The sequence below is a fragment of the Vagococcus lutrae genome, from assembly GCF_003987555.1.
Taxonomy (GTDB): domain Bacteria; phylum Bacillota; class Bacilli; order Lactobacillales; family Vagococcaceae; genus Vagococcus_A; species Vagococcus_A lutrae.
The window spans coordinates 1-57671 of the sequence record NZ_NGJW01000009.1 but is presented as its reverse complement, the minus strand read 5'-3'; the positions used below and the strand labels follow the sequence as shown (position 1 = coordinate 57671).

The window sequence follows — 57671 nt, the reverse complement described above, 5'->3', positions numbered from 1 at the left end:
AACAAAGGAGGAGAACGATGGAAATTATTGAGAAAGCACCTGCCAAAATCAATCTCGGTTTGGACGTTCTCCGAAAACGAGAAGATGACGGGTATCATGACTTAGAAATGATTATGGCGAGTGTTGATTTAGCCGATAAGTTGTTTATTCAAGAATTAGAAACAGACGATATTGTAGTGAAGACCAGTGCAAGCTTTTTGCCAGTAGATGCTAAAAATAATGTCTATCAAGCTGTCGCATTATTAAAAGAAGCGTGTGGGATTTCTAAAGGCGTCTTTGTCGATATCAAAAAGAATATCCCAGTTGCTGCTGGACTGGGAGGAGGTAGTAGTGACGCTGCTGCTGTGTTACGTGGCTTAAATCAGTTATGGGGGCTTGGTCTTAAAACAAATGAGTTGAGCCAGATTGGTTTTCAAGTCGGTACAGATGTTCCGTATTGTATGTACGGCTCTACAGCGTTTGTCAGTGGACGTGGAGAAAAGGTCGAGCGTTTACCTGCGATGCCACAGTGTTGGGTTGTGCTAGTCAAACCCCCATTCAGTGTATCTACGCGTAAAATATTTGCTGAGTTGGATATGGAAAAAATTAGTCATCCTAATATCGAGGCATTGAAAGAAGCGATATTGAATGAAAGTTATGAAGACATGATTCAATACATGGGAAATGCAATGGAAGCGACGACAATCGAACGTCGTCCGGTTGTGCAAGAAATTAAAGACCGCATGATGCGTTATGGAGCAGACGTTGCGATTATGAGTGGCAGTGGCCCGACCGTTTTTGGTTTGTGTCAAAATTATTCACGTGCAAAACGTGTCTATAATGGCTTAAAAGGATTTTGCCAAGAAGTTCATATTGTTCGGACGTTGAATTGTTAAACGAAAAAAGTTTGAACAGTCGCTAACATATAGCGTATAATAAAAGGCGTATAAGATGAGAGTGTGGAGGGAATAGAATGTTTAAACGATTTAAAAAAAATAAACAAGCAACATGTCATGCTGTAGCGAAAGGTCAGTTAATAGACTTACCAACTGTTGGGGATGGTGTTTTTTCAAGTAAGATGTTAGGAGATGGCTTTGCTATTCGTCCAGAAAACTCAGCGGTGTTTTCACCAGTCTCAGGAAAAGTACTGAGCGTCTTTCCGACAAAGCATGCGATTACGATTGCTAGTGACGACGGTTTAGAAATATTAGTTCATATGGGGATTGATACGGTCGAATTAAAAGGAGTACCTTTTACCATTCACGTCAAAGAAGGCGATAAAGTATCCCCTACAACTCAGCTAGCAGATATGGATTTATCTGAACTAGCTAAAACAGAAACAGACTCTACAGTTGTCGTAGTTGTCACAAACATGGACGCTGTCAAAGAAATGCCAGCTGTGACAGAACGCACAGTGGAAGCTTCTGAAGAAGTATTAACCTTAACCTTAAGTTAACCAAAAAACATCCGACTGCTTTTAAAGCAGTCGGATGTTTTTTTATAAAAATTAATTATTCTTGTGTTAAACCGTCATGAATAGTATCGATATTCCACTTCATCATGTCGTAGTATGTATCTCCTGTTTCACCTTCTTTTGCTAAGGAGTCAGTAAAAATTGTGTCGTAGATATCGACTTTTGTTTGAGCAGCGACAGCTTTCATTGTTTTAGGAGAAACACTTGTTTCCACAAATAAAGCTTTAACGTTTCCGCTATTGACGATATCAGTAATACGAGTCATTTGTTCTGGCGTACCCTGGTTATCAGTATTGATTTCCCAGATGTATTCAGCACGTAGGTCGTAGGCTTTAGAGAAATACTTAAATGCGCCTTCACTTGTTACTAAAATACGTTGTTCTTCAGGAATCGCCGCCATTTTTTCTTTGGCTTCTTCATGTAATGCCGCTAGTTTTTCTTGGTAACGATCATGATTTTTTTCATAATAGTCTTTATTGTCAGGGTCGATTTCGATAAGACGTTTAGTAATATTGTCAACGTAAATCATCCCGTTTGCAAGTGATAACCAAGCATGTGGGTCTTCTTCGTTTTCTTGACCTTCTTCTGTTAAATGTTCGGGTTCAATTCCTTCAGTGACTAAAAATGCTACGTCTTCTTTACGAGCATTTTCTAAAAGTTTGTTGAACCATCCTTTCCCTGTTTCTAAGTTCATCCCGTTGTAGAACAGGATGTCTGCCTTTTCCACGTTTAAGGTATCTTCAGGTGTTGGTTCATACATGTGAGGGTCTGTCCCACGTGTGACGATGCTCGTCACATTGACTTTATCGCCACCGATGTTTTCAACCATATCAGCGATAATCGAATAACTTGCGACAACCTCTAATTTATCTCCTTCTTTTTTTGTTGATGCTTTATCTGATGTGTCAGTCGCGCTACATGCTACTAACGTTGTAGCAGCTACAACACTGACTAATCCAAGTAACCACTTTTTCATTCTGTAACTTCCTTTCCTTTGGCTTTAAAGAAGCCGTTTTTTGGTGAAAATATAAATGAAACAATAAAGAAACTAGCACTGACTAATACAATAGCTGCACTTGTCGGTAAGTTGTACTCAAAACTTAATATTACGCCAATAATTCCGCTAATAACCCCCAAACAAGATGAGCCGATGATCATATGAGACAATTTATTTGACCATAGATAAGCCGTTCCGGCTGGGGTTACTAATAGCGCAATGACCATGACAATTCCAACTTGTGAAAGAGCAGAGACAGTAAAGATAGTTAATAAAAACATCAATAAGTAATGATAAAAGGCAGTGTTCATTCCATAAGTTTGTGAAACAACGGGGTCAAAGGACGTAATTAGAAATTCTTTATATAAAAGACTAATAATGCCTAAAACAATGACCATAATGATAAAAGATTGTAAAATTTCGCCAGGTGTAACGGCTAGCACATTCCCAAATAAAATATGGTTTAAGTCAGCACCACTTTCTGCTTTGGTAATCAAGATAATCCCTAAAGCGAAAAAGGAACTTAAGATAATGCCAATAGAGGTATCGGTTTTAATTTTACTTTTCTTAATAATAAACTCGATTAGCACTGCGGCAAGTAAACCAAAAGCCGTTGCACCAATCATCATATTAATTCCTAGCATGTAAGAAACCGCGACACCGGGTAAAACGGCATGGGATAAGGCATCCCCCATTAAAGAGAGTCGTCTTAAAACAATAAAGCTACCTAAGACACCGGATGTGATACCAAGTATGACAGATGCGAGTAGAGCATTAAACATACTAACTGGCATATTCAGTGCGTCTGCGATACTAAAGAGTATTTCCATGAACAGGTTCCTCCTCTCTAAATAGCAAATTACCAAGTGTTTGGCCGTAAGCAGATTGGATATTTTGTTGATTAAAGACATCTTCTGTTTCTCCAGCACCAATAATTGTATGGTCGAGTAATACAAGATGATCAAAGTAGTCTTGTACTTTATTTAAGTCATGGTGGACGGTAATAATCGTTTTACCGTCAGCGACTAGCTCATTGAGAATATCAATGATGATTTTTTCACTCGCCATATCAATTCCGACAAACGGCTCATCTAAAAAGAAAAAATCAGCTTGTTGAGCTAAAGCACGTGCAATAAAAACACGTTGCAGCTGTCCGCCGGATAAGTTACCTATTTGACGATGAGCAAGGTCGGCTAATCCAACTTTTTCCAAAGCTTCTTTAGCAATGGCTTTTTCTTTTTTTCCAGGATGTTTAAAAAGAGGTAAACGTGGATAGGTACCTGTTATGACAGTATCCATGACGTTAATTGGAAAAGTTAAATCAATTTCACTGCGTTGGGCGACATAGGCAATTTGTTGGCGATAACTGTCTATTTTTTGACCATTAATTGTGACTTGTCCAGAATCTTTTTTTATAATTCCCAGGATGGCTTTTAATAATGTGGATTTACCAGCTCCGTTTGGTCCGATAATACCAATAGAGTGTTCTAAAGGTAAATCGAGTGACACATTATTTAATGCTTTCGTTCCATAATAGGAAACATTCAATTTTTTTACTGAAAGCATATGAGTTCCTCCTTCTATTTTCTTGTAATTACAGTGTAAACCAAAAAAGATTTTTAGGCAAGCCTAAAACGTTATTAAATTTTTATTGTTGCATCCCGATTGACGATTTTCTCGTAACGTGTTATTATTGTAAAGTTAATCAAAACGTAACTGTTACGTTTTGTCAAAAGGAAGGGGAGATGACATGGTTTACTATATAGAAGTAAACGATATTACCTTTTATTACGAAGATGAACCCGTTTTAGAAAATATCTCTTATACCGTTAGTCCGGGAGAGTTTGTGATTTTAACAGGAGAAAATGGCGCTGCGAAATCGACATTACTGCGAAATACGCTCGGTTTATTGCATCCTTCTAGTGGGTCGATTAGGATTGCGGATAAAAATATTAAAGGCGAACCTTTAAGTATCGGCTATATACCACAGCAGATTGCCTCTTTTAATGCAGGATTTCCAAGTACTGTATTAGAGTTAGTTGAATCAGGTCGGTATCAACATGGCAAATGGTTTAAGCGTCTTAACGCACGCGACCATGAGCATGTAGAGAAAGCATTAAAGTCAGTCAACATGTGGGAGATGCGTCATAAGCGGATTGGGGAATTGTCAGGCGGGCAAAAGCAACGGATTGCTTTAGCACGTGTTTTTGCGACTGACCCAGATTTATTTGTTTTGGATGAACCAACGACAGGTATGGATGAGGGGTCACGTGGGGACTTATATCGTCTATTGCAACACAATGCACATGAACATCAAAAAGGTATTTTAATGATTACCCATGATCATGAAGATGTAGAAAAATACGCGGATCGACATATCCGATTAGTTAGAAAGGAGAATTCTCCATGGCGATGTTTTCATATGAATTCATGATTCGAGCCTTGATTGCTGCGAGTATGATGGCTGTTATTGCCCCGTTATTAGGTGTCTTTCTAGTCATTCGTCGACAATCATTACTGGCCGATACACTTTCACATGTCTCACTAGCAGGGATTGCACTCGGCTTTTTTGTAAATTGGAACCCAACGATTACAACGTTATTAGTCGTGATTGCTGCCGCTTTTATTTTAGAAGCGTTAAGACAAGTTTATCGCTCCTATGCCGAGATTGGGACAGCTATTTTAATGTCGGGTGGTATGGCGACCGCCTTAGTTTTAATGAGTTTAAATAAAGGAAATAACGCCATGCGTATTCAAGAATATTTATTCGGTTCGATAGTGACGATTAGTTGGGACCAGATTAAAATTTTAGGCTTTTTATTCGTTTTATTAATTATCGGCTTCTTTTTATTCAAGCGTCCTATGTATGTTTTAACTTTTGATGAAGCAACGGCTCATGTCGATGGTCTGCCTGTTAAAACGATGTCGATTGTTTTCAACGTTTTGACGGGGGTCGCCATAACAGTCCTTATTCCTATTGCTGGAGCCTTATTAATTTCTGCGGTGATGGTTCTACCAGCAGCTATTGGAATGCGTATTGGTAAAAGTTTTAATCACGTTATTCTCGCAAGTATCTTTGTCGGCTTGATAGGTATGCTGGGTGGACTGGTGGGCTCATATCAATGGGATACGCCTGCTGGAGCAACGATTACGTTAATTTTTATTTTTATCTTTTTACTGTTAACCCTTTATAAAAAGTTGCGTGTAGCTTTTAAAAAGCAACAAACTTCGTAATGAAAAGACATAGAATGTAGTGATTCTATGTCTTTTTTTAGTTGCTTCTCATGAAAAGCTGTTTTTCTGTTATAATAGGAAGTGAATCGCTGAAAAAACTATGAAAAGAATGTGTTTCATCATATAATAATATGAAACAGAAGAAAGAACGAGGGATGGCAATGAAAGTGAGACGAAGTGAGCGACTCATTGATATGACGCAGCATTTATTAACACATCCACGAACATTGATTTCACTAACCTACTTTGTTGAAAAGTATCAGTCAGCAAAATCGTCGATTAGTGAGGATTTGGGGATTATTAAGCGGACATTTCAAGAGCGTGGCTATGGCCTATTGGAAACATACCCAGGAGCAGCTGGGGGAGTGGTGTATACACCTAAGATGACCATGACAGAAGCAGAAGAAGTAGCGAAAGAATTGAGTGCTCGCTTATCTGAAAGTGACCGTTTACTACCGGGTGGTTACGTGTATTTATCAGATTTACTAGGCGAACCGGAATTGCTACGTAAAGTAGGACATATGATTGCTTCTAAATATGTGGAGCAACCGATTGATGCCGTCATGACTGTGGCAACAAAAGGAGTACCAATCGCGCAAGCTGTTTCATACTATTTGAACGTTCCATTTGTGATTGTACGCCGTGACTCTAAGATTACAGAAGGGTCGACAGTAAGTGTCAACTATGTTTCAGGTTCATCTGAGCGTATAGAAAAGATGGAGTTATCAAAACGCAGCTTGAAACCAGGCTCTAAAGTACTAATTGTGGACGACTTTATGAAAGGCGGCGGCACAATTAACGGTATGAAGAGTTTGATTGAAGAGTTTGGTGCGGAGCTTGTCGGTACGACTGTTTTTGCAGAGTCAAACTTTAGTGGACGCAAACAAGTAGATGATTATTACTCATTACTGTGCGTAGAAAGTGTTGACACTCAGACGAAAACGATTCAAGTCGTTCCGGGAACGTATTTTCAAGAAGAATCAGATTAAAGGGGGATTTTTTTGATGGGAAATCGTTATGCCATCATTTTAGCTGCGGGGCAAGGCTCTCGTATGAAGTCAAAAAAATATAAAGTATTACATGAGTTAGCAGGAAAAAGCATGGTCGATCATGTTTTAACACAGGTAGAAACATTAGCACCGACACAAGTGGTAACCATTGTAGGGTATGGTGCGGAAAGCGTGAAGGAAGCGTTAGGCGACCGTACGGCTTACGCCTTACAAGCGGAACAATTAGGAACGGGGCATGCGGTGTTACAAGCAGATGCTTTATTAGCTGATAAAGAAGGCACAACACTTGTGATTTGTGGGGATACGCCTCTATTACAAGCGTCGACTTTAGCTGCACTTTTTGAAACACATGAGTCAACAGGGGCGAAGGCGACCGTATTGACTGCAGAAGCACCTAATCCTTTTTCTTATGGACGGATTATTCGCGATGAAGCGGGTAATGTAAAGAAAATTGTAGAAGAACGTGATGCCACAGATGAAGAGCGTCAAGTCACCGAGATTAATACGGGGACGTTTTGTTTTGACAATCAAGCTCTTTTTGACACGTTGAAAAAAGTAGGAAATGATAATGATCAAGGTGAGTATTACTTACCTGATGTTATTGGATTGTTACAACAACAAGGTAAGAAAGTTGCGGCGTATCAAATGGCTGACTTTGCTGAATCAATTGGTGTTAATGACCGCGTAGCGTTAGCGAAAGCAACGGAAACAATGCGTCAACGCATTAATCATCAACATATGGTTAATGGTGTTACCTTTGTTAATCCTGCAGCAACGTATATTGATGCGGAAGTTGAAATTGGTAATGATACATTGATTGAAGCAGGCGTTACTTTGCGTGGACGCACTAAAATTGGTTCTAATTGTGTTATTGGAGCAAATAGCGAGATTGTTGAGAGTGTGATAGCTGATAATGTCGTCGTCACCTCTTCGATGATTGAACATGCGACCATTGCTGCGGGGGTAGATGTCGGCCCTTATGCACATATTCGTCCAAACAGTGATTTAAAAGAAAACGTTCATATTGGAAACTTCGTAGAAATTAAAAACACTACGATTGGGGCAAATACCAAAGTCGGTCATCTAACGTACGTAGGAGATGCGGACTTAGGCGAGCATATTAATGTCGGTTGTGGCACAGTTTTTGTGAACTATGACGGAAAAAATAAACACCGTGCGACAGTAGGGGACCATGTGTTTATTGGATGTAATGCTAACTTAGTTGCGCCGGTAACGATTGGGGACCGGGCATTTATTGCAGCAGGTTCGACGATTACTAAAGATATTCCGAACGATGCATTAGGTATCGCGCGCAGCCGTCAAGAAAATAAGGATGGTTATGCGAAGAAACTACCACATAATGAATAAATAATATAAAATCTCTTGATTTTATATGGAAAAATGACTACTATTTATAAGGAAGTAATATTAATTAGATAGCAAAAAGAAAGCGGAGGTTCTCATGACAAATCATTACTTTGATCCAAGGTTAAAAATATTTGCCCTGAATTCAAACAGACCGTTGGCTCAAAAAATCGCAAAAGCAGTAGGGGTCGAATTAGGAAAATCATCAGTGAAGCAATTTAGTGATGGCGAGATTCAGATTAATATTGAAGAAAGTATTCGTGGTGACCATGTTTATTTAATTCAATCAACAAGTTTCCCAGTCAATGATAATTTGATGGAGTTACTAATTATGATTGATGCCTTGAAACGTGCAAGTGCGAAAACCATTAACGTGGTGATTCCTTATTACGGTTACGCCCGTCAAGACCGTAAAGCACGCTCTCGTGAACCTATTACAGCGAAGCTAGTAGCAGATATGTTAACAGCAGCTGGCACGACACGTGTGTTGACACTTGATTTACACGCGGCACAAATCCAAGGGTTCTTTAATATCCCTGTTGACCACTTGATGGCAGCACCTTTATTAGCTGACCACTTGACACACCAAGGATATGTGGGAGACGATGTGGTTGTCGTATCACCTGATCATGGTGGTGTGACACGTGCGCGCAAGTTAGCCGAGTTTTTAAAAGCACCAATTGCGATTATTGATAAACGTCGTCCAAAAGCAAATGTGGCGGAAGTGATGAATATTATCGGTCAAGTCAATGGGAAAAAATGTATCTTAATTGATGATATGATTGATACAGCTGGCACGATTACATTAGCCGCACAAGCGTTGAAAGATGAAGGCGCGACAGAAGTGTTGGCGTGTTGTACGCACCCTGTTTTATCAGGACCGGCTTTTGAACGTCTTGAAGCTTCTCCGATTGAAAAAGTCATTATTACGGACTCTATCTATTTACCAGAAGAAAACCGTATTGAAAAATTAGAAGAAGTAAGTGTGGGTTCATTGATTGGGGATGCGATTAAACGTATCCATGAGAATAAACCTGTTAGTCCGCTTTTTGAACAAAAGAAACTATAAAAAAACGAGCCAATTACGGCTCGTTTTTTTTATAGACAATATTAAGGTTGGTTATCTTGTTTGATTTTGTTTATAGCTTCTGGATCGTTTGCTAATAAATCTCTAATTTCACGTAAGTATACTTCAGCAGCAGCTAATTCTTCTGCTACCTCTTCCTCTTCTTCTTGTTTTTTGCCAAGTGAACGTGCTTTGTTCATAGCTTTAACAATTAAGAATACGACAAACATAGTAATAAAGAATGTAATAATAGCTGAAACAATCATGTTAAAGTCGAGGACAATTCCTTTTCTTAATGTAACGCTAAGACCAGAGATTTCGCCTGTTTTACTACCAGTAATTAAAGCAATGGCAAATTCAACAAGTGGTGTGATAAACCCTTCTACAAGTGCTGAAACGATAGAACTAAACGCTCCCCCAATAACAACCCCAATAGCTAAGTCTAACGCATTTCCTTGAACAATAAATTCTTTAAATTCTTTAATCATTTACTTCCTCCTTGATTTGATACTTATATTATAACGAAAAAGGATAAAAAAGTAGAATTATTCGCTTTTAAATGTTATTTTTTAATGTAATTTTTATTTGAAAGTCGAGTGTTATTCAAAATTATGCTATGATAGTAAAGATTAAAGACCGTAATGTGAGAAAGATTGGACACATTACACAGTGGAGAAAGGACGGTTGGGAACATGACGATTTCATTAGCAGAAAATGTCACTTTACACGTTATTCCAACAAAGAAATATAAAACGACACGTGTGCTGATTCGTTTTGCCACAGATGTGACAAAAGAAAATGCGAGTTATCGCACATTATTGAGTAGTTTATTGGAGACAAGTAGTGCAAACTATCCCACGAATAAACAAATGAATGAACATCTTTCTGAGCTTTATGGCGCTAGTTTTGGTTCGGGGACGGGAAAAAAGGGAAATCAACACTTTTTAGAGGTTTCTTTATCAGTTGTCAATGAAAAATTTTTACCGCGTAAAGAAGCAGTATTAGCGGCAGGGATTGATTTCTTGGAACAAGTGTTATTTTATCCGAATGTTCAAGATGGTCAGTTTGATAAAGCACAATTTGAGCGAGAAAAGCGTAATTTAATGGCGTATATTCAATCCATTTATGATGATAAACAGAGTCGAGCGGGTCTTAGTTTACAAGCGTTATATTTTGAAGACTATCCAGAACAGGCGATTCCAAGTTTTGGAGACTTTTACATTATTAAAAATATTGAAAATGAAGCACTTGTATCCTACTATCACCAGATGTTACGTGAAGACCAAATTGATATTATGGTGTTAGGGGATGTAGAAGAGGAATCAGTTCGACCATTATTTGAAAGTTTACCCTTCCAGGGACGCTCGATTTCGGCTCCTTCTTTTTTTGTGGACACAGTTGCGACTTCGCTTAAAGAACAAACGGAGTGTTTAGAAGTGAAGCAAGGAAAGCTAAACATGGGGTATCAAACGGGTGTTTACTATTATGATGAGGATTATTTTGCTGCGCAAGTGTTTAATGGTTTGTTTGGTGGTTTCCCTCATTCTAAACTTTTTATGAATGTGCGTGAAAAAGAAAGTATGGCGTATTATGCGTCTAGTCATTTAGATACATTTCGAGGTATGTTGACGGTGCAAACAGGAATTGACGACCGTTTGAAAGATAAAGTGATGACATTAATTGATGCACAATTAGCGTCACTTCAATTAGGAGAAATCAGTCAAGAAGACTTGTTTCAGACGAAAGAGATGCTAAAGAATCAGTATCGTCTGTCGCAAGATAATCCAAGCGTTATGATGGAAGTTTCTTACTTGAGCCACTATATCCCTAACATGGTGATGAGCGATGATGATTGGTTTAACAAGATTGACGCAGTAGAAGTGGCGGATGTTCAAAGAGTCGCCCAACGTGTCAAAAAACAAGCGATTTACTTTATGAAAGGAGTGGGCGAACGTGTTTCATAAAAAGGAATATCCATTATTAGAAGAAACCCTTTATTCAGCCACCTTACCGAATGGTTTGACCGTTCATCTGTTACCTAAAACAGGTTTTCATAAAACTTACGGCATTATGACGACGGAATATGGGTCGATTGATAACGAATTTATACCGTTAGGTGAAACAGAGTTTCGTCATGTTCCAGACGGTATCGCTCATTTCTTAGAACATAAATTGTTTGAAAAAGAAGATGGCGATGTTTTCCAAACATTTGGTAAACAAGGTGCTTCCGCGAACGCTTTTACTAGTTTTACTCGTACGAGTTATTTATTCTCTACCACAAGCCGAGCGATTGAGAATGTGGAGACGTTACTGGATTTTGTACAGGAGCCTTATTTTACCGAACAGTCGGTCAATAAAGAAAAAGGTATTATTGCCCAAGAAATTCAAATGTACGAAGACGATCCGAATTGGCGTTTGTTTTTTGGCGCTTTGAATAATATGTATCCTAAACATCCTTTACACATTGATATTGCAGGGACGGTTGAAAGTATCCAAGATATTACGGCAGAAGATTTATATCAATGTCATGAGACGTTCTATCATCCTAGTAATATGAACTTATTTGTGGTAGGAAATTTTGATTTAGAACAAATGCAGGAAGTGATTACAAGCAATCAATCCAGTAAAAGTTTTGCCCCTCCAACTGTAATAGAGCGTCGTTTCCCTAGTGAAAAGTTGGCGGATATTGTACGAGAGAGTGCCATTGAATTGGATGTTCAACGTCCTAAAATTGCTTTGGGAATTAAAGGCATTGAAGATTTACCTGAAACAGGTTATGAAAAAGTGCGTTATCGTACGGCTGCTAGTCTTTTATTACAGCTACTTTTTGGCAGTACCTCACAAAACTATGCTGATTTATATGATGAAGGGTTACTTGACGACACCTTTAGTTATGAATTTGAAATGAATCGTGGTTTTTATTTTGCTTTATTGAGTGGGGAGGCCGAACAGCCTGAGGAGTTAGCTGAACGTTTGACAGACATTTTGTTGACAGCAGAAGTGTCAACGGAAATTACAGCAGAGAATTTAGAGTTGCTTAAAAAGCGAATGATGGGGAAATATTTACAATCATTAAACTCGTTAGAATACATTGCCAATCAATTTGGTCAAAATCATTTCGGAGATGTGTCATTATTTGATATGATACATGTTATAGAAAGTATTCAATTAGAAGATATTCACACAGTGAGAAAACAATTGCTCCATCCACAGGCAATGACACGTTTCTATATCTATCCTAAAGGAGCGATGTAAGCGTGAAGTATGCGTTGATATTGGGAGCAAGTGGGGATATTGGAATGGCGACGGCTCGCGAACTAGCCTCAGCTGGTTGGTCGCTTTATTGTCATTATCATCGACATGAAGAAGTGGTTAAGACACTAGTACAGGAATTGTGCGAAAATTATCCTGAGCAGTTGTTTTCTGCGGTTTCATTGGATATGACACAGTCAACCGTTCCACTTGCTTTTTATGAAGAGATTGGGCCTGTCGATGCGGTCATCTTTGCAAATGGTAAAACCGTCTATAAGCTGTTAACTGAGATGGAAGCAGAAGAAATGGATGAGTTGTGGCGCTTATTTGTTAAAACACCGGCATTAATTTGCCAGCATTTACAAGAGAATTTAGCCAAACGAAAGCAAGGGCGTATCGTCTTTATCAGCTCGGTTTATGGTTTTTCTGGTAGTGCGATGGAAGTGATGTATAGTACCTTAAAAGGGGCGCAGCACGCGTTTGTTAAAGCGTACGCTCAAGAAGTCGCTTCTTTAGGGATGACGGTTAATGCTGTGGCACCAGGCGCAGTGGACACACATATGAATACGGATTGGACGGCGGAAGAGCAGGCTCAGTTACTGTCTGATATTCCATTGCAACGAATGGCTTCGCCTTATGAAGTCGCAACATTAGTGACATTTTTATTAGGGGAATCTGCTAGTTATATTACGGGAGCGAGTATTCCGATAACTGGAGGTTGGAAGTATTAGTACGAAAAAGAAAAAGGTGAGAATGTGGAAACAATCGGTGAACGACTAAAAAAAGCCCGTTTAGAAAAAGGCTATACCATGGATGAATTGCAACAATTAACTAAAATTCAACGACAATATTTAGAAGCCTTAGAAGAAAATGAATTTGAAAAATTACCAGGAAGTTACTATGCTCGTAACTTTATCAGACAGTATGCGAAAACGGTCGATTTAAATCCAGATGAAATGGTCACCATTTATGACGGAAAGACCCCTAAAGCGCCAGTGGTCGTGGATGAAGTCAATCATTCGCGAAAAGCATTGCATCAAAAAAAAGCGACGAAACAAACGTGGTTTTCTCGCGAGCGCTTACCGATGATGATTTTAATAGCCGTTGCCACACTAATTGTGGGCAGTATTCTTTGGCTGTCGTTAAGAGACGATGGAAAACGTCCTGTGATTGAACGTCCCGAGGAAGTCGTGATTGAAGGGGAAACAAGCTCGGCAGAATCAGAAACGACTCAAGCAGAAACAGAAGAATCGGTGTCTGAAACTGTGGAAGAAAAACAAATGGCTGTGAAATTTGAGCGTGAAAGTGGTAGTAACAGTTACTTTACGATTAAGGACGTAGCGGAACCCCGTACATTAAGTTTTACTTCGCAAAATGGCCGTTGTTGGATTGGCGTAATGGTGGATGGGAACTATATTTTCGATCAAACATTAGAAATAGGAGACCAGACGGAAACGACGCTTCCTAAAGGTGCCGACAATGTTACGATTGTACTAGGGGCATCTGATTATGTTTCGATTGCTATTAACGATGAGGACTTCCAGTTTGACCCTAATCACACGGGTAATATTAAACGAGATATCCATGTGACTTTTAAAAAGTAGTGGAAAGAAAGTGAGCGAAAAAAATGAATTTACCGAATAAATTAACTGTTATTAGAATTTGTATGATTCCCTTTTTTATCATCATGTTAACTGTTCCTTTAAATTGGGGAGTCGTCAATTTAGCCGGGACGAGCGTGGCGTGGACGCAAGTCATTGCCATGGTAATATTTGCCGTAGCGAGCATAACAGACTGGTTGGATGGTAAAATTGCGCGCGACCGAGGTCTAGTTACAAACTTTGGTAAGTTTGCAGACCCTTTAGCCGATAAGATGTTAGTGATGACTGCGTTTATTATGCTAGTGGAACAAGGAAAAGCACCGGGGTGGATTGTAGCTATTATCGTGTGTCGTGAGTTAGCTGTTACTGGTTTACGCTTATTATTAGTAGAAGATGGCGAAGTGATGGCGGCAGCATGGCCGGGTAAAGTTAAAACGATGACGCAAATGTTAGCGATTATCTTTTTATTAATTGATAACGCACCGTTTAATGCGATTCATTTACCAGTGGCTACTATATTATTATATGTCTGTTTATTTTTTACCGTTTATTCAGGTGCCGACTACTTTATTAAAAATAGTCATGTTTTTAAAGGATCTATGTAAGTTAAAATTAATGAGACTCGTATCAAATTCGATACAGAGTCTCTTTTTTTGTAGTAGAATAGTAAAAAAGAGAGAAGATAATAAAAATAAGAAATAAAGTCTTTTTTTTACGTATATTATCTTTGAAAGGAGAAAAAGGATGCGAGCAGAAATTATCGCAGTGGGTACGGAGCTATTAATTGGTCAAGTGGTTAATACCAATGCGACTTTTTTATCAGAAGAATTAGTGGGGATTGGTTATGATATTTATTATCACAGTGTGGTAGGGGATAACCCAGAGCGTTTAAAAGAGTTAATTGGACAAGCCTCTCAGCGAAGTGAATTGATTGTATTGTGTGGGGGATTAGGACCAACAGAAGATGATTTAACGCGAGATGTGTTAGCTGATTATTTAAAAGAGCCGATGGTGTTAGATCCAGAGGGGTACGATAAAATTGCTACCTATATGACTCGCTCTGGTCGCGAGATGACGGAAAATAATCGTAGGCAAGCGTTAACGATTCAAGGAGGTCAAGCGATACCGAATGATACAGGCTTGGCAGTCGGGACTTTTTATCAAGCTGAGACGACGAGTTATTTAGTCTTACCAGGACCGCCGCGTGAGTTAAAACCAATGTTTTATCATCATGTTATCCCATTGTTAAAGCAGCAGTTACCTCAAACCGACCAACTGTATTCTCGCGTATTACGCTTTTTTGGTATCGGGGAGTCACAGTTAGTTTTAGAATTAGAAACATTAATTCACGAGCAAACCAATCCGACCATTGCGCCATACGCAGGAGATACAGAAGTTCGTTTACGACTGACAGTCAAAGCTACAGATGAGACGACAGCAAATGAGATGCTAGATGAGATGGAAGAAAAAATTATGTCTCAAGTAGGGGATTATTTCTATGGTTATGGGGAAGAAAATAGTTTGATTAAAGAAACCGTCAAGGCGTTAAAAGCCGCGGAGCGAACGGTCGCCTCGGCCGAAAGTTTGACTGCCGGGATGTTTATGAGTGCATTGGGAGACGTTCCAGGTGTTTCTAGTGTCTTTAATGGTGGCTTTGTCACATATACGAATGAGATGAAAAGTTGCTTATTAAAGATTGATTCCGCTTTGCTTGCTCAACACGGGGCTGTTAGTGAGGCGTGTGCGTGTGCGATGGCAGAACAGGCTCGTGTGTTAACAAAGAGTGATTATGGCGTAGCGTTAACAGGCGTAGCAGGTCCAGATAAAAGTGAGGGTCAGCCTGTAGGAAGTGTGTGGATTGGGCTCTCTTCTGCGATAAGTGGGACACAGGCTTATCATTTTCAACTTCAGCGAGACCGTCAATATATTCGGCAAAGTGCCATGATGCGCGCAATGGACTTACTACGTCGTCAAGTGATAGCAGAAAATCACGACTAAATCGAATGTTTGTTCGCTTTTTTCTTGCTTTTTATAGATGAAAACATTATGATGAAGAAGTAAAGAATTCAAGGAGGGTAAAGAATTGGCAGATGATCGTAAAGTAGCACTAGATGCTGCATTAAAAAAAATAGAAAAAAACTTTGGTAAAGGCTCAATTATGAAATTAGGAGAAAAAGTAGACACACAAATATCGACCATTCCAAGTGGTTCCATTGCTTTAGATGTGGCATTAGGTGTGGGTGGCTATCCTCGAGGGAGAATTGTAGAAGTTTATGGTCCAGAAAGTTCTGGTAAAACAACAGTGGCTCTTCATGCTATAGCAGAGGTTCAAAAAAATGGTGGAACTGCTGCTTTTATCGATGCGGAACACGCTTTAGATCCTGCGTATGCAAAAAACTTAGGGGTTGATATTGATGAACTATTATTATCTCAACCAGATACTGGGGAGCAAGGATTAGAAATAGCGGATGCATTAGTATCAAGTGGCGCGATTGACATGGTGGTCGTTGACTCGGTGGCTGCTTTAGTACCTAGAGCTGAGATTGATGGTGAGATGGGTGACACACATGTCGGATTACAAGCTCGTTTAATGTCACAAGCCCTAAGAAAATTATCTGGTTCGATTAACAAAACAAAAACCATTGCGATTTTTATTAACCAAATTCGTGAAAAAGTTGGGGTTATGTTTGGGAGCCCAGAAACCACTCCGGGTGGACGCGCCTTAAAATTCTATGCGACGATTCGTATTGATGTACGCCGCGCTGAACAGATTAAAGCGGGTACGGAAGTGATGGGAAATCGTACGCGAATAAAAGTCGTAAAAAATAAGGTGGCCCCTCCTTTTAGAATGGCTGAAGTCGATATTATGTATGGTAAAGGGATATCTAAGGAAGGCGAACTATTAGATATGGCCGTCGAACAAGATATCGTGGATAAGAGTGGCGCTTGGTATAGTTACAATGAAGAGCGTATGGGACAAGGTCGTGAAAACTCTAAACAGTTTCTAATGGATAATCCTGAGATTATGGCAGAAATTGATGCTAAAGTGCGAGCTGCTTATGGTATTGGCGAGCCTGTTGATGAAGAGTTAGATGTGACATTGGATTTAGAAGAAGAATAAATCGATAACGACTTTTAAGCGTTTAAGCGCGCTTAAAAGTCGTTTGTTTGTTCTAAATAGCCGAGCCTATTTAAAATAAAATAAAGTTGACACTTTGATACACAACTATTAGAATTAATGTGTGTATCAATATACATCTATGCAAGTAGGCATAGTGATAATAATATATGTTTATCAAAAAAACTACACTGATATAAAATGATTATACGGAGGTGTACTATGAACACAATTGCTATACTCCTCGGTATCATCAGTTTGATTGTCGGTCTCGGCGCAGGGTTTGTCATTGCGAAAGTACGTCAGGAAAAACGAATTGACGCAGCCAAACATTCAGCAGAAGGCATTTTAGAAGAAGCAAAGCGTGAAGCTGAAACATTAAAAAAAGAAACGTTGTTAGAGTCCAAAGAAGAGAATCAGAAGTATCGTCTAGAAGTTGAAAGTGAGTTGAAAGAGCGAAGAAACGAAGTTAAAGAACAAGAAAATCGTTTACTCCAACGTGAAGCCACGCTTGATCGTAAAGATGAAGCGTTAGTTAAACGTGAAAACTCACTAGAAGATAAAGAAGAAAAACTTGATTCTAGAAAACAATTGATTGGTGAACGAGAAGAAGAAATCACGAAGTTAATAGAGGAACAACGCGTTGAGTTAGAACGGGTGGCCTCCCTTTCTCGTGAAGAAGCAAAAAATATTATCATGACAGAAACAAAAGAAGAGTTAACCCATGAAATGGCTGTTATGGTAAAAGAAAGTGAACAACGTGCGAAAGACGAGGCAGATCGTGTTGCGAAAAACTTACTAGCATTAGCAATGCAGCGTAGCGCGGCAGATCAAGTATCGGAAACGACAGTTTCGGTAGTCTCTTTACCAAATGATGAGATGAAAGGTCGTATTATTGGACGTGAAGGACGTAATATCCGTACGTTAGAAACGCTAACGGGGATTGACCTTATCATTGATGATACACCGGAAGCAGTCGTATTGTCTGGTTTTGATCCTATTCGTCGCGAGATTGCACGAATGGCTTTAGAAAAATTAATTCAAGACGGCCGGATTCATCCAGCTCGTATTGAAGAGATGGTAGACAAAGCACGTAAAGAGATGGATGAGCGTATTCGCGAATACGGTGAAAACGCCGCATTTGAAGTGGGTATCCATACGTTACATCCAGACTTGATTAAGATTATGGGACGTATGCGTTTTAGAACGAGTTACGGCCAAAATGTTTTAAATCATTCCATTGAAGTGGCGAAGTTAACAGGTGTGTTAGCTGCCGAACTAGGGGAAGATGAAGAAATGGCACGCCGTGCAGGTTTCTTACATGACATTGGAAAAGCACTTGACCGTGAAGTTGATGGTTCTCATGTGGAAATTGGAACGGAATTAGCTAAAAAATATAAAGAGCCTGAAATTGTTATTAATGCGATTGCGTCACATCATGGTGATACCGAAGCGACTTCTGTTATTTCAGTTTTAGTCGCAGCTGCTGATGCCTTATCAGCTGCTCGACCTGGAGCACGAAGTGAGTCGTTAGAAAATTATATACGTCGTTTAGAACGTTTAGAACAAATTGCAAACGACTTCTCAGGTGTCGATTATAGTTTTGCAGTTCAAGCGGGACGTGAAGTGCGTATTATGGTTAAACCGGAAGAAATTTCTGATGATCAAGCGACTATCTTAGTCCGCGATATCCGTAAACGAATTGAAGAAGAATTAGAATATCCAGGACATATCAAAGTCACGGTAGTAAGAGAAACACGTGCTGTTGATTATGCCAAATAATAAAAAGTTTTCCGTCATAAAATGTGGCGGAAAACTTTTTTGCTTATAAAAGAGACTTTGAGAGCGGATAGTAGACTGGAGTAGTTATCGTTATTGTTTTTCATTGAAAAATAGTATAATAAAAGAACAAGGAGTAGGGAGGAGAAAGTATATGAAAGATGTGGTGAAAAGAAGTATAGGGACAGCGATTGGTATGACAGCTGGCTTGCTCATCTATGACCAAATAAAAAAATCGCGTTCGTATCAACGTTTAGTAATTGGACAATCGCGTGAAAAAAAGATTCCAACGCTTCTCTTACATGGCGTGCATGGCGATCACCGAACAATGCAAGGTATGATTCGTCGTTGGGGACGTGAAGGACTTGCTTACAAAGCATTACAAATCGAAGTGTCTGCTGATGGCGATATGATAGTAAATGGAACGTGGAATCAAAATCCCGACAACTTAAATCCCTTGATTCAAGTCTTTTTTGAAAATAACGATGCCAGTGCCGATCAACAGGCAAAATGGCTGACGCGTATTATGGTATTTTTAAAAGATAAGCTTGAGATAGATCGTTTGTACCTTCTAGGCCATTCAATGGGAGGAGTCGCGTCCATGTATTATTTAACTTCGGAAGCAGCGACAACAGATGATACGCCGATTGTGAAGAAGTTTGTTTCATTAGGGTCGCCTTATAAGGGAGAAATTGCGGATACACTGATTAGTCGCTTGTATCAATTGGAAAAAGAGGGCAAGCGTGATTTCGATGAAATGTATCAACATTTTATGTCAGTTAATCAACGCCTATCGCCAAATCTCTCCGTTTTAAATATTTATGGTGACTTGGAGGACGGCACTGAGAGTGACGGGATTATTATGACAGAGGATGCGCGTGCCTTACGTGACATAGTAGCGCATAAAGTGGCATCTTATGATGAGGTAGAAATCACGGGGTTAGGCGGTCAACATACGTTATTACATGAGAACGGTGAGGTCGATGAAACAGTGAGCTTATTTTTATGGGGACAATAAATTTTAAGAAAGGAAGAGACATATGAATGAACGAAAAATTGATTGGATGAGTATCTTAGTAGGGATTCTATTTATCCTAGCGGCTATGGCGAGTTTTCGTCAACCTGCGTTAGTTTTAACGACTTTAGTCATGTGGTTAGCATTGATTGCGGTGATAAAAGGCATCCAACACTTTGTGACGTATAATCGCATTAAGAGTAATTTTGGTGGTGCGAGTACGTTGTTAGTCGTGAATGGTGTTCTCGATGTACTTTTTGGGGCAATTGTGTTATTTAATGTTAAAGCAAAATTTATCAGCATGCTATTGTTAGGATGGTTATTTGCCTTATGGTTTATTTCGAGTTCTCTTGTTCGAATTTTTAGTGCAAGATTATTACGTCCATTTAGTAAATTGGCGTATTGGACGACAATGATTTTAAATATTTTATGTGTTATTGCAGGAATAACGATGTTTTTTAACCCGTTGGGAGCATCTCTAACCGTTCCATTTTTAATTGGTTTTTACTTTTTAATGTTTGGTATTGAGCGTATTATATCAGGCTTTACCGCCACAGGTATTTAGAAAAAAGGAAAGTATTTCGGTTTTTAAATGAAAATGCTTTGAAGTATTTTTTATCGTGTGTTATACTAATGTTAGTGATTTTTTGTAACGGGAATACAGGTAAGTTGTTTTAAACTTTTTCCTATTAATTCCATTCAAGAACTACACGAATAATTTGGAAAAGGAGGAGTTTAGAATGACTGAAGGAACAGTAAAATGGTTTAACGCTGAAAAAGGTTTTGGATTCATCACTGTTGAAGGTGGAGACGATGTATTTGTACATTTCTCAGCTATCCAAGGTGAAGGTTTCAAAACTTTAGAAGAAGGTCAAGCTGTAACATTTGATGTTGAAGACGGCGACCGTGGACCTCAAGCTACAAACGTAGTAAAAGCTTAATTAGCCTTTTGAGATCATATCCTACCACTTTGTTGGTAGGATTTTTTATTGAAATCAAATTTCGATAAAAGTGTTGACGAATGGTTTAAGTAGGTATAGTATAATTAACATAGTCATCCGGGATGTTAGCTCAGTTGGTAGAGCAACAGACTCTTAATCTGTGGGTCGCGGGTTCGATCCCCTCACATCCCATTGGGTGCCAAACCCACGAGAATGGCGTTAGATTGGCGTTTTAGGACGTTTCGAAAATCTGACGCGCATTCTCATTTTTTTTTTGGAATAAAATAGGTAAAAAAGACCTTTAAAGAAAAATAATTTCGTAAAAAAGATAAAATTAAATAAAAACTTGAAAAAATATTTCCTAAGCGTTATAATGAAAGCGTATTAAAAGAGAGGAGGATTTCATTGTTAGGTTTTTCAGTTTTTTTAAGTGAAGAAATCACCGAAGAAACAGCGGCTTATGTAGAAATGATGTCTAGAAGTGGTTTTACACATGTTTTTACCTCGCTTCATATTCCAGAAGATGACAGCAGTCAATATGTTCCACGTTTAAAAGCTTTAGGCGGAATATTGAAAGCGCATCATATGAATTTAATGGTAGACATTTCAACAACAGGTCTAAAACAAATCGGGTTTGATATTTCTTCAGAAGATGATTTGAAAGCGATTAAGCAGCTAGGTATTACTGGTTTACGAATGGATTATGGTTTAGATTTAGAAACAATGGCGTTTTTATCTCACCATATTACGGTTGGATTAAATGCGAGTACATTATCTCAAGCTGATGCTGAAGAGTTAGGACGTTTAGGGGCCAATTTTAACAACATGGAATTATTGCATAATTATTATCCACGTCCTGAAACGGGTCTAAGTGAAGCAAGTTTTCGTGAGAAAAATCGTCAATTTCATCATCTGGGTATTAAAAACAGTGCGTTTGTACCGGGAGATGCACGATTGCGAGGGCCATTGCATTTAGGATTGCCAACATTAGAAAAGCATCGTGATGTTCATCCATTAGCAGCAGCTATTGAGTTATTTCAAGATGATACAATTGATGGTGTTTATATTGGGGATGAAACGATTCAACCTTTAACCGCTCAACAATTTTATCAATATTTTAAAGAAGGATGTGTCTTACTACCAGTATCAGTTAAGAGTGAGGCGCATAGGTCGCTCTTTATTGATACGCATACGAATCGTATGGATGATGCCCGTGATGTTGTTCGAAGTCAAGAGGCACGTTTTAAAAAAATTCCCACTATTGAACCAGATAATACAGTGTCAAGAACAGTGGGTTCTGTGACATTGGATAATCGGTTGTACGGACGATATATGGGGGAACTCCAAGTTGTTAAACGACCATTGCCGGCTGATGAAAAAGTGAATGTTGTGGCGACCATCGACACTCCCCACTGCGGCTTAGTGCAATGGATTCAACCTGGACAAAAATTTGAATTAGTACCAAAGGAGAAAGCATAATGGATTTAGGAGCATTAACTACTGAAAAAAGAAATCAACGAACGACTGGGTTGGACGAAATGTCTACCTATGACATTTTAAAAGTGATGAATGAAGAGGATGCGAAAGTACCTCAAGCAATAAGTCAAATCTTGCCTGAGATTGAAGCGGTGGTAGCTAAAATTATTGAAAGCTTTAATAAAGGTGGACGTTTGATTTATATGGGAGCCGGAACAAGCGGACGTTTAGGCATTTTAGATGCAGCAGAGTGTGTTCCAACTTTTGGTACAGAGCCAGAGATGGTACAAGGGTTAATCGCAGGTGGCATGTCTGCCATGACAGTGGCTGTTGAAGGAGCAGAAGACTCTCAAGAATTAGGTAAGGAAGATTTAGAGGCGTTATCTTTAACAGATAAAGATATTGTGATTGGTATCGCCGCAAGTGGTCGTACCCCGTACGTGATTGGTGGTTTAACTTATGCCGCAGAAGTGGGAGCTACAACAGGGTCTGTAACATGTAACAAGGGCTCTAAGATTAGTGAATACGCTTCTTATCCGATTGAAATTGAAGTAGGGCCTGAGATTCTAACAGGTTCCACACGTTTGAAATCAGGAACTGCTCAAAAACTTGTCCTTAATATGCTATCAACTGCTTCTATGATAGGTATTGGAAAAGTATATAAGAATTTAATGGTAGACGTGAAGCCTACGAATGAAAAGTTAGTAGAGCGCTCAAAACGAATTATTATGGAAGCGACAGAATGTGACTATGAGCTAGCGAGTGAGAAGTTTGAAGAAGCAAATCAAAATGTTAAGTTAGCAATTGTGATGATTCTGACAGATAGCGACAAAGAAACGGCATCAGAAAAGTTAATTAAAGGAAATGGGTTCGTGAGAAAAACTTTAGGATAAAAGGAGAGAAAGTAAATGACAGATAAAAATAAACGCATTGCGTCTGAGATTTATCAGTATGTTGGGGGACAAACAAATGTGAACAAGGTTGTCCATTGTATGACACGTGTTCGTATGGAAATTAAAGATTATAATAAAGTCGATTTAGAAGGCTTAAAGAATATTGAAGGTGTTATGGGTGTGGTAGAAGACGATACCCTTCAAGTCGTAGTCGGACCTGGAACGGTTAATAAAGTAGCCAAAGAAATGGTCGATATGGTAGGAGTAGAGTTGGGTGAAGATTTTCCTACCGCAACAACGGTTAGCGGTAAAGAGGCGGTTAACCAAAAAGCTGCTGAGATGAAAGCAGAAGTGAAGAAGAAAAATCAAAAACCATGGTCAAAAGCATTGAAATCTATCGCTAATATTTTCGTACCGTTAATTCCAGCTTTTGTTGGATCAGGGATTATTGGTGGATTTGCTTCTATCATTAAAAACATGTTAACGGCAGGTTCTATTTCAGGCGACGCTTGGGTAAATATTGCAAGTGTGGCGAGTATTATTCAAAGTGGTATCTTTGCTTACTTAGTGATTTATGTTGGGATTAATAGTGCCCGTGAATTTGGAGCTTCTCCAAGTTTAGGTGGGGTTATCGGGGGGATTACGACCTTGACAGGTATGAATCCTGATTTACCACTTCCTAACATTTTTACAGGAGATAACTTAAGTCCAGGTCAAGGTGGGATTATTGGGGTTATCTTTGCAGTATTTCTACTATCATTTATTGAGAAGAAACTACATGACATCGTACCTGAGTCTATCGATATTATTGTGACACCAACCATTAGTTTAATGGTAATGGGGCTTATAACAATTTTCTTAATCATGCCTATTGCAGGAGTGATTTCTAATTCATTAGTTGGAGCATTAAACTGGGTCTTAAATATTGGCGGAGCTTTCGCTGGTTTTGTATTAGGAGCAAGCTTCCTTCCAATGGTAATGTTTGGATTACATCAAATTTTAACACCTGTTCATTTAGAAATGATTGAACAAACAGGCAGTACGTTACTTCTACCTATCTTAGCGATGGCCGGTGCTGGTCAAGTCGGAGCTGCTTTAGCATTATGGGTAAAATGTCGTAAAAACACTCAATTAACAGAATTAATTAAAGGGGCATTACCAGTTGGTATTTTAGGAATTGGTGAGCCACTAATTTATGGTGTGACGTTACCATTAGGTCGTCCGTTTATTACGGCTTGTATCGGTGGTGGAGTCGGTGGTGCCGTGATTGGTTTAATCGGTAACATTGGTGCGACATCTATTGGACCAAGTGGTGTTGCGTTAATTCCATTAATCGCTAACGGTCACTGGTTTGGCTATGTGTTAGGATTATTAGCTGCCTATGCGGGTGGTTTTGTAGCGACTTATTTCTTTGGAACGACTAAAGAAATGCAAATGGGAGCTTAGTCAATGAAAAAAGCAGTTATTTTTGATATGGATGGTGTGCTGATTGCCTCAGAGCCTGTTTATCAAAAAAGACGGCAACGATTCTTTGAAAAATATGGGGTACATTTAACGGAAAAGCAGCAGTTATCTTTTGTAGGCTCTAACCCTCCCAAGATGATGGCGACACTGTTTCCTAATGACGCTCGTAAACAAACAGAATTTTTAACCGCCTATCGGGCGTATACAGCAAAGCATATCATTGATTATGCATCAATTTTAGACCCTACGGCAGAAACGTTATTAAAGAAACTACAACAAAAGGGACTCACGTTAGCTGTCGCATCTTCAGGAAGTCAGCGAGCTATCGAGCAAGTCTTGACAGAAACAGGTCTGGCATCTTATTTTGAAACGTACGTTAGCGGGGAATCATTTGAGGAGTCGAAACCACATCCGGCAATTTATCAAGCAACAGCCGAAAAATTAGGCTATCAACCAAGCGAGTGTATAGCTGTCGAAGACTCTTATTATGGTGTATTAGCGGCTAGCCGAGCGGGTATTGACGTATTGTTATTACGAAATCCGTTTTACTACATCGAGGCCCCTCAAGCTCATGCAGAGATTGACAAGCTGATACAGGTGCTAGACTTTGTTTAAAAGCAGACTCGAACGTCTCGTTCGAGTCTGCTTTTTTTAGAAAGTTCTCGACCAAAGTATCGAAGGAAGGTAAGATAGAGAAGAGGTGATGGGTGTGAATGTATTAATTAAAATAAAAGAAAACTTAGAGCTATTATCTAAGTCAGAACGTAAGCTAGCGGAGTGGATTTTACAATATCCTAAAGACGTGATTCATATGACAGTTACAGGGTTAGCTAAAGAAGCGGATTCGAGTCCAGCAACTATCGTCCGTTTGTGTCACTCGTTAGGATTAGCGGGCTTTCCGGATTTAAAATTACAGCTATCGGCGATACCAGAACAAGTGGCAGAAGATTTATTAACAGATATTGTGCCAGATGAATCGCTTGATCAGTTAAAAAAGAAATTACGAGTGAAATTAGATTATGCTTTTGATGAAACAGTAGAACGATTAAAAAATAAAGAGTTGGAACAAGCTTTAGCTTGGATGCGAGAAACGACTGTTTTTTATACGTATGGTTTAGGTGCTTCTGGTTTGGTGGCCAACGATATTTATCAAAAACTAAGCCGGATAGGACGTAGCGTGATGAATGAGCAAGATCATCATTTACTAGCGACAGCTATGGTAACGCAACAAGCTCCCGCACTACTATTTGCGATTTCTAATTCAGGTGAAAAGCCTGAAGTGTTGAAGCTAATGGAAGTTGCGAAAAATAAAGGGATTAAAGTCGTTGGTTTGACGAGTCGTCGCGATTCGACACTTGCTAAACAAGCAGATGTTACTTTGTTGACCGCAACAGGTGGTGAAGCCCCACTTAGAAGTTCTGCAACGAATTCACTGTTAGTCCAGCTATTTGCTGTGGATATACTTTTTTCTGCTTTCGCTTCACAAGAATATGAATATTCCCTTCAAAAGTTGAATGATTCAAAAGAAGTGATTTCGCAATATTTTGAAAAGTCATCTCGTTGCGATTCGTAAGCGTTACTCGTTGACAAAGGCCGAGTAACACCGTAAAATTATTGGTCATGAACGAAATGTACTGGGGGAATCAATGTGTCAGATGAACGCGAATGGAAACTAGAAGAAGCCTATTTAGATAAAGTTTATAATAAATTAACCGAGACCTATCAAGATGTTGTACAAGCAGCAGAACATGCCGACCAAGATTCACGACAATTTATTCAAGGCTTATCAGGTGATTTGAGGATGAGTCAAGACTCTGTTTCAGATAGTTTTGAGTCATTAATCGAGGTTGAACAAAAAAACCAGGAATTAGCACAGTTAAATTATAAACGGGAATGGCTGGCGAAACAGCATCATAATGTGACGCAATTAATGGATTCCGCTTATTTTGCTAAATTAGATGTGCAGTATCCAGATGAAGAAGACGTAGAGTCTTTTTATATAGGAGTGGCAGGCTTTAGTGATGATAATCATGAACAATATGTTTATGATTGGCGATCACCGATTGCTAACTTATACTATGAAAATAATATAGGCAAAACGTCTTATGAAGCCCCTGTGGGAACCGTCCCTGTTGATTTGAAAAATCGTCGTCAGATTCGCGTAGAACGTGACCGGTTGCTTGATTTCTTTGATACGACGACTGCAATTGAAGACCCGATGTTGTTAGAAGTTTTAAATGAGTCTTCTTCTGCAAAATTACAAGATATTACAAGCACCATTCAGCGCGAGCAAAATGAAATTATTCGTGATACAGCGAGTCACGTGCTGATTGTTGAAGGAATTGCGGGAAGTGGTAAGACGTCGACTATTTTACAGCGAATCGCTTATTTACTCTATCGTTATCGGGATGATTTGTTACCGGAGCAAGTTTTACTTCTGTCGCCTAACCCGATGTTTAGCCAATATATCGAAGAAGTCTTACCAAGTCTTGGTGAAAAAAATCCGCGTCAAATGACGTTTCGTGATTTAATGAAACTAAAAGGACGTCACTATCCTGTTGAGACGATGGCTGAGCAACTAGAGAATCAGACTGTTCGGACAGATTTGACACATATGTTGACATTGGAATCCTATGTGGAAAAATTGACGGCGAAAGATATTTATTTTATCCCATTAAAGCGTGAGGAAGAGGTTGTAATTTCGGCCGAATGGATGCAGGAAACACTGGCATCCTTGCCTGATAGTACGGAGATGTATCGTCGTTTAGAATACGTGCGTGAACAAATGTTGGCACAAGTCGAACGATACATCAAAACAGAGAGTAAGCAAGCATACTGGCGTGATGAAGTTCAAGATTTAAGCAATGAAGAGTATAAGCAACTATTTCCAAAAGGGATGAAAGGTAGTGAAGATGACAATATCGAGCGGATTGCATTTAAACTATTAACGAAACGTTTTGGTAATGTACGTCAGCGTATTCAACGCTATGGTTGGTTAGATTTAGAACGTCACTATGTTGAAGCAACTGGTGAGGCATTATCTTTACCGTTATCACTTGACCAAAGTACAGAGTTTGCTTATCTGCATTATCTATTATTACGTCAGCGAAATGAACGACGGGTTAAATATGTGATTGTAGATGAAGTGCAAGATTATTCAGAAACGCAACTTTATTTCCTATCTAAAATATTTGACCAAGCGAACTTCACATTAGTGGGAGATGGACTACAGTCTATTTTTGTACAGGGCACATCTTTTGACCGCATGGCTCCGATATTTGAAGGAGAAGGGCGTCGTATTAAACGAATGGCGTTAAAAAAATCCTACCGCTCAAGTGGTCCGATTAGTCAGTTGATGAAACACTTAGCAGGTGGCGAAAGCAGTGGGATTGAAGTGATTAATCGTCCGGGTAAGAATCCGGTCTATGTACCTTTAAAAAATGAGCAAGCTTATAGAGAATATTTACAAACGTTTATCGCGCAGCGTGAAAAAAATACGCGTCGTGTCATCTTAACGAAAACAAGTGAGGAAGCCAAAACACTGTATGAATCACTCGGACGTCCACATGATTTACATGTTGTCACAGATACGGCAGCGATGAATTTTTCAACAAAAACCATGATGATGCCGATTCATTTAGCGAAAGGATTAGAGTTTGACCACGTGCTCATTCACGATGTCTCAAATAATCACTATCCAGATACGCAAATGGCAAGGCACTTACTTTATACCGCAAGTTCGCGTGCAATGCATGAATTAACCCTACCATTTATCGCGCAACTTACTGAGTTATTAAAATAGAAAAACTGCCAGTCAATCAAGACTGGTAGTTTTTTATTTTAACAAAGGAATGTCTAGAGTTTAAACTCTTGTTAAAATAATGTATAATGGAAGTAATATCCGTGTAATGAAGTGTTCTGCTCTAGAGGAGGAAATAAATACATGAAAAAGATATTAGTCGTAGATGATGAAAAGCCCATCTCAGATATAGTAAAGTTTAATCTTTCAAAAGAAGGTTATGATGTTTACACGGCTTATGATGGTGAGGAAGCAATCGAACAAGCGGAAGAAGTCGTACCAGACTTAATCCTATTAGATTTAATGTTACCAAAAATAGACGGGCTAGAAGTCTGTCGTCAAATTCGCAAAAAGCATGATATGCCGATTATTATGGTGACAGCCAAAGATTCAGAAATTGATAAAGTTTTGGGTCTTGAATTAGGTGCAGATGATTATGTAACCAAACCATTTTCAAATCGCGAATTAATTGCACGGGTTAAGGCGAATTTACGTCGTCAAGGAGCAGCTGCTGCGTCAGCAGAAGAAGAAAATGATAATAATGAACTAGAAGTGGGCGATTTAACTATTCATCCAGATGCGTACATCGTGTCTAAACGTGGTGAAAAAATCGAGTTAACCCACCGTGAATTTGAGTTGCTTCATTACTTAGCTAAACATTTAGGACAGGTCATGACACGCGAGCATTTATTACAAACCGTTTGGGGATATGATTATTTTGGAGATGTGCGGACGGTCGATGTGACGGTTCGTCGTCTAAGAGAAAAAATAGAAGACAGTCCGAGTCACCCTTCGTGGCTAATTACGCGTCGTGGTGTCGGGTATTATTTAAGAAATCCTGAGCAAGATTAGGAGAAAGAGAAACAGTATGAAGAAAAAATTTAATTTTTTCCAGTCTGTTCATTTTAAAATAGCCATGGTGTTTGTTCTACTGTTAGTGATTTCAGTAGAAATCATCGGGGCTATTTTTATTAGAGAACTGGAAAATACGACTATCAATACGTTTCAAATTAACATGAATTCTCAAGTTGAACAGTTGGCATCCAATTTAAGTAATGAGCTGACATCCGATACGGACGATCCTGATGATTTGAATTTAAAGCGTATCATTAGTGAATTTGCTAAAAATGATATTTTAGAAGTTCGTGTTGTCGATGATAAAGGGATTGTAAGAGCGACGAGTGAAGTTACTAAGCAAAGTGATGTCGGAAAGAAAAATGATTATAATAGTTTAAATGATTTTTCAGAAAAACGAACGGAGATTACAGATCCTAACACGGGAGAGCGTGTGTATATTAATGTTCAACAAGTGAAATCGACCACAGGGAATGCTGTTATCGGTGCAGTTTATGTTAAAAGTAATATTGAGAAAAAATATAAAGAAATTAGTGAAACGACCTTAATTTTCTTTACCGCTTCTGTGATTGCCATGACAATTTCTCTTGGGGTGGCGATTTTGGTTGCACGCACTATCACCAAACCTATTGGCGAGATGCAACGTCAAGCCGTGCGAATTGCTTCAGGCGATTATACGGGGAAGGTCGAAGTTCACGGTCAAGATGAGCTCGGTCAGCTAGGGCACACTTTTAATGAACTCTCTGACCGAGTAAAAGAAGCGCAGGAAACATTAGAAGCCGAGCGTCATCGGTTGGATAGCGTGCTATCTCATATGACAGATGGAGTAGTGGCGACCGACCGACGCGGAAAAGTGATTATTATCAATGAGATGGCTCAATTATTATTAAATGAAACGGTTGAGTCAGCGATTGGACAATCTATTTTACATGTCTTGCGTATTGAAGAAAATTATACGCTCCGACAATTATTAGAAGAACAAAACGAACAATTAATTGAAATACCGGGTGAAGAGGAAGACGATTGGACGATTTTACGCGTTGACTTTGCGATGATTCGTCGAGAGTCAGGGTTTATCAGTGGTCTAGTGTGCGTCTTGCATGATGTAACCGAACAACAAAAAGTAGAATCTGAACGGCGAGAGTTTGTATCAAATGTGTCTCATGAATTACGAACACCTTTAACTAGTATGAGAAGCTATTTAGAAGCGTTATCTGATGGAGCTTGGCAAGATCAAGATATTGCTCCAAAATTTATTAGCGTCTCACTAGAAGAAACAGATCGTATGATTCGCATGATTTCTGACTTGCTAGAGTTATCGCGTATGGATAGTCAAAAGATGAATTTACAGCTTGAAATGGTCAACTTAAACGAGATGTTTAACTTTGTTTTAGATCGATTTGAGATGATGATTACGAGTAAAAATCAAGATTATACAATCCGACGTGAATTTACACGACGCACGATTTGGGTGGAAGTCGATTCTGATAAGATGATTCAAGTGTTGGATAATATTTTAAATAATGCTTTGAAATACTCTCCAGACGGGGGTGTCATTACCTGCTCGTTATTAGAAACGCATAACAATGTGATTATGAGTGTTTCAGACCAAGGAATGGGCATACCTAAAAAAGATGTTAAACGCGTCTTTGATCGCTTCTTCCGTGTTGATAAAGCACGCTCGCGGGCGATGGGTGGTTCTGGATTAGGCTTAGCCATTTCAAAAGAAGTCGTTCAAGGTCACGGTGGAACAATCTGGGCAGAAAGTGAAGAAAATGCAGGTTCTACCTTCTTTATATCCCTACCTTACATACCAGTAGAGGAGGACCTTTGGGAATGAAAAAACTAAAAGAACGTTTAATACGCTATGCATTGATTGTCATGATTGGCCTTAGTTTTTTTCTTTCTTGGAAAATTTGGACGCAATCAGGCAATAAAAGTTTACAGAATATGAACACCAGTGCTACCCCTTCAGCAGTTAAAGAAGCGAAAGATATATTTGTACCCGTGCAGCTCGTTTATCACGAAAGTCCGGATAACGCTGCACTAAGTAATCGAAGTGGGTTAATCGATCGGATGAATCGCTTACTTTTCCAGTTGAAACTTGGCAGAGTGACAGCACATCGCGACTTATCTGATGACCGTTACTTTGCTCTACAACAAGTAGCGCCTAGTGTGGAATTGATATTTTCAGATGCTATCTCGCTTGAGTATTATTTAGATATCAATGAAGAAAAGTTAAAAGGAGATGCTATTGATAATGTCACAGTCAATCGTTTAGTTTTTGATCCGGAGGCCTCCGTTCTTTATTTTATGGATGATCGCAATAAAACAATTTATGAAGCAAGTGCTTCAGGCTTAAATGAAGAGACCTATCAAGATTTACTATCTGAAGGGCGTAATCACTTTAAAAAGGTAACAATGGACGGGACGCTGACACCACATTTGTATTTGTACGATGAACCTGTTACCTTAAAAAAATATAGTTATATCTTAGAAACACAGTCGTATACTATGTTTTCCAATGCCCTTTTTAAAAATACTGAAGATGTCTTTGCCAATGACGCTCAAAAAGATGATAAGAATATCAACTTGATGAATGCTGAAGGCCAGAAATTAAATATTCAATATGAAACAGGAGAAGTCCGCTTTAATGATCGCTATTCGCCAGCTAATCCAAATGCTTTAGAGATGGCGAATACAAGCTATCAAGCGATTAAACGTATCGCAAATAATATGGGGATTGTCCGTTACTTTGCTAATCAAAATGGTACGATAGTGTATCGTAACTTTGTAGAAGGCTATCCTATTTTTAGTGACCAAAACAAAGGTAGAATTGAAGTATCCTTTTTTGAAGGACAATTATCTATCGTCACTAACCAAGAGACGATTTTAGTTCCCATACCGGCTGATGAGACAGTGACATTGCCACAAACGAGTGATGTTTTAAATGAGTTATTAATGGCTGGTGTCAAAAAAGAAGATATTCAAGGCTTGCAAATTGGTTATACATGGCACACAAACCGCGAAACGCGTCAAGTAGTAGATTTAGAACCTGAATGGTATGTCAACTATCGCGGCGTGTGGAATAATGTCCCAACAGTGTTACACTTATTAGCGACGGAACGGGAGGAGATGTAATGGATTTTAAACGAATTGAGTTTATCTTTTTGATTACTTTTTTATCCCTCAATCTCTTTTTAGCATTTTCATACTTTCAAGGACAAGCAGAAACAACTCAATTGCCAGAAAGCAGTTATTTAGATAATATTGAAAGTAGACTGAAAGAAGAAAAGATTACGATTCCGCATGATTTTTCTACCCAAGAAAAAGAAGGCTATTATTTAAGCGCCTTACCGACTAACTTTGAAGAGCGTGAAGTGACGAAAAATGCGCGACTAAATGATGCTATGACAGTCGTTGAGGATTTGGAGAGTATACCGATTGTTGATATTTCGAAGAAGAACGTGAGACAAGAAGTGGAGTCTTTTGTGACGAATTCGGAAGATATAGTTGAAAGAGAGAGTTACACGTATAGTAGCGCTTTATCCGAACCGCCGTATGCTTTCGTCTATACGCAATCGTTTGAAGGGATTCCTTTCTATGACGGTTCTAGCAAATTAGTGGTCACATTGGAAGATACCGCTAATGGACGTTTGACATTGTCGCAGTTTAGCCAAACGCATATAGAAGATGTTGAACCTTTACGTGAAAAGCAAGTTCTCATCACCGAACATGATGCTATTGTAACCTTGTATTTAGCCAGTCGTATCCCAAATGGCGCGACGATTAAACAAACAACACTAGCCTACACCAAAATATTTAGCGTGAGAGGGAAAGATGTTTACGTGCCCACATGGTTGATTTGGATTGAAAACAAAGATAAAGAGTTACAAATAGAAAAAATCAATGCTTTTTCTAACTCTATTATTTCTAGTGGAATGTCAGAAGTTAGAAAAGAAACATTTTAAAGAAGGACAGTGATAAAGTGAGTGATTTACAAGCATTTAATGTGAGTGTGCTAGCGAGTGGTAGTACGGGAAACTCACTTTACATCGAAACAGAAAAGCGACGGCTTTTAGTGGATGCTGGTTTAAGCGGGAAAAAAATTACAGAGTTATTAGCTGAAATAGGACGAACCCCTGCTGAGTTAGATGGGATTTTTGTTACCCACGAGCATACTGACCACATTAAGGGCGTAGGTGTTTTATCGCGACGTTATGGTATTGATGTTTTTGCTAATGAAAAAACATGGCAAGCGATGAGTAAAAATGTGGGCACAATCAAACCAGAAAATCGTCATCATTTTGAAATGGGAAAAGTCCTGACTTTTGGCGATATGGATATTGAAAGTTTTGGCGTCTCTCACGATGCGATTGAGCCTCAATTTTACCAGTTTCATCGTCATAACAAAACGGTCACAGTCGTCACCGATACCGGTTATTGTAGCGACCGTCTAAGAGGGACTATTCGTAATTCAGATTGTTATTTAGTCGAAAGTAATCACGATATAAATATGTTACGAACAGGTGGTTACCCTTGGCATCTAAAACAACGCATTTTAGGCGATAGTGGTCATCTATCAAATGAAGATGGCGCTGAATTAATGACCGATGTCATCGGTTCGCGTACGAAGAAAATCTTTTTAGGTCATCTAAGCAAAGAGAATAACTTAAAAGAAATTGCACATATGACGATGGAACAAACCTTGTCATCAATTGGGATTGACACACGACGAGAGGTACAAGTGTTTGATACAAGTCCAGATGCTGCAACACCATTATTTGAAGTCTAAAAAAGACCGCTTTCCAATGGAAAGCGGTCTTTTTGCTTATTCTTTTTCTAAAGAAGAACGGTCTAATGAAAGGGAAACTTTCACGGTATTTTTGTGATGCTCACGATAGTAGGTTACCTCAATCTCGTCCCCGACTTTTTTCGTATATAGAATGGTTTGAAGGTCAGTCGCATTTTCAATCTCTTTACCATCAATTCCTACAATCACATCATACTGTTTTAAGCCTGCTGCTTCAGCAGGAGAAGCGGCCTGAACGCTACGAATGATTACACCAGATTTAATATCTGTTGGTAACTTCAAGATTTTTTCTTGTTGTTCTTGGCTAATGACCGCTAAATCAATCATCGTCACACCTAACATTGGGCGAATGACTTGTCCGTTTTGTTCTAGTTGATTAATAATATCGACAACATCGTTACTTGGAATAGAAAAGCCCATACCCTCAGCAGAGATACCACTAGCTGCTCGCGCAATCTTAATAGAGTTAATTCCGATTACTTGGCCCGCAATATTAATTAATGGCCCACCAGAGTTCCCAGGATTAATCGCCGCATCTGTTTGAATGGCATTAATATTCGTAGGTTGGCCTGTTTCTGGATTTTGATTCGTGATCGTTCGGTTTTTAGCGGAAATGATACCCTGTGTCACAGAGTTAGCATAATCAGAACCGAGTGGAGAACCAATCGCAATCGCAGGTTCACCAATTTTTAGAACATCAGAATCACCAAATTCAGCAGTATCTTTTACGCCCTCGGCACTGATTTTTAAAACAGCCAAATCGGTATAAGCGTCGGCACCAACTAGTTCAGCGGACACTTTTGAACCGTCGTTCATTAAAACTTCTAAAGCATCAGAACCTTCCACGACGTGATTATTAGTCACAACATAGGCGTTTTTACCATCTTTTTTATAAATAACCCCACTGCCCTCGCTAGAAGTTTCGAGCTCGTCTTGATTATCTTCTGATTTCTTTTCGGGTTGTTGCGGTAAACCGAATAGTCCACCTAGTCCATATTCATCCGCCATTTCTTGTCGTTTTTGTAAATTAATGACAGAAACGACAGCGCCTTGTACTTTCTCCACGGCTTTAGAAGTATTGTTTTCCACATCATAAGCCACTTTCTCAACTTTTGTTGCTTCACCATGATTGTTTAATGGCTGAGATGTCTTATCACTGCCTTGATTGAAATTAAATAAAAGACCAAACGCGACGGCACCTCCAATGAGTCCGCCTAAAAGTCCCGTTCCAAAACGTTTAAGAGGGGATGAAGTAGATGTTTCATATGTTTTCATAATTGTCGGTTAAAAACCTTTCCTCCTTTAACTTAACTGTGTAATTAAAGTATATAAGGGTTTTGTGAATAAGTCTAATAAGATTATTTGAATATTTTATGAAAGAAAGTCTTAAAATACGAAGAAATATATAAATCACAAGTTATGCACAAAAGTTATCCACAAAACATACATTCTGTGGATTGTGGACAAGTTATTTGAAGAAAAGGGATAAAATAAAGAAAATTACTATATCGATAACGTGGATATGTGCATAAGTCTGTGGATAACTGTGGAAAACTCCTTTTTAATGTGATAAACTTATAAAAACGAATGTACGGATATACGGAGGAAAAAATGAAAGTCACAATATTAGCAGTAGGAAAATTAAAAGAGAAATATTTGAAACAAGGTATTGAAGAATATAGTAAACGCTTAGGTCCTTATACAAAGTTAGATATTATTGAAGTGCCAGATGAGCAAGCGCCTGAAAATCTTAGCGAAACGCAAATGATACAGGTGAAAGAAAAAGAGGGACAGCGTTTGTTGGGGAAGGTAAAGGAAACAGATTTTGTCATAACACTTGAAATTCAAGGGAAATTAGTCAGTTCTGAAGAGCTCTCTAAAACCATTGCTACACAAATGGTTAGAGGGAAAAGTCATTTTGTTTTTGTCATAGGAGGGTCACTTGGGTTATCTGATGCTGTGATGAAAAGGAGCAACTATGCTATCTCTTTTGGGCGAATCACTTATCCACACCAATTAATGCGTTTAGTTTTAACCGAACAAATTTACCGAAGTTTTAGAATAATGAAAGGCGAACCGTATCATAAATGATGCGGTTGAAAGAGAGTTTACTAGGAATGGAGCGGTATAATGATTACGGAAATTACTAGGCGAGATATTATGGAATTGCTTGAAGAAGGAATAGAAACAGGAAATTTTTTTTATTATGGAACATTTGACGAAGTAGATTTTTTCTCTAGATTATACGACTTACATCAGTTACCTTCTACAGATAGCAGGCTTCAATTTAATACAGCTTATAAAGATATCTACCAACATAGAATTAATAACGAAGATTGGGAATGGGATTGGTTTTATCAGTACTATAATGATAATTTTGATTTAGTATCAAATGATGAAAAATTTTTATTATTTCTTAGTGAGATATTTCATCCAACAGTTATAGATAAGAATCAAATATGGCAGTTTTACTTAAACTCAATTAATGAATTATTAAAACATGATGGATTCAGATTAGTTACTTCTTCTTTCATTTCAGGACGTGCTATTTATTCTTATGAAGCCATTGAGAATAATTCTGTTATTGAAAAGTATAGCGATGATATTAAGCAAAAGTTTAATTCGGATTACATTGACAAGCAAATAGAAATGATGATTGATAATATAGAGAAACATCCGAATCTTTCAATAGGTAAAGCAAAAGAATTATTAGAGTCTTGTGCTAAGACTATATTAGATGAAATGGATATTATGTATGATAAGAATATTGAATTAACACCGCTTATGAAAAAAGTCTATTCAGCACTTGAATTGGATGTTCGGTCTATAGACAACAATAGAAAAGATGCAGAGGTAGCTATTAGGATTTTAGGCAATTTAACAGCAATAACTCAAAATATGGCTGAATTAAGAAATGCTTTTGGTGATGGGCATGGAAAAAATAGTACATTTAGAAACCTACCATCTAGATATGCTGAGCTCGCGGTGGGGACATCTACATCTGTTGTCCATTTTATTTGGAAAACTTATGAGGATAAAACAAGAAAATAGAATTGGTAGCAAATTAAAATATATAGGTTCTTTCATCAAATAGATATGCTGAGCGAAAAAGAAGTCGAAAGATGGTTGGAACTTGTTCCATTCATCTTTTTTATTTAACTTCAACGAGGGGATTCATTTAACAAATTAATTATTCTAAGTACGACATGTTTCGAAATAGAGTATTCGTTCTCAACAAAAAAGAGATCGGCGTAATGATTAGAACAATTTTTAAAATAGAGCGCTATTTTGTGACGGCCATAGTTAAATGAAAGTGATTAAATTGATAAAAACACACGACCGCTTTTTTCTTAGAATTTATCACGATTACTTGTTTCTCATTAAATTAAAGAGAATATTTTAGCAGATTAATAAACACAATAGTTGGACATCTTTTTTTAATGAATGTTATGATTAGCTTAGTACAAAAAGTAAGGAGTGATAACATGACAGATTATACATTGCCTACTGTATGGGAATGGGAAGATGCCAATACTAACATAGGTGGAAACCGTCCAACTGCGGGCAGTCGGTTTAAACAAAAGCTACCCGTAGGAGATGCACCATTTCAAGTTTATTCGTTGGGCACACCAAATGGAGTAAAAGTGACGATTATGTTAGAAGAATTGAAAGAAATAGGCAAGACAGACGTAGCCTATGATTTATATCAGATTCATATTGGTGAAGGAGACCAGTTTGGATCGGATTTTGTATCAATTAGTCCTAACTCAAAAATACCTGCGATGGTGGATCAATCACAAACACCATCAGTTAATATATTTGAATCGGGTTCTATATTATTATATCTGGCAGAAAAATTTGATGCTTTTTTACCAAAAGAAATCCACGAGAAGACAGAGGTGCTTAACTGGTTGTTTTGGCAAGTTGGGTCAGGTCCTTTTGTAGGAGGAGGATTTGGGCATTTCTTCCGTTATGCTCCTGAAAAGTTGCAGTATCCAATAGACCGCTATACGATGGAAACGAAAAGACAGTTAGATTTATTGAATAAAATATTAGCCGAACGTGAGTATATTGCCGGAGATGAGTATACGATTGCTGACATTGCGAATTGGTCTTGGTATGGTCAGTTAGTCTTAGGGGATTTATATGATGGTGCGGCTGAATTTTTAGATGTTGAAAGTTACCCGCATGTATTAAAATGGGCTCATAAAATTGCAGAGCGCCCAGCCGTAAAACGTGGAATGACAGTAGAATATCAATCGATTAAATAAAGATGAGTATTAAAAACCGCCACATCATTCGTGATATGGCGGTTTTCGTATTATTAAGTTCATATAGTGTTTGTAAAAATTTTTAAGATTGTAGGTAGATAGTATATGATTCATGATGCTTATAACAAAACATTTCGTTATAAGACATAATAATAATCGCTAAGTGGTTACGTTTCGTGAGAGATGACGTATGATATTAGTTCTTACCAAAATATTCTTGATATATTTTTTCAGCTTCGTCTTTTAAGATATTTTTCGTTACAGCAGGAACATGTGGACTTCTTTCAAAAACTTCATCACTGCCAATCATAATATTAAAGCCGGCGATTTCTGCAAGTTCGTCATGAGACAAACTGTAAACAACGCGTCCAACATTTGCCCAAACAATCGCGCCTGCACACATGCAACAGGGCTCGCAACTGGTGTAAAGGGTGTAGTCAGATAAATCTGTAACACCAGATGAGTGACAATAATCACGAATAATACCTAGTTCAGCGTGATAGGTTGGGTCGCTTTCAGTATGAATATGATTTTTTCCCGTAGCAACGATGTGTTGATTTTTGACTAATAGTGCACCAAACGGCTCATTACCCTCCTTAGCAGCAGCTTTAGCTAATTCTAAAGCGTCTTTCATAAATCGTAAATCTGATTGATGTGAATTTTTAAGCATGAATTATCCCTCCGTTAGTTTATTTATCTTATTGTAACCTATTTTAGAGTAGTTTTATAAGTAAACGGATGTTGTGATTTTTATTACAATATCTCATTATAATTTAATGATTAAAATGTTAATCATATATTATAATGGAAGTATTGAATTTCATAAAATGAATATTTGATAATTAATCTTTTATAAATGGAGGGATTTATATGAAAAGGTGTACAGCACTGTTTCTAAGTAGCCTGTTAATTTTGTCGCCTGTGACAGGGATAGCAACAGAATTGGAGTCTGAAACATTGATATCTGATACGGCTATTAGTAATGGAGGGTTGCAAGAAGAAACGGATGATGTGCAAAATACAGCATCATCGTTAGATACTCAAAATTTAATAGGTACGGATAGCTCTGAAGAAGTAGAAACAGAGACAATTGATAGTGAAGAAGAGAGTAAGAATGCTCAATCAATTGATTTTTCTTCGTTATCAGATGATGAATTAGCAGAGTATTTGAATGATCCAGAGAAGTATCAAGAGTTGTTAGATTATATTAAAGATACAACTGACTACAGTGATATGTTACCAATGGCACGTTCAGCCAGAGCGAACCAAAAGATGGGTGTCGCAGAATATATGGGAATATCTAGAGATCAATTAATGAAGCGACTAACAATGCACGAGTATGATAATTATTATCTTGGAACACCTTTTAAAGGATTATGGACACCTATCGAAATGTGTATGAGTCCTCTGGGCAATCCTAACAAATACGGTCCTGGATTTAACTGTACAGGCTTTGTTGCGACTGTTTTTAAAGAAGCAGGCGCTAATATGAATAGAATTACAAATGTTGCGAATGCATGGGGAAGTATTGCGAATGCTTACAATTGGCGCGATGCCTTAGTTAGAAATACTGAGTATTATTCTTTTGATTCCGTTTCTCAATTATTAAATAGCGGGAAAGCGGAGAAAGGCGATGTGATTTATTTTGAACCAGATTATACAAAGCCGGGATATGATTGTCATATAGGTTTTTTCTGGGGAAACACACCGAATCATAATCGCATGTGGCATTCATATGATCGAAATATTATGAGTAATATCAAATCTGCTACGCCATATACGAAAATATTTTTATTTAAATTAGGAGAAAAAGCAGACCCTAATGACCGTGGTCCATACATTCCACTAGGTGAGTATGTTCGAATAAAATCTGGAAATTATAGTGTTTTTAGTGATTTTGAGTGGCATATTAAAAATAGTTCAAATATCTTGTTAAATAAAACATATTATGCGAAAGGAAAATATAACCATAAAAATGGTCATACTTACTATTCGTTATATGATTCAAAAGATAAATGGATGGGATATATTGATAAAAAAGCAGTAAATCATACAGCTGTTTACGGTGAATATTTATCATTTAATCAGTATGTAACCATTAGTTCTTCGGATTATAACACGTGGACAAATTTTGACTGGAAGTTTCGCCAATCAACGAAAGAGTTAAAAGATCAAACATTTATGGCGCGTGGTGAATATCGTCACTTCAATGGTAGTACTTACTACTCTTTATATGATATCGATGGTAAATGGCAAGGATATTTAAACAAAAATGCGACACGTCCAGGTCCATCTCAGGGAAGTTATATTCCGTATGGAAAACACGTCCGTATCCAGTCGCCAAACTATGATGTGTTTCAAAACTTTGGTTGGAAAGTAGCAAGAAGTAGCAAATCACTCCATAATAAAACCTATTTAGCAAAAGGTAAATACCATCATCAAAATGGTAGTGTTTACTACTCTATTTACGATAATAAAAATACTTGGTTAGGATATCTGAATAAAAATGCAACTAAGGAGGTTCCTGCACAAGGAGAATATCTTTCATTTAATAAAAATGTAGTAATTAGTTCGTCTAATTATAATACTTGGACGGGCTTTAATTGGAAATTCCGTCAATCGACAAAAGACTTAAAAGGTCAGACGTTCACTGCGCGAGGACAATACCATCATTTTAATGGTAGTACCTATTACTCTTTGTATGATACTTCTGGAAAATGGTGCGGCTACATAAACAAAAAAGCGACACGTTTAGCTTCAGCTCAAGGTAGTTACATTCCGTATGGTAAATATGTTCGTATCCAGTCTCCAAACTATGAGGTGTTTCAAAACTTTAGTTGGAAAGTAGCGAGAAGTAGCAAATCAATCCATAATAAAACATACTTAGCGAAAGGGAAGTACCACCATCAAAATGGAAGTGTTTATTATTCTCTATATGATGATAAGAATAACTGGTTAGGCTATATTAATAAAAATGCGACGAAAGAAGTTCCGCATTATGGTGAATATATTTCGCTATATCAACGCGTAAAGATAGATTCGCCGAACTACAATACTTGGTCTAATTTTGATTGGAAGTTCCGTCAATCAACGAAAAAGTTAAAAGGTCAGACATTTATGGCACGTGGTGTATACTATCACTTTAATGGTAGTACCTATTATTCTTTATATGATGAAAAAGGACAATGGTATGGTTACCTTAACAAAAATGCTACGGTGCCGATGAAATAATGAAAAATAATCTTATGGCTAGTAGGTCATAAGATTATTTTTATTTTTAATAAAGAAAGCCTTTACAGATAATTTTTATTATGATATATTAACATCATCATAAGGATTGTGACTGGCAAGCAGGCAAAACCTGAATTGATAAGAATAATATGAGTACGGCTGTCGTAATGGACGGGTGCTTTATATTGTTTTTCTCAATTTGGGTTTTTTTGTTTGTCTAAAATCCAAAAGGAGGAGCCAAAATGGCAAAGCAAACAAATAAAGAACTAGCTTTAAAAGTGTTAGATCTCGTCGGAGGCGAGAAAAATGTTCAGAGCGTTGTTCATTGTGCCACTCGTTTACGTTTTAAGTTAAAAGATGAGTCGCTCGCACAAACAGAGGTCTTAAATAATATGGACGGTGTTATTCAAGTTGTTCAAAGTGGTGGGCAATATCAGGTTGTAATAGGCAGCCATGTACGCGACGTTTATCAAGAGTTGGTTGGAGCGACAGGTCTTGGAGAAGGAACTGACGCGGAAGATAGCACTAGCGATAAAAATGTTTTTAATAAATTTGTAGATATTATTTCTAGTGTATTTACACCGTTCTTAGGTGCGCTCGCAGGGATTGGGGTATTAAAAGGATTTCTGACGTTAGCAACTGTTACGAATTTGATTTCAGTAGAATCAGGGACGTATCAAATCTTTTTAGCTGCTTCTGACGGGTTTATGCAATTTCTACCGATGGCTCTGGCATTTACAGCAGCGAAGAAATTTAAAGCCGATCCTTTTATTGCCTTAGCGATAGCATCTGCATTGGTGTATCCTGAAATTACAGCGAACGCGACAACTGGTTTATTAAACTTCTTTGGTTTACCAGTCATTATGGGACCTACCGGATACATGCAAACGGTTATTCCGATTATTTTATTTGTATGGGTTCAATCTTACTTAGAGAGATTTGTTAAAAAAATCTCACCTGATTTTTTACAGTTAATACTAGTACCGTTATTGACTATTTTAATTATGGTGCCCTTAACGTTTGTAGTCATTGGGCCAATTGGAACAATTTTTGGTAATGTTCTTGGAAAAGGATATGATGCAATCTTCGGCTTTAGCCCTATTGTTGCTGGTTTAGTGATGGGTGGATTATGGCAAGTGTTTGTTATGTTTGGTATGCATTGGGGCTTTATTCCTATTGCGTTGAACAACTTGACTATTAATAATTTTGATACAATGACCCCTATGCTTCTTGGTGCCGTTTTGGCGCAAGCCGGAGCCTCTTTAGCTGTTGCTTTACGAACAAAAAGTGAAAAACGTAAAACATTGGCAGCAACAGGTGCTTTAACAGCTATCTTTGGTATTACGGAACCAACTGTTTACGGTGTTACTTTACCACTTAAAAAACCTTTTATTGCAGCGTGTATCGGTGGTGCTGTAGGTGGTGGGATTATTGGTGGCGCTGGTGTGAAGCTATTTGCTGGCGGTTTAATCAGTGTTTTAAGTATTCCTGGATTTATTAGTACAATTGAAGGAGTAGAATCTAACGTTACGATGGGGATTGTTGGGGTAGTTGTTTCATTTGTTTTAGCCTTTGTTTTAACATTGGTACTTGGTTTCGATACAGAGGGCGAAGCAGGCACAACAGTTGAAGCCTCATCAAACGATTCAGATGAAGACCGTTTAATCAGTGCCCCATTAACAGGTAAAATTGTGGCGTTAAAAGATGTTCCAGATGAAGTATTTGCTTCTGAAGCATTAGGAAAAGGTTTAGCCATTGAACCAACTATCGGCGAACTACACTCACCAGTGAAAGGAACCGTCACCACTGTATTTCCAACAGGTCATGCTGTCGGTGTGACATCAGACAGTGGTATTGAAGTTTTGATGCATATTGGAATGGATACAGTCGCTTTAAATGGGGAAGGATTTTCTATTAAAGTAAAAGAAGGCGAAGCTGTCGATAAAGGAACATTATTAGTAACCATGGACTTAGATTTTATCCGTAAACAAGGCTATCCAACGATTACGCCAGTAGTGATTACGAACTCAGGCGACTATTTAGATATTCTAGATTTGGGGCAGACTGACGTCGTGATAGGAGAAGATGTTTTAACGGTCGTTAAATAATGATAAAAGTAAAGGAATCATGACGTGACGTGTTATAATCTTCTTAAAGGCAGATCAGAAAGGGATTATGATCATGTATGTAATCAATAAAATCTTAAATAATAACGTGGTAATATCGGTAGATGAACAAAAGCGCGAGATTATTGTCATGGGAAGAGGCATAGCGTTTGGGAAAAAATCCGGCGATAATGTTGAAAAGCAAGCGATTGATAAAGTGTTTGTTTTATCAAACGAAGATAATGTCTCAGAAATTGCCTCTTTCCTTCATCAAGTCGATGAACATATTCTGGATATTTCAAAGGAACTATTGATGGAAGCGGAGCGTCAGTTTGACTTTGCTTATACAGACAAAACGTATTTGACTTTAATAGATCATTTAAACTACGCAGTGTTAAGAAAGCAAAAAGGTATCACTATTCCGAATCCACTGCTACTAGATATTAAAAAGTTTTATCCAAAAGAGTTTGCCTTAGCACTACAAGGATTAGAGTGGATTGAACAGCGGATGTCTGTTCACTTTAATGAAGATGAAGCTGGGTTTATTGCGTTGCATCTGGTGACGAATAATCTTAATACAGACAATGTCCAGACGACCATACGCGCGACAGAACTTGTAAGAGATATTTTGACGATTATACGCCGGTTTTTTGGTTTAGATTTTGATGAACAGTCGCTTAGTTATACGAGAATGGTGACACATATTCAGTATTTCGTTCAGCGGATACTAGCTGACAAAACTTATCAGGAAGAAGATGTATTTTTATATGAGTTAGTGCAAGCGAAGTATCCGCGAGCGTATCAATGTAGTTCACGTGTTAAAGATTACTTACAACAAAAGGAAGGCATTGTAGTAGAAAACGCTGAGATGATATATTTAGTTATTCATATTAATCGAGTTGTGGATGAAACGATGAAAGAACAATCAGAAAGGAGCCAATAAAATGGCATTTAGAAAAGACTTTTTATGGGGTGGCGCTACAGCTGCGAATCAATGTGAGGGAGGATACGATCAAGGAGGACGTGGTTTAGCGAACGTTGATTTAGCTCCGACAGGTCCCGACCGTTTTCCAGTGATTGCTGGAGAGATGAAGATGTTTGAATTTGATGATGAGCATTTTTATCCAGCGAAAGAAGCAATTGATATGTATCATCGTTATAAAGAAGACATTGCTCTTTTTGGAGAGATGGGCTTTAAAACCTATCGCTTGTCGATTGCTTGGAGTCGGATTTTCCCTAAGGGGGATGAAACAGAGCCAAATGAAGAAGGGCTTCAATTCTATGAAGATTTATTTAAAGAATGTCATAAATATGGCATTGAGCCTTTAGTAACGATTACGCACTTTGATTGTCCCATGCATTTAGTTGAAAAATATGGAGCATGGCGCAGTCGTGAGTTAGTTGGTTTTTATGAAAATCTTTGTCATGTTATTTTTAATCGTTATAAAGGTCTGGTTAAATACTGGCTCACATTTAATGAAATTAATATGATTTTACATGCACCATTTATGGGAGCAGGTCTTTACTTTGAAGAAGGCGAAAATAAAGAGCAAGTAAAATATCAAGCGGCGCATCATGAGCTAGTAGCTAGTGCGATTGCAACGAAGATTGCTCATGAGGTAGACCCTGAAAACCAAGTTGGTTGTATGTTAGCAGCAGGAGCGAATTATAGCTATACATGTAAGCCGGAAGATGTATGGGCTTCACGAAAAGCAGACCGTGAAAACTATTTCTTTATTGATGTCCAGTCACGTGGTGAGTACCCAGCCTATGCGTTGAAAGAAATGGAACGTCAAGGTATCGAGATAAAAATGGAAGAAGGAGACTTAGAATTACTGAAAGAGCATACGGTTGACTTTATTTCCTTCTCTTATTATTCCTCTCGTGTCCAATCGACAGACCCTAAAGTGAATGAACAAACGGAAGGAAATATCTTTGCTTCTATTAAAAATCCTTATCTAGAAGCAAGTGAGTGGGGTTGGCAAATTGACCCACTTGGTTTAAGAATTACGATGAATGATATTTATGATCGTTATCAAAAACCATTATTTATCGTAGAAAATGGCTTAGGTGCGATTGACGAACCCGATGAAAATGGTTACGTAGAAGATGATTATCGTATCGATTATTTAGCAGCTCACATTCAAGCGATGAAAGATGCGGTTGAATTAGACGGTGTGGATTTAATGGGTTATACGACTTGGGGCTGTATTGATTTAGTCAGTGCGGGAACAGGTGAGATGAAAAAACGTTACGGATTCATCTATGTAGACCGAGATAACGAAGGTAATGGTACCCTAGCTCGTAGTAAGAAAAAATCATTTGATTGGTATAAGAAAGTTATTGCCACAAATGGAGAAGATTTATCAAATCGTTAGATTTAGCAAAAGACGTGAGAGAGCATACTCACGTCTTTTTTGTATGATAGATAAACAATTCTCCGTTTTGTATGTGTTATAATAAAGAAAAAGAGGGGGGACGTCTGTTGAAACCAATACATCTATTAGTCACGCTTGATGAAGGGTATGTGTACCCTTTAAAAGTCATGTTGCTATCGTTATTTGAGAATAATCCAGACGAAGAAATTAAAGTATGGCTTGTTCACGCTGGAATTTCAGTATCTTCTTTAACTAGTATTTCACGTTTAGTTAATCGGTTAGGTGGCACATTCGAACCATGCTTGATTGACGATACGTTTTTTGACTCCGCTCCAGTTGTGGAACGTTACCCTAAAGAAATGTATTTTCGCCTATTAGCTGGGCAAATTTTACCAGAAGAATTGGAGCGCGTTTTGTACATTGATCCAGATACCTTGATTATTAACCCGTTAACAAATTTATGGGAGATGGATTTGCAAGGGTATATGTTTGGCGCCGCTGTTCATAAAGGAATTACGAATTTAACAACAGGGATTAACAATATCCGATTGGGTACTAAACATGGTTATTATAATTCGGGTATTATGTTGATTGATTTGCAACAAGCTCGGCAAAAGATACATCTAGCAGATATTGAATACGTTATTCAAGAATCAGGACACTACTTAATGCTCCCTGATCAAGATATTTTAAATTTCTTATACGGGGAAGATATTTTAGAAATACCTGAAGAGAAGTGGAACTATGATACGCGTAAATTTAAAACGTACTATGCACGGAGTTTGACGAAAATTGATTTACACTGGGTTATGGAGAATACGCATATTTTACATTTTTGTGGACGTCCAAAGCCTTGGGAAAAAGAAAGTGACGGTCGCTTTGTAGCGTTATATCATCATTATGAACAACGTTTACATCGCTACAACAAAAAGATGGATAGAGGGGAAAATAATGGCTGATTTAACTTTAGGAGAAATCGTCATTCGTTTAATACTAAGTACCGCATTTGGCGGTGTCGTGGGATTTGAGCGGCAGTATAAAAACCGACCAGCTGGGATGCGAACGCACATTTTAGTGTGTATTGGTGCGACTATTATTGCGCTCATACAAAGTGAGATAGCGGTTAATGCCCTAAATTTAGCGATTGAATATCCAAAACTAACCGGTGTTTTACGAGCTGACGAGGCACGTTTAATTGCGCAAGTCGTGAGTGGTATTGGTTTTTTAGGTGCCGGCACGATTATTGTGACGAAACAAAGTGTTATGGGCTTAACGACGGCTGCTTCCTTGTGGGCATGCGCTGGTTTAGGAATTGCGACCGGTATGGGATATTATCAAATTGCTGTGGCGGGGTTTGCCGCGATTATGTTTTCTTTAACCCTTGTAAAACGGATTGTTAAAGTGCCGAAATTGAAAAAATTAGAGGTACAATACGTGCATCGTGTTGAAACGAAAGAATTTCTAAATGCGTATTTTGAAAAACATGCAATTGAAATAGAAGATGTCGTGTTTGATGTATATACCGTGCGAGATAAAAAAATCTATAAGAATGTGTTTACTATTGATTTACCACGTGAGCTGACTTATGCGGATGTGATCGAAGAGTTATCGATGCATCCTAATATGATGAAAGTAAGAATGGTCGCCTTAGCAGAGTAGAAAATCCCTTATTCATTTTTGGATAAGGGATTTTATTTAGATGATGGCTTAAAAATAATTCTTGCGAGAATAAAAAGCTTGCTCTATACTAATACAAGACATTAAATAATCGAATGACAGAGAGCATTCATTTAAAGGAGAAAATTAAATATGAAAACAACACATTCGCTACATGCACCAAAAATGACACGTCATCAGCGGTTGACACTTTTATCGTCCGCTTTTGGTATGGGGTTAGAAAATATGGATATTATGTTTATTGCATATTCGCTGACATCCATCATCCATGATCTTGGTTTAACAGGTGCGCAAGCAGGTCTGATATCGTCTGTGACGAATATTGGCATGCTAGTAGGCGGTGTTTTTTTTGGCCGTTTAGCTGATAAATATGGGCGTGTGAAGATTTTTACCTATACGATTTTTATTTTCGCTTTTGCCACGGCAGCCATGTTTTTTGCCACAAATATTTATTGGATTTATCTTTTTCGTTTTCTAGCTGGGATAGGTGCTGGTGGAGAATACGGGATTGGGATTGCGTTAGTGGCAGAGGCCTTTCCAGCACAAAAGGTTGGGAAAATGTCGTCTATCATTGGTGTTTCAGGACAAATTGGAGCAATTGTCGCAGCTATTTTAGCAGCTGTTCTAGTTCCGCTTTTCGGATGGCGTGAGCTGTTTCTATTTGGTTTAATTCCGGTAATACTCGCTTTTATCGTTCGTGAGAATCTAGAAGAAAGTGAAACTTGGAAGAATAATCAAGAGATTGGTCGTCAAGAGAGTGGTCTAAGTGAGCTTTTTGGAACAAAACAATTAACAAGACGGACGCTATCATTGATGCTTATGGCGATTGTTCAAATTGCTGGTTATTTTGGTTTAATGAATTGGCTACCATCGATTATGCAAACAGAAATGGGGTTTAGCGTGGCAGGTTCGTCTTACTGGATGATTGCGACTATTATAGGTATGAGTTTAGGCATGCTGGTTTTTGGAAAGTTCTTTGACCAGTATGGTCCGCGATTTTCTTTTGGTGTCTTTTTATTAGCATCTGCCGTATCTGTTTTCGTTTTTCCGTTGGCAACATCGCCGTTCATGTTATTAATTTTAGGGGCAGTCGTAGGATTTTTTTCAAACGGGATGTTCGGTGGATATGGAGCGATTGTCAGTTTGCTGTACCCGACGCATGTAAGGTCTTTAGCAAATAATCTAGTAATTAATGTTGGTCGAGCTATTGGAGGGTTTTCATCGGTTGCGATTGGTTTTTTACTTGATCGTTATTCTCTAAGTGTTGTGATGACATGTCTTTCTATGATGTATTTAGTAAGTTTTGTCATTATGATATCTTTAACCGATTTAAAAAAACAAAATTTTAAACATCATCAATAAAGTAAGCCAAAGGGTTAGACAATTAAGTTGTCACAGTAGGTTTGTTTAATGATAAAGTATCGTTAAAGATAGGAGCACCATGCTCATTCTTAACGGTACTTTTTTATATCCCTGAAATCGTTTGAAAATGTTAAATATCAACTAATTGTGATAGGATAGGAGTAGGAAAGTCGGGAACGTAGAAGAGGCTGGGAGGAGTTGAAAGATGAAACGAGTCGAGCGAGTATTTCTTTTTGTTAGTGAGAAAACGAAAGAACTATCGTCAGAAGATATTAAAAAGGGTGCGGGTATTACGACTCGCGAAGTCGCGGAAGCGTTAGATATTCAACGCTCAAATGCAAGTAAAGATTTAAATGAACTTGTAAAGGATGGCTTGTTACTAAAGACAGACGGACGTCCTGTTCGTTATTTAATACGAAGTGAGCAAACGGAACGACCAACACCTTTTTCTAAAAGAGCTGTCAAGCCAACGTCTTCTCTATCTGAGCATGATATTTTTGAAAGGATGATTGGTGCCAACGGTAGCATGCGTGTGCCGATTGAACAGGCTAAGGCGGCGATTATGTATCCACCAAAAGGTTTGAACTGTTTGATTACAGGTGCTACGGGTTCTGGTAAAACGCATTTTGCGCATATTATGTTTGAGTTTGCAAAAGCTCAAGGGTTGATTAAAGGTCATCAAGAGCTCGTAGTCTTTAATTGTGCCGATTACGCTCATAATTCTGAGCTTCTAATGAGTCACTTGTTCGGTTATGTGGCAGGGGCTTTTACTGGCGCAACAGCAGATAAAGAAGGATTGATTGCTAAAGCAGATGGTGGCATGCTCTTTCTAGATGAGGTCCATCGTTTGCCACCAGAAGGACAAGAGATGATTTTTTATTTTATGGACCACGGTAAGTATAGCCGTTTGGGTGAAACGACCAAAGAAAGTCGTGCGGACGTGCGTATTATCAGTGCCACGACAGAAGATACGACGTCGTATTTATTGCAAACATTTGTGAGACGGATTCCGATTCATATTCAACTACCAAGCTTTGAACAGCGTCAAACAAAAGAAAAAATTGACTTGGTAAAACTAATGGTTGGTATGGAGTCAGAACGTATTCAACACAGTATTTCCTTAACAGAGGATGTAGTAAAAGCGTTAATCGGAAGTGTAACGTATGGTAACATTGGTCAATTAAAATCGAATATTCAGTTGACCTGTGCGCGTAGTTTTTTGAATCACATGGATAAGGAAGAAATCGTGATTACAGTCGATGATTTAACTGAGGAAGTGAAGAGTGGTTTAACTCATTTAGCCAACGACCGTCAAACATCAGCCGAGCTCTCTCAATATTTAGATCCAGTTATGGCAATTTCCTCAGATGAAACATTACTACCACACGTAGCAGATGCATATGAATTACCTTATAATTTATATGAAATTATTAATGAAAAAGCGGCTTTGTTAAGAGATGATGGTGTCGATCAAGAGTCGATTAATCAGTTTATCATGACGGATATTCATGCCCATTTGAATTCATTTTATAAAAACTATCGTCTGACATTTGATATTGAAAATCAATTGGCAGAAATTGTCGATCCAGCTGTCATTGAGGTGACCAAAGAGATTTATGAAGTGGCGCGTTTACGTTTAGGTGACCAATTTCAAGTCAATTTTATCTATGCGATGAGTTTACATATCAGCTCCTTTTTAAAACGTCACAATAGTGATTATGCTTTGACAACGGATGATCAAAAGCATGATAGTATTCGTAAAATGGTCAAAGAATATCCAGCTGAATATGATGTCGCTTTGGAAATTAAACGTCTCCTATATGATGCTTTTCAAGTGGAAATACCGGTTGCGGAAGTAGAGTATTTGACCGTTTTATTAGTCTCTTTAAAGAAAGCTAGTCAAGTAGGACGAATAGGTATGGTAGTAGCTGCACATGGAAATAGTACGGCCACTAGTATGGTACAGGTAGTCAAACAACTTTTTGGAAGCGATAATATTTTGGCTGTAGATATGCCGCTTGAGATGAAACCGCGTGTTGCGTTAGAGGAAATGATTACAGCAGTAGAACGGGTAGATCAAGGTCGCGGCGTCATGACTTTAGTAGATATGGGATCGCTTGCGACATTTAGTGAAGAAATTACACGTCGAACGGGTATCGAAGTGCGTACGGTTGATATGGTAACCACAGCTTTAGTGCTAGAAGTAGCGCGTAAGACTGAATTATTAGATACGGATTTAGAAGAGTTGTATCAAAGTACAAAAAAGTTCCGTGGTTATGGCAGTGTTCCTGAACCGACTCATTATCAAGCGTCGAGCACACCGGCACAATCTAAGCGTGCTATTTTAGCTATTTGTGCTTCTGGTAAGGGGACGGCGGAACGAATGAAAGAGCTGATAGAAACATACGTAGCTGAGGTAGGAGAAAAAAATCTAGAAGTGTTACCTATTTCTGTTGTGGATATGAAGAATGTCACGCGAAAAATTCAACAGGATTATCATGTTATAGCAGCGACAGGGATTGTTGATCCGGATATAGGGGTGACCTATATTCCAATGGAAGCTCTTTTTTCTGGTGAAGGTAAAAAAATTATTCAAGAAGAGTTAATGGATGCTGAGATGTCCTCATTTGAACCAGTAGTCGTAGATGATGAGCAAGCGTTACAACTATGTTACGACTATTTTGAATCGACTTTCTTGTTCATCAATGCCAATCGGGTAATTCCGTTGCTTTGGGATTATACACAAAATGTTGAGCAGCGGTTTATACCCGTTCATAGTCAAGCATTCAGAATTAATTTCATGATGCATTTAGGTGGAATGATTGAGAGATTGCTGCATCACGACGCTCTGACTGTAGATGAGTCACAACGTGAGTCTTTTTCGGATTCGTTATTCTTAGAGATGAGAAGAGAGACACAAGTGTTAGAAGAAACACTAGGTATGACTGTACCAGATGAAGAATTGTACTATCTCGTTCAAATTGTTGATAATACACTGACTAGGGAAGGTTCTTAGTGTATCTTTTTAGTGGTACACAATTAAATAACAATACACATACTGAAAAGAGCTTGATTTATCGAGCTCTTTTTATGTATACACTAACTTGGCACGATAATTGCTTATATAATAAGTAGCGACAATAGTGAAGTAAAGGAGTAGGAACTATGATGGATATTCGTTTAGTCCGAATTGACGACCGTTTAATTCATGGACAAGTGGCAACTGTCTGGGCAAAGCGGCTAGACATTCAACGTATTTTAGTGGTAAGTGATGCCGTCACCAAAGACCACTTACGTAAAACGTTACTACAACAAGCAGCACCGCCAGGGGTCAAAGTTAATGTGATTACTGTAGCGAAGATGATAGAAGTCTACTCACATGAATTGTTTGACGGCTTACGCGTGATTGTGCTGTTTACGAATCCTTTAGAAGTGGCAGCTGTTGTCGAAGCAGGAGTGCCTTTGTCATCAGTTAATATTGGTGCAATGGGGTATGCTGCGGGGAAAAAAATGATTTCTAATACGATTGCGGTTGATCAACAAGATATTGAAGCGTTTCGTTACTTACATACGCGTGGTATTGAATTAGAAATCAGAAAAGTGATAACGGATAATAAACAACTACTGTGGGATGTTTTAAAAAAGGCAAAGATACAGTAATTGTTAAAAGTTATTTGAAAGGAAGTGAAAAGGAAAGAGACAAAGAAAAGATGAGACCAAATTAACATCAGACAGTCTCGTTAGAAGGGTGTTGTTTGATGGGGGTATTTGGAAATGATGACAAAACAATAGGAGGTATGGATATGGTAGGAATTATCTTAGCAAGCCATGGAGAGTTTGCTGAAGGTATTTTGCAATCCGGTGCAATGATTTTCGGAGAGCAAGAAAACGTCAAAGCGATTACGTTAATGCCAAGTGAAGGTCCAGATGATGTAAAAGCAAAAATGCAAGAAGCAATTGCTTCATTTGATAACCAAAAAGAAGTCTTGTTTTTAGTGGACTTATGGGGAGGCACACCGTTTAATCAGGCCAATACATTATATGAAGAGCACAAAGATACATGGGCGATTGTCGCAGGGTTAAACTTACCTATGGTGATTGAAGCATATGCTTCTCGCTTATCAATGGATTCTGCACAAGAAATTGCTGCTCACATTATTAATACAGCAAAAGAAGGGGTTAAAGTAAGACCCGAAGCGTTAGAGCCGGAAGAAGAAGTGGCTAAAGAAGTGGTGCCTGTTACACCTCAAGGAGCTATTCCAGAGGGAACAGTTATTGGAGATGGAAAAATTAAATTTGTTCTAGCTCGTATCGATAGTCGTTTATTACATGGACAAGTGGCAACCGCTTGGACGAAAACAACACAACCGAATCGAATTATTGTCGTTTCAGATGCGGTATCGAAAGACGAACTACGTAAGAAATTAATTGAACAAGCAGCGCCTCCAGGGGTTAAAGCAAACGTTATTCCAATTAGAAAATTAATTGAAATCTCAAAAGATCCACGTTTCGGTGGAACAAAAGCCTTATTATTATTTGAAAACCCACAAGATGTTCTTGAAGCAATCGAAGGTGGCGTAGAAATACCTGAAGTAAACATCGGGTCAATGGCACACTCTGTTGGGAAAGTCGTAGTAAGCAAAGTGTTATCAATGGGACCAGAAGATGTCGAAGCTTTTGAAACAATGAAAGCAAAAGGCGTTCAATTTGATGTCCGTAAAGTACCGAATGATTCACAAGCTAACATGGCAGAAATTATGAAAAAAGCTAAAAATGACTTAGCACGCGCTAAGTCATAAAATAAATTAAAATAGGAGGCGTACTATGTCTATTATATCAATGATTTTAGTTGTACTCATTGCGTTTCTAGCTGGTATGGAAGGGATTTTGGATGAATTCCAATTTCACCAACCGCTAGTCGCATGTACATTAATTGGATTAGTCACAGGAAACTTAGAAGCAGGAATTATTTTAGGTGGTTCATTACAAATGATCGCACTTGGATGGGCAAACATCGGTGCGGCAGTCGCTCCGGATGCGGCTTTAGCATCTGTAGCATCAGCAATTATTCTAGCATTAGGTGGTCAAGGTGTTAAAGGTGTTTCATCAGCGATTGCGATTGCAATTCCTTTAGCCGTAGCCGGTTTATTCTTAACAATGGTAGTTCGTACTGTAGCGGTACCTATCGTCCATATGATGGATACAGCAGCAGAAAAAGGTGACATTCGTAAAATTGAAATGTTACATATTTTAGCAGTTTGTTTACAAGGGATTCGTATTGCAATTCCAGCAGCCGCTCTTTTATTTATTCCAGCGCAAACAGTTCAAAACTTTTTAGAATCAATGCCAGCGTGGTTAACAGACGGAATGGCAATTGGTGGTGGAATGGTCGTAGCAGTTGGATATGCGCTTGTTATTAACATGATGGCGACTAAAGAAGTATGGCCATTCTTCATCATTGGTTTCGTTGTGGCAGCTGTTTCTGAATTAACGTTAATCGCTTTAGGAGCTTTAGGTGTGGCTTTAGCTTTAATCTATTTAAACCTATCTAAAATGGGTGGCTCTTCAAACGGCGGCGGTGGACACACTGGTGATCCGTTAGGCGATATCTTGAATGACTACTAATCTAATCGAAGGAGGAAACAGAACATGGCAGAAAAAATAGAATTAACAAAAAAAGACCGTCTAGCTGTAGCATGGCGCTCAACATTTATCCAAGGTTCATGGAACTACGAGCGTATGCAAAATGGTGGTTGGGCGTTCTCAATGATTCCAGCAATTAAAAAATTATATAAAACACAAGAAGATCGTTCAGCAGCATTAAAACGTCACTTGGAGTTCTTTAATACGCACCCATACATTGCTTCACCTATTTTAGGGGTGACACTAGCGCTTGAGGAAGAGCGTGCTAATGGTGCGCCTGTTGATGATGTAGCAATTCAAGGGGTAAAAGTAGGGATGATGGGACCCTTAGCCGGAGTAGGTGACCCAGTCTTCTGGTTTACTGTTCGTCCTATGTTAGGAGCATTAGGTGCTTCATTAGCGATGGCAGGTAATATTTTAGGGCCAATCATTTTCTTCGTGGCATGGAACCTAATTCGTTGGGGCTTCATGTGGTATACACAAGAGTTTGGCTACAAAGCTGGTTCAAAAATTACTGAAGACTTATCAGGTGGCTTGTTACAAGACATTACTAAAGGGGCATCTATTTTAGGGATGTTCGTGCTCGCCGCACTCGTTCAGCGTTGGGTTTCTATTCGCTTCTTACCGATTGTCTCTGAAGTAAGACTCGACGATGGTGCTTACATTGAATGGAACAACTTACCAGCGGGTGGAGAAGGGCTACAAAAAGCTTTCGAACAAGTCAACCAAGGTTTAGCGTTGTCACCAATTAAAGTAACGACTTTACAAGATAACTTGGATCAATTAATTCCAGGTCTTGCGCCATTACTTTTAACATTCTTATGTATGTGGCTATTGAAGAAAAAAGTTAGCCCTATTGTTATTATTCTAGGCCTATTCGTTGTCGGTGTTGTTGGACACGTTATTGGGTTACTATAATCGATTGAACTCGGGCTTAGTCCCGAGTTTTTTTATCTTAACTATGTTAGAATATAAGCAAATGCAAGTGTAAAGGATGTGATAGGGTGGTACAATCATTAAATACAAAAGTTGATTTAGTCATCGATGCAACAGCTTTTACAGGGTTGACTGATTACGGGAAAATTATGATTGGTGATAAAGGATTTGAATTTTATAACGATCGTGATACTCGCAAATATATACAAATCCCTTGGGAAGAGGTAGAGTATGTGATTGCGTCTGTCATGTTTAAAGGGAAGTGGATTCCTCGTTATGCGATTGAGACGAAAAAAAATGGTACCTATACGTTTTCTTCGAAAGAACCTAAGCGTGTATTACGAGCGGTTCGCGAATATGTTGACCCAGAAAAAATGGTTCAGTCTTTAAGCTTTATGGAAGTAGTCATGCGAGGCTTAAAATCCATCGGGAAAAAGAAAAAATAAAAGAGTATGAGCTACGGTCTTCTGATTGACATAAGAAGAACCGCGTCTCGTACTCTTTTTATTTTGGTGCATGTTCGACTGTGGCACGCCACATTGGAAAAAGACATAGTGGACCTAAGATAAAACCTGGCAGTAAGTATAAAAACGTTGGGACCATCATGGAAGCCACGATGAGAAGACAAATAAGCGTGAGTAAGATGAGCCAAATAGTAACACGCCAAGGTTCATGTTTAGTCGTTACTAAAATAGCGGGTAATTTTGGTCGAAACTTATCTCTTAGTATAAGGCTAATGCCAAATAAAATTGAAACAGGTAGGCTAACCATTAAGCCAATAGGAAGTAAAGAAAGACCAGATTGAAATAATTCGCGTATTAAAAAAGAAAGCGAAGTGACCTCTTCGGGATGAGAGATAAAGCCAACCATAGCGGCTAGGCTCCCACTAAAAAATGTTCCTAATAAAATAGCTAGAAAGCCATATAAAATAGCAGTAATAGTCAGATAAAAAGTGCGCATATTCACGACTCCTTCGTAAAAGGTAATTAACTAAATTGTAGCACGATAAAGGATGGATTGTCATTTAAGCTTTTTTAAAGATTGTATAAGTGATTTCATTGGTGGTAAAAAAGATATGTGGTATGATATTAAAAACATTGAAAGGGGACGTAACGTATGGGGTTAAATGAGTTTATCTTAGGTCTTAATAATTTAGAAACGATTACACGTGCGCCAGGATTTTTTAAATATACAGAACATACTGTAGCTGCACATTCCTATCGTGTTGCTTCTATTGCACAAGTGTTAGGCGATATCGAAGAGTTAGAAGGAGTCGCTGTTGATTGGAAAATGTTATATGAAAAAGCGTTAAATCATGATTATACCGAGCGTTTTATAGGAGATATAAAAACACCTGTTAAGTACGCTAGTCCTGAGCTTCGTGGAATGTTGCAACTAGTCGAAGAGAAAATGACAGATGAGTTTATCAATCAAGAAATCCCTGAAGCGTTCCAAGACATATATAGACGACGCCTATTTGAAGGGAAAGATGACACGATAGAAGGCGAGCTATTAGCGATTGCTGATAAAGTCGATTTATTGTATGAGTCATTTGAAGAAATCGTCAAAAACAATCCGGAACCTGTTTATCAAGAGATGTTTATGGAGTCTATTCAGACAATTCAACAATTTCGTCACCGTCCTTCTGTTTCTTATTTTTTTAAAGAGATATTCCCAGAGTTATTGGATAAAGATTTTTTTGGCAAAGAGCAATTTGTCAATCGTGTGAAACAATATGTGACGCTAAGTGAGGGTAATTAAAAAAAAGAAGATGCCGCAATTAGAATATGCGGATCTCCTTTTTTTATTCGGCTCTTTGTCAAATAGGACTGATGAGTCAAAATGAAGTCGAAAGATGAGTGGAACTCGTTCCATTCATCTTTTTTATTTTACTTCAATAAGGCGATTCATCATGAATATTCTTAATTTCATGTTCT

Annotated in this window: 53 protein-coding genes and 1 tRNA gene; 47 read left to right on the top strand and 7 right to left on the bottom strand. The window is 38.3% G+C overall.

Translation table 11 applies throughout. The annotated features are described in order from the left end of the window. The first annotated feature begins 17 nt into the window (after positions 1–17). Positions 18–875, top strand: a complete 858-nt coding sequence (gene ispE, locus CBF33_RS07245) for a 4-(cytidine 5'-diphospho)-2-C-methyl-D-erythritol kinase (protein WP_126762907.1) — start codon at positions 18–20, stop codon at positions 873–875. Positions 876–952: 77 nt separating this feature from the next. Further along, positions 953–1435: a PTS sugar transporter subunit IIA gene (locus tag CBF33_RS07240; RefSeq protein ID WP_126762905.1), complete on the top strand. Its 483-nt coding sequence runs from the start codon at positions 953–955 to the stop codon at positions 1433–1435. Positions 1436–1490: 55 nt separating this feature from the next. On the opposite strand, the gene CBF33_RS07235 is transcribed toward CBF33_RS07240, so the two are convergent. From CBF33_RS07235 to CBF33_RS07225, 3 genes are read right to left on the bottom strand one after another with little or no spacing between them, the layout of a single operon-like run. Beyond that, entirely contained in the window at positions 1491–2429 is a 939-nt protein-coding gene (locus CBF33_RS07235; protein WP_126762903.1) for a metal ABC transporter substrate-binding protein, read from the bottom strand. Further along, on the bottom strand, positions 2426–3280 hold the full coding sequence (locus CBF33_RS07230) for a metal ABC transporter permease (protein WP_126762901.1): 855 nt from the start codon (positions 3278–3280) through the stop codon (positions 2426–2428). The genes CBF33_RS07235 and CBF33_RS07230 overlap by 4 nt, the downstream gene beginning before the upstream one ends. Continuing rightward, positions 3264–4016, bottom strand: a complete 753-nt coding sequence (locus tag CBF33_RS07225; RefSeq protein ID WP_126762899.1) for a metal ABC transporter ATP-binding protein — start codon at positions 4014–4016, stop codon at positions 3264–3266. Before CBF33_RS07225 ends, CBF33_RS07230 begins: the two co-directional genes overlap by 17 nt. Positions 4017–4200: 184 nt before the next feature. Between CBF33_RS07225 and CBF33_RS07220 the strand changes: the two genes are divergently transcribed. From CBF33_RS07220 to CBF33_RS07200, 5 genes are all read left to right on the top strand, one after another. Continuing rightward, positions 4201–4884, top strand: coding sequence for a metal ABC transporter ATP-binding protein (locus CBF33_RS07220; protein ID WP_023605850.1), 684 nt, complete (start codon positions 4201–4203; stop codon positions 4882–4884). After that, on the top strand, positions 4857–5684 hold the full coding sequence (locus tag CBF33_RS07215; protein ID WP_126762897.1) for a metal ABC transporter permease: 828 nt from the start codon (positions 4857–4859) through the stop codon (positions 5682–5684). Before CBF33_RS07220 ends, CBF33_RS07215 begins: the two co-directional genes overlap by 28 nt. A gap of 161 nt (positions 5685–5845) precedes the next feature. Continuing rightward, positions 5846–6673 (top strand): pur operon repressor, encoded by an 828-nt coding sequence (gene purR, locus CBF33_RS07210; RefSeq protein ID WP_126762895.1) that lies wholly within the window; start codon positions 5846–5848, stop codon positions 6671–6673. A gap of 15 nt (positions 6674–6688) precedes the next feature. Next, the gene (gene glmU, locus CBF33_RS07205) at positions 6689–8062 is read left to right on the top strand and encodes a bifunctional UDP-N-acetylglucosamine diphosphorylase/glucosamine-1-phosphate N-acetyltransferase GlmU (protein ID WP_126762894.1); all 1374 of its coding nucleotides are present in this window, start codon (positions 6689–6691) and stop codon (positions 8060–8062) included. 94 nt (positions 8063–8156) lie between these two features. Further along, positions 8157–9128, top strand: coding sequence for a ribose-phosphate diphosphokinase (locus CBF33_RS07200; protein WP_023605854.1), 972 nt, complete (start codon positions 8157–8159; stop codon positions 9126–9128). A gap of 41 nt (positions 9129–9169) precedes the next feature. Here CBF33_RS07200 and mscL read toward each other — a convergent pair whose 3' ends face one another. Beyond that, the gene (mscL, locus tag CBF33_RS07195; protein WP_023605855.1) at positions 9170–9613 is read right to left on the bottom strand and encodes a large conductance mechanosensitive channel protein MscL; all 444 of its coding nucleotides are present in this window, start codon (positions 9611–9613) and stop codon (positions 9170–9172) included. Between the two features lie 204 nt (positions 9614–9817). On the opposite strand from mscL, the gene yfmF reads away from it, so the two are divergent. From yfmF to CBF33_RS07080, 23 genes are all read left to right on the top strand, one after another. After that, positions 9818–11089: an EF-P 5-aminopentanol modification-associated protein YfmF gene (gene yfmF / locus CBF33_RS07190; RefSeq protein ID WP_126762893.1), complete on the top strand. Its 1272-nt coding sequence runs from the start codon at positions 9818–9820 to the stop codon at positions 11087–11089. Beyond that, positions 11079–12380, top strand: coding sequence for an EF-P 5-aminopentanol modification-associated protein YfmH (gene yfmH, locus CBF33_RS07185; protein ID WP_126762892.1), 1302 nt, complete (start codon positions 11079–11081; stop codon positions 12378–12380). Before yfmF ends, yfmH begins: the two co-directional genes overlap by 11 nt. A gap of 2 nt (positions 12381–12382) precedes the next feature. Next, positions 12383–13108 (top strand): elongation factor P 5-aminopentanone reductase, encoded by a 726-nt coding sequence (ymfI, locus tag CBF33_RS07180; protein WP_126762890.1) that lies wholly within the window; start codon positions 12383–12385, stop codon positions 13106–13108. 24 nt (positions 13109–13132) lie between these two features. Beyond that, positions 13133–13981: a helix-turn-helix domain-containing protein gene (locus tag CBF33_RS07175; RefSeq protein WP_126762888.1), complete on the top strand. Its 849-nt coding sequence runs from the start codon at positions 13133–13135 to the stop codon at positions 13979–13981. A gap of 23 nt (positions 13982–14004) precedes the next feature. Further along, entirely contained in the window at positions 14005–14583 is a 579-nt protein-coding gene (gene pgsA, locus CBF33_RS07170; RefSeq protein WP_126762886.1) for a CDP-diacylglycerol--glycerol-3-phosphate 3-phosphatidyltransferase, read from the top strand. 139 nt (positions 14584–14722) lie between these two features. Next, positions 14723–15976, top strand: coding sequence for a competence/damage-inducible protein A (locus tag CBF33_RS07165; protein ID WP_126762884.1), 1254 nt, complete (start codon positions 14723–14725; stop codon positions 15974–15976). Between the two features lie 85 nt (positions 15977–16061). Further along, positions 16062–17099, top strand: a complete 1038-nt coding sequence (gene recA, locus CBF33_RS07160; protein WP_126762882.1) for a recombinase RecA — start codon at positions 16062–16064, stop codon at positions 17097–17099. Between the two features lie 219 nt (positions 17100–17318). Next, positions 17319–18878: a ribonuclease Y gene (gene rny / locus CBF33_RS07155; protein ID WP_126762880.1), complete on the top strand. Its 1560-nt coding sequence runs from the start codon at positions 17319–17321 to the stop codon at positions 18876–18878. A gap of 151 nt (positions 18879–19029) precedes the next feature. Next, a complete protein-coding gene (locus tag CBF33_RS07150; RefSeq protein WP_126762878.1) occupies positions 19030–19893 on the top strand; it encodes an alpha/beta fold hydrolase in 864 nt (287 codons plus the stop codon). A gap of 22 nt (positions 19894–19915) precedes the next feature. Continuing rightward, positions 19916–20455 carry an HdeD family acid-resistance protein gene (locus CBF33_RS07145; RefSeq protein WP_023605865.1) on the top strand — a complete coding sequence of 180 codons (540 nt, stop codon included), beginning with the start codon at positions 19916–19918 and terminating at the stop codon, positions 20453–20455. A 175-nt stretch (positions 20456–20630) separates the two neighbouring features. Continuing rightward, a complete protein-coding gene (locus CBF33_RS07140) occupies positions 20631–20831 on the top strand; it encodes a cold-shock protein (RefSeq protein WP_023605866.1) in 201 nt (66 codons plus the stop codon). A gap of 119 nt (positions 20832–20950) precedes the next feature. Then, positions 20951–21023 (top strand) — tRNA-Lys (locus tag CBF33_RS07135). Between the two features lie 213 nt (positions 21024–21236). Next, on the top strand, positions 21237–22310 hold the full coding sequence (locus tag CBF33_RS07130; protein ID WP_126762876.1) for a DUF871 domain-containing protein: 1074 nt from the start codon (positions 21237–21239) through the stop codon (positions 22308–22310). Further along, entirely contained in the window at positions 22310–23200 is an 891-nt protein-coding gene (murQ, locus tag CBF33_RS07125; protein WP_126762874.1) for an N-acetylmuramic acid 6-phosphate etherase, read from the top strand. Before CBF33_RS07130 ends, murQ begins: the two co-directional genes overlap by 1 nt. Before the next feature lie 15 nt (positions 23201–23215). Continuing rightward, positions 23216–24646, top strand: a complete 1431-nt coding sequence (locus CBF33_RS07120; RefSeq protein WP_126762872.1) for a PTS transporter subunit EIIC — start codon at positions 23216–23218, stop codon at positions 24644–24646. Positions 24647–24649: 3 nt separating this feature from the next. After that, the gene (locus CBF33_RS07115) at positions 24650–25279 is read left to right on the top strand and encodes an HAD family hydrolase (RefSeq protein ID WP_126762869.1); all 630 of its coding nucleotides are present in this window, start codon (positions 24650–24652) and stop codon (positions 25277–25279) included. Positions 25280–25373: 94 nt separating this feature from the next. Then, entirely contained in the window at positions 25374–26237 is an 864-nt protein-coding gene (locus CBF33_RS07110; RefSeq protein ID WP_126762867.1) for a MurR/RpiR family transcriptional regulator, read from the top strand. Between the two features lie 75 nt (positions 26238–26312). Next, positions 26313–28466: a HelD family protein gene (locus CBF33_RS07105; protein ID WP_126762865.1), complete on the top strand. Its 2154-nt coding sequence runs from the start codon at positions 26313–26315 to the stop codon at positions 28464–28466. 141 nt (positions 28467–28607) lie between these two features. Beyond that, positions 28608–29315, top strand: a complete 708-nt coding sequence (gene yycF, locus CBF33_RS07100) for a response regulator YycF (RefSeq protein ID WP_126762863.1) — start codon at positions 28608–28610, stop codon at positions 29313–29315. A gap of 16 nt (positions 29316–29331) precedes the next feature. Beyond that, the gene (gene walK / locus CBF33_RS07095) at positions 29332–31158 is read left to right on the top strand and encodes a cell wall metabolism sensor histidine kinase WalK (protein ID WP_126762861.1); all 1827 of its coding nucleotides are present in this window, start codon (positions 29332–29334) and stop codon (positions 31156–31158) included. Continuing rightward, positions 31155–32459 carry a YycH family regulatory protein gene (locus CBF33_RS07090; RefSeq protein ID WP_126762859.1) on the top strand — a complete coding sequence of 435 codons (1305 nt, stop codon included), beginning with the start codon at positions 31155–31157 and terminating at the stop codon, positions 32457–32459. Before walK ends, CBF33_RS07090 begins: the two co-directional genes overlap by 4 nt. Then, positions 32459–33289, top strand: a complete 831-nt coding sequence (locus CBF33_RS07085) for a two-component system regulatory protein YycI (protein WP_126762857.1) — start codon at positions 32459–32461, stop codon at positions 33287–33289. Before CBF33_RS07090 ends, CBF33_RS07085 begins: the two co-directional genes overlap by 1 nt. Before the next feature lie 17 nt (positions 33290–33306). Next, complete coding sequence (locus tag CBF33_RS07080) at positions 33307–34113, top strand: MBL fold metallo-hydrolase (protein ID WP_126762855.1); 807 nt, start codon at positions 33307–33309, stop codon at positions 34111–34113. 36 nt (positions 34114–34149) lie between these two features. On the opposite strand, the gene CBF33_RS07075 is transcribed toward CBF33_RS07080, so the two are convergent. Then, positions 34150–35406 (bottom strand): S1C family serine protease, encoded by a 1257-nt coding sequence (locus CBF33_RS07075; protein WP_126762845.1) that lies wholly within the window; start codon positions 35404–35406, stop codon positions 34150–34152. Between the two features lie 336 nt (positions 35407–35742). Here CBF33_RS07075 and rlmH point away from each other — a divergent pair, with 336 nt between their 5' ends. From rlmH to yghU, 3 genes are all read left to right on the top strand, one after another. After that, a complete protein-coding gene (gene rlmH, locus CBF33_RS07070) occupies positions 35743–36222 on the top strand; it encodes a 23S rRNA (pseudouridine(1915)-N(3))-methyltransferase RlmH (protein WP_126762842.1) in 480 nt (159 codons plus the stop codon). Positions 36223–36261: 39 nt separating this feature from the next. After that, positions 36262–37182 carry an abortive infection family protein gene (locus CBF33_RS07065; protein ID WP_126762839.1) on the top strand — a complete coding sequence of 307 codons (921 nt, stop codon included), beginning with the start codon at positions 36262–36264 and terminating at the stop codon, positions 37180–37182. Positions 37183–37616: 434 nt separating this feature from the next. Beyond that, complete coding sequence (gene yghU / locus CBF33_RS07060; protein WP_126762837.1) at positions 37617–38402, top strand: glutathione-dependent disulfide-bond oxidoreductase; 786 nt, start codon at positions 37617–37619, stop codon at positions 38400–38402. 196 nt (positions 38403–38598) lie between these two features. Here the strand turns inward: yghU and CBF33_RS07055 are convergent, their stop codons facing one another. After that, the gene (locus tag CBF33_RS07055) at positions 38599–39072 is read right to left on the bottom strand and encodes a nucleoside deaminase (protein WP_126762835.1); all 474 of its coding nucleotides are present in this window, start codon (positions 39070–39072) and stop codon (positions 38599–38601) included. Positions 39073–39272: 200 nt separating this feature from the next. Between CBF33_RS07055 and CBF33_RS07050 the strand changes: the two genes are divergently transcribed. The 13 genes from CBF33_RS07050 to CBF33_RS06990 all read left to right on the top strand — a co-directional run bounded on the left by CBF33_RS07050 (position 39273) and on the right by CBF33_RS06990 (position 56180). Next, on the top strand, positions 39273–41633 hold the full coding sequence (locus CBF33_RS07050; RefSeq protein ID WP_126762832.1) for a hypothetical protein: 2361 nt from the start codon (positions 39273–39275) through the stop codon (positions 41631–41633). A gap of 242 nt (positions 41634–41875) precedes the next feature. Further along, complete coding sequence (locus CBF33_RS07045; RefSeq protein WP_126762830.1) at positions 41876–43741, top strand: beta-glucoside-specific PTS transporter subunit IIABC; 1866 nt, start codon at positions 41876–41878, stop codon at positions 43739–43741. A 73-nt stretch (positions 43742–43814) separates the two neighbouring features. Continuing rightward, positions 43815–44681, top strand: a complete 867-nt coding sequence (gene licT, locus CBF33_RS07040) for a BglG family transcription antiterminator LicT (protein WP_170167766.1) — start codon at positions 43815–43817, stop codon at positions 44679–44681. A gap of 1 nt (position 44682) precedes the next feature. Then, positions 44683–46116 carry a 6-phospho-beta-glucosidase gene (locus tag CBF33_RS07035; protein ID WP_126762826.1) on the top strand — a complete coding sequence of 478 codons (1434 nt, stop codon included), beginning with the start codon at positions 44683–44685 and terminating at the stop codon, positions 46114–46116. Between the two features lie 107 nt (positions 46117–46223). Next, the gene (locus CBF33_RS07030) at positions 46224–47075 is read left to right on the top strand and encodes a glycosyltransferase family 8 protein (protein ID WP_342352199.1); all 852 of its coding nucleotides are present in this window, start codon (positions 46224–46226) and stop codon (positions 47073–47075) included. Then, positions 47068–47775 (top strand): MgtC/SapB family protein, encoded by a 708-nt coding sequence (locus CBF33_RS07025; RefSeq protein ID WP_023606361.1) that lies wholly within the window; start codon positions 47068–47070, stop codon positions 47773–47775. Before CBF33_RS07030 ends, CBF33_RS07025 begins: the two co-directional genes overlap by 8 nt. 150 nt (positions 47776–47925) lie before the next feature. Next, positions 47926–49155 carry an MFS transporter gene (locus CBF33_RS07020; protein WP_244919696.1) on the top strand — a complete coding sequence of 410 codons (1230 nt, stop codon included), beginning with the start codon at positions 47926–47928 and terminating at the stop codon, positions 49153–49155. 205 nt (positions 49156–49360) lie between these two features. Further along, positions 49361–52171, top strand: coding sequence for a sigma-54-dependent transcriptional regulator (locus CBF33_RS07015; RefSeq protein ID WP_126762824.1), 2811 nt, complete (start codon positions 49361–49363; stop codon positions 52169–52171). Between the two features lie 152 nt (positions 52172–52323). Then, positions 52324–52815: a mannose/fructose/sorbose PTS transporter subunit IIB gene (locus tag CBF33_RS07010; protein WP_202585114.1), complete on the top strand. Its 492-nt coding sequence runs from the start codon at positions 52324–52326 to the stop codon at positions 52813–52815. A 143-nt stretch (positions 52816–52958) separates the two neighbouring features. After that, entirely contained in the window at positions 52959–53954 is a 996-nt protein-coding gene (locus CBF33_RS07005) for a mannose/fructose/sorbose PTS transporter subunit IIA (protein ID WP_126762820.1), read from the top strand. Between the two features lie 25 nt (positions 53955–53979). Continuing rightward, positions 53980–54780: a PTS mannose/fructose/sorbose transporter subunit IIC gene (locus CBF33_RS07000; protein WP_126762818.1), complete on the top strand. Its 801-nt coding sequence runs from the start codon at positions 53980–53982 to the stop codon at positions 54778–54780. Between the two features lie 24 nt (positions 54781–54804). Continuing rightward, on the top strand, positions 54805–55716 hold the full coding sequence (locus CBF33_RS06995) for a PTS system mannose/fructose/sorbose family transporter subunit IID (protein WP_023606355.1): 912 nt from the start codon (positions 54805–54807) through the stop codon (positions 55714–55716). A gap of 86 nt (positions 55717–55802) precedes the next feature. After that, on the top strand, positions 55803–56180 hold the full coding sequence (locus tag CBF33_RS06990) for a DUF956 family protein (RefSeq protein ID WP_023606354.1): 378 nt from the start codon (positions 55803–55805) through the stop codon (positions 56178–56180). A 58-nt stretch (positions 56181–56238) separates the two neighbouring features. On the opposite strand, the gene CBF33_RS06985 is transcribed toward CBF33_RS06990, so the two are convergent. Beyond that, entirely contained in the window at positions 56239–56694 is a 456-nt protein-coding gene (locus CBF33_RS06985) for a hypothetical protein (RefSeq protein WP_126762816.1), read from the bottom strand. Between the two features lie 156 nt (positions 56695–56850). On the opposite strand from CBF33_RS06985, the gene CBF33_RS06980 reads away from it, so the two are divergent. Continuing rightward, on the top strand, positions 56851–57495 hold the full coding sequence (locus CBF33_RS06980) for a YfbR-like 5'-deoxynucleotidase (protein ID WP_126762814.1): 645 nt from the start codon (positions 56851–56853) through the stop codon (positions 57493–57495). The last annotated feature ends 176 nt before the right edge of the window (positions 57496–57671 follow it).

Bases quoted from the DNA above. Each gene is read 5' to 3' on its own strand.
- CBF33_RS07015 (WP_126762824.1), top strand. From the start codon at position 49,361: ATGAAACGAGTCGAGCGAGTATTTCTTTTTGTTAGTGAGAAAACGAAA.
- CBF33_RS07220 (WP_023605850.1), top strand. From the start codon at position 4,201: ATGGTTTACTATATAGAAGTAAACGATATTACCTTTTATTACGAAGAT.
- pgsA (WP_126762886.1), top strand. From the start codon at position 14,005: ATGAATTTACCGAATAAATTAACTGTTATTAGAATTTGTATGATTCCC.
- CBF33_RS07055 (WP_126762835.1), bottom strand. From the start codon at position 39,072: ATGCTTAAAAATTCACATCAATCAGATTTACGATTTATGAAAGACGCT.
- CBF33_RS07150 (WP_126762878.1), top strand. From the start codon at position 19,030: ATGAAAGATGTGGTGAAAAGAAGTATAGGGACAGCGATTGGTATGACA.
- CBF33_RS07025 (WP_023606361.1), top strand. From the start codon at position 47,068: ATGGCTGATTTAACTTTAGGAGAAATCGTCATTCGTTTAATACTAAGT.
- CBF33_RS07075 (WP_126762845.1), bottom strand. From the start codon at position 35,406: ATGAAAACATATGAAACATCTACTTCATCCCCTCTTAAACGTTTTGGA.
- yghU (WP_126762837.1), top strand. From the start codon at position 37,617: ATGACAGATTATACATTGCCTACTGTATGGGAATGGGAAGATGCCAAT.
- CBF33_RS07230 (WP_126762901.1), bottom strand. From the start codon at position 3,280: ATGGAAATACTCTTTAGTATCGCAGACGCACTGAATATGCCAGTTAGT.
- murQ (WP_126762874.1), top strand. From the start codon at position 22,310: ATGGATTTAGGAGCATTAACTACTGAAAAAAGAAATCAACGAACGACT.
- CBF33_RS07000 (WP_126762818.1), top strand. From the start codon at position 53,980: ATGTCTATTATATCAATGATTTTAGTTGTACTCATTGCGTTTCTAGCT.
- CBF33_RS07115 (WP_126762869.1), top strand. From the start codon at position 24,650: ATGAAAAAAGCAGTTATTTTTGATATGGATGGTGTGCTGATTGCCTCA.
- glmU (WP_126762894.1), top strand. From the start codon at position 6,689: ATGGGAAATCGTTATGCCATCATTTTAGCTGCGGGGCAAGGCTCTCGT.
- ispE (WP_126762907.1), top strand. From the start codon at position 18: ATGGAAATTATTGAGAAAGCACCTGCCAAAATCAATCTCGGTTTGGAC.
- CBF33_RS07225 (WP_126762899.1), bottom strand. From the start codon at position 4,016: ATGCTTTCAGTAAAAAAATTGAATGTTTCCTATTATGGAACGAAAGCA.
- walK (WP_126762861.1), top strand. From the start codon at position 29,332: ATGAAGAAAAAATTTAATTTTTTCCAGTCTGTTCATTTTAAAATAGCC.
- CBF33_RS06985 (WP_126762816.1), bottom strand. From the start codon at position 56,694: ATGCGCACTTTTTATCTGACTATTACTGCTATTTTATATGGCTTTCTA.
- rlmH (WP_126762842.1), top strand. From the start codon at position 35,743: ATGAAAGTCACAATATTAGCAGTAGGAAAATTAAAAGAGAAATATTTG.
- CBF33_RS06995 (WP_023606355.1), top strand. From the start codon at position 54,805: ATGGCAGAAAAAATAGAATTAACAAAAAAAGACCGTCTAGCTGTAGCA.
- CBF33_RS07165 (WP_126762884.1), top strand. From the start codon at position 14,723: ATGCGAGCAGAAATTATCGCAGTGGGTACGGAGCTATTAATTGGTCAA.
- purR (WP_126762895.1), top strand. From the start codon at position 5,846: ATGAAAGTGAGACGAAGTGAGCGACTCATTGATATGACGCAGCATTTA.
- CBF33_RS07235 (WP_126762903.1), bottom strand. From the start codon at position 2,429: ATGAAAAAGTGGTTACTTGGATTAGTCAGTGTTGTAGCTGCTACAACG.
- CBF33_RS06980 (WP_126762814.1), top strand. From the start codon at position 56,851: ATGGGGTTAAATGAGTTTATCTTAGGTCTTAATAATTTAGAAACGATT.
- CBF33_RS07010 (WP_202585114.1), top strand. From the start codon at position 52,324: ATGGATATTCGTTTAGTCCGAATTGACGACCGTTTAATTCATGGACAA.
- rny (WP_126762880.1), top strand. From the start codon at position 17,319: ATGAACACAATTGCTATACTCCTCGGTATCATCAGTTTGATTGTCGGT.
- CBF33_RS07090 (WP_126762859.1), top strand. From the start codon at position 31,155: ATGAAAAAACTAAAAGAACGTTTAATACGCTATGCATTGATTGTCATG.
- CBF33_RS07065 (WP_126762839.1), top strand. From the start codon at position 36,262: ATGATTACGGAAATTACTAGGCGAGATATTATGGAATTGCTTGAAGAA.
- CBF33_RS07215 (WP_126762897.1), top strand. From the start codon at position 4,857: ATGGCGATGTTTTCATATGAATTCATGATTCGAGCCTTGATTGCTGCG.
- mscL (WP_023605855.1), bottom strand. From the start codon at position 9,613: ATGATTAAAGAATTTAAAGAATTTATTGTTCAAGGAAATGCGTTAGAC.
- CBF33_RS07120 (WP_126762872.1), top strand. From the start codon at position 23,216: ATGACAGATAAAAATAAACGCATTGCGTCTGAGATTTATCAGTATGTT.
- CBF33_RS07020 (WP_244919696.1), top strand. From the start codon at position 47,926: ATGAAAACAACACATTCGCTACATGCACCAAAAATGACACGTCATCAG.
- CBF33_RS07045 (WP_126762830.1), top strand. From the start codon at position 41,876: ATGGCAAAGCAAACAAATAAAGAACTAGCTTTAAAAGTGTTAGATCTC.
- CBF33_RS07005 (WP_126762820.1), top strand. From the start codon at position 52,959: ATGGTAGGAATTATCTTAGCAAGCCATGGAGAGTTTGCTGAAGGTATT.
- licT (WP_170167766.1), top strand. From the start codon at position 43,815: ATGTATGTAATCAATAAAATCTTAAATAATAACGTGGTAATATCGGTA.
- CBF33_RS07085 (WP_126762857.1), top strand. From the start codon at position 32,459: ATGGATTTTAAACGAATTGAGTTTATCTTTTTGATTACTTTTTTATCC.
- CBF33_RS07200 (WP_023605854.1), top strand. From the start codon at position 8,157: ATGACAAATCATTACTTTGATCCAAGGTTAAAAATATTTGCCCTGAAT.
- yfmF (WP_126762893.1), top strand. From the start codon at position 9,818: ATGACGATTTCATTAGCAGAAAATGTCACTTTACACGTTATTCCAACA.
- CBF33_RS07145 (WP_023605865.1), top strand. From the start codon at position 19,916: ATGAATGAACGAAAAATTGATTGGATGAGTATCTTAGTAGGGATTCTA.
- CBF33_RS07035 (WP_126762826.1), top strand. From the start codon at position 44,683: ATGGCATTTAGAAAAGACTTTTTATGGGGTGGCGCTACAGCTGCGAAT.
- CBF33_RS07240 (WP_126762905.1), top strand. From the start codon at position 953: ATGTTTAAACGATTTAAAAAAAATAAACAAGCAACATGTCATGCTGTA.
- CBF33_RS07050 (WP_126762832.1), top strand. From the start codon at position 39,273: ATGAAAAGGTGTACAGCACTGTTTCTAAGTAGCCTGTTAATTTTGTCG.
- CBF33_RS07140 (WP_023605866.1), top strand. From the start codon at position 20,631: ATGACTGAAGGAACAGTAAAATGGTTTAACGCTGAAAAAGGTTTTGGA.
- yycF (WP_126762863.1), top strand. From the start codon at position 28,608: ATGAAAAAGATATTAGTCGTAGATGATGAAAAGCCCATCTCAGATATA.